The sequence below is a fragment of the Streptomyces sp. NPDC044571 genome (genome assembly GCF_040647115.1).
GTDB lineage: Bacteria > Actinomycetota > Actinomycetes > Streptomycetales > Streptomycetaceae > Streptomyces.
The window spans coordinates 1-56,665 of the sequence record NZ_JBEZBN010000035.1 but is presented as its reverse complement, the minus strand read 5'-3'; the positions used below and the strand labels follow the sequence as shown (position 1 = coordinate 56,665).

Here is a 56,665-nt window from a genome sequence, read left to right as displayed (position 1 = left end):
GTCGGCACGCCGCTGCTGATCAAGCTGCTGGCCCGCAAGGGTTACGGCCAGTTCATCCGCGACGACGGCCCGCGCGGCCACGCCGGGAAGAAGGGCACGCCCACCATGGGCGGCATCTCCTTCATCCTGGCCACGCTCATCGCGTACGCCCTGACGAAGGTGATCACGGGCAGCCAGCCCACGTTCTCCGGCGTTCTGGTGCTCTTCCTGATGGCCGGCATGGGCCTCGTCGGCTACCTCGACGACTACATCAAGATCGTCAAGCGCCGCTCGCTCGGTCTGCGGGCCAAGGCCAAGATGGCCGGTCAGCTGATCGTCGGCATCGCCTTCGCGGTGCTCGCGCTCCAGTTCAAGGACATCCGCGGCAACGCTCCGGCCTCCACCAAGCTGTCGTTCGTCACGGACTTCGGCTGGTCGATCGGCCCGGTGCTGTTCGTGGTCTGGGCGCTGTTCATGATCCTCGCGATGTCCAACGGCGTGAACCTGACCGACGGCCTCGACGGTCTGGCCACCGGCGCCGCCGTGATGGTCTTCGGCGCCTACACCTTCATCGGCGTCTGGCAGTTCCAGGAGTCCTGCGCCAACGCGCAGACCCTGACCAACCCCAACGCCTGCTTCGAGGTACGCGACCCGCTGGACCTCGCGATCGTCGCGTCCGCCCTCATGGGCGCCTGCTTCGGCTTCCTGTGGTGGAACACCTCGCCCGCCAAGATCTTCATGGGTGACACCGGCTCGCTGGCCCTCGGCGGCGCCCTCGCGGGCCTGGCGATCTGCTCCCGCACGGAGTTCCTGATCGCTCTCCTCGGCGGCCTGTTCGTCCTCATCACCATGTCGGTCGTCATCCAGGTCGGCTCCTTCAAGCTGACCGGGAAGCGCGTCTTCCGGATGGCGCCGCTCCAGCACCACTTCGAACTCAAGGGGTGGTCCGAAGTCCTCGTGGTGGTCCGCTTCTGGATCATCCAGGGCATGTGCGTCATCGTTGGTCTCGGACTCTTCTACGCGGGATGGGCAGCGGACAAGTGACCTCCTGGCAGGGCAAGAACATCACCGTCGCCGGTCTCGGCGTGAGCGGCATCAGCGCCGCCCGCGCCCTGGCCGGCCTCGGCGCTTCGGTGACCGTCGTGGACGGCGGCGACGGCGAGGGCCACCGGGCGCGGGCCGCCGAGCTCGGCGAGCTGGGCATCTCCGTACGCCTCGGGGATGCGCAGACCCTGCCCGAGGGCACCGACCTGGTCGTCACCTCGCCGGGCTGGAAGCCCGACAGCCCGCTCTTCGCGGCCGCCGCCGCGGCCGGCGTGGACGTCGTGGGCGACGTCGAGATCGCCTGGCAGCTGCGGGGCGAGGGCGCGGCCCCCTGGCTCGCGATCACCGGCACGAACGGCAAGACCACCACCACGCAGATGCTGGCCTCGATCCTGCGGGCGGCGGGCCTGAAGACCGCCGCGGTCGGCAACATCGGCACCCCGATCATCGACGTGGTGCTCGGCGAGGAGCGGTACGACGTCCTCGCCGTGGAGCTCTCCAGCTACCAGCTCCACTGGGCGCCCTCGCTGCGCGCCCACTCGGCGGCCGTGCTCAACCTGGCGCCCGACCACCTCGACTGGCACGGCTCGATGGAGGCCTACGCCGCCGACAAGGGCCGGATCTACGAGGGCAACACGGTGGCCTGCGTCTACAACGTCGCCGACCCCGCCACCGAGAAGCTGGTCGAGGACGCCGACGTCGAGGAGGGCTGCCGGGCGATCGGCTTCACCCTCGGCGCCCCCGGCCCCTCCATGCTCGGCGTCGTCGACGGCATCCTCGTCGACCGGGCCTTCGTGGAGAACCGGCAGAAGAACGCCCAGGAGCTCGCCGAGGTCTCCGACATCAACCCGCCGGCCCCGCACAACATCGCGAACGCGCTCGCCGCGGCCGCGCTGGCCCGCGCCTTCGGTGTCCCGCCGCGTGCGGTCCGCGACGGACTGCGCGACTTCCGGCCCGACGCGCACCGCGTCGCGTACGTGGACGAGGTCGCCGGGGTCACGTACGTCGACGACTCCAAGGCCACCAACACCCACGCCGCGGAGGCCTCCCTCGCCGCCTTCGAGCCCGTCGTGTGGATCGCCGGCGGCCTCGCCAAGGGAGCGACCTTCGACGAGCTCGTGCAGAAGTCCGCGAAGCGGCTGCGCGCGGCGGTCCTGATCGGCGCCGACCGGGCGCTGATCGCCGAGGCGCTGGCGCGACACGCGCCCGAGGTCCCGGTCACCGACCTCGACCGGACCGACACTGGGGCGATGCTCGCAGCGGTCCGGGAAGCGGCCCGGCTCGCCGAGCCCGGCGACACGGTCCTGCTGGCACCGGCCTGTGCCTCGATGGACATGTTCGCGAACTACAACGAGCGCGGGGACGCATTCGCCGACGCGGTGCGCGAACTGGCCGCCGAGAGCGCCTAGGTCCGGCAGGAGGTTCCTCCCCGACCGGCCCGCGGGCTGCTCGCCTCGTACGAGTGGAGGGGAAGGTCACACATGCCGGCCAAGCAAGTGCTCCCGGGGCGGCGGCCGTCCGCCGTGAAGACCGCGAAGCCAGCGAAGCCCGCCAAGGCGGCCAAGGCCGCCGGCGCGGTCCGGGCCGTCCGGCCGCAGGGCCGCCGGCGCCCGGTGCGCGGCCTGAAGAGGTCGCCCGGGCGCGGGCCGCTGGACCGGCTGCGGCGTACGCAGCAGCAGCTGCGCAAGGCCTGGGACCGTCCCCTCACCGCGTATTACCTGATTTTCGGCAGCTCGCTGCTCATCACCGTGCTCGGGCTGGTGATGGTCTACTCGGCTTCGATGATCAAAGCCCTCCAGCTGGGCCTGGGAGACGCGTACTTCTTCAAGAAGCAGTTCCTGGCCGCCCTGATCGGCACGGGGCTGCTGCTGGTCGCCTCGCGGATGCCGGTCAAGCTCCACCGGGCGCTCTCCTACCCGGTGCTCGCCGGAACCCTGTTCCTGATGGTCCTGGTCCAGGTCCCCGGGATAGGAGTCGCGATCAACGGCAACCAGAACTGGATCTCCCTCGGCGGCCCGTTCATGCTGCAGCCCAGCGAGTTCGGCAAGCTGGCGCTGATCCTGTGGGGGGCCGACCTGCTGGCCCGCAAGGGTGGCAAGGGGCTGCTGAGCCAGTGGAAGCACCTGCTGGTGCCGCTGGTCCCGGTGGCGTTCGTACTGCTCGGGCTGATCATGCTGGGCGGCGACATGGGCACCGCGATGATCCTCGGCGCCATCCTGTTCGGGCTGCTGTGGCTGGCGGGCGCCCCGACGCGGATGTTCGTGGGGGTGCTGGCCGCGGCCGGCGTGGTCGTCGCGCTGCTGATCAAGACGAGCCCGCACCGGATGGACCGGCTCGCCTGCATCGGAGCGACGGACCCTGGCAAGAACGACCTCTGCTGGCAGGCCGTCCACGGAATCTACGCTCTCGCATCGGGCGGATGGTTCGGTTCCGGTTTGGGTGCCAGTGTGGAAAAATGGGGGCAACTACCCGAAGCCCACACCGATTTCATCTTCGCCATCACCGGGGAGGAACTGGGTCTGGCGGGGACGCTGTCGGTACTCGCCCTGTTCGCGGCTCTAGGCTATGCGGGTATCCGCGTGGCCGGACGCACGGAGGACTCCTTCGTACGCTATGCCGCGGGAGGCGTGACCACCTGGATCACGGCCCAGGCCGTGATCAACATCGGTGCGGTGCTCGGCCTGCTGCCGATCGCCGGTGTCCCGCTCCCGCTGTTCTCGTACGGGGGTTCCGCGCTGCTGCCGACCATGTTCGCGGTCGGACTGCTCATCGCCTTCGCGCGGGAGGAGCCGGCTGCGCGCGCGGCGCTCGCGATGCGCCAGCCGAAGACCGGCTGGAAGCGGACCGGGCAGAGATGGAAGTCGATGAGACGGCGCGTCAAGAGGCGTCCGTCCGGAGAGCGGTGAATTTCGGTGCATGTCGTACTCGCCGGTGGGGGGACCGCCGGCCACATCGAGCCGGCGCTCGCCCTCGCGGACGCCCTGCGCAGGCAGGACCCTTCCGTGGGCATCACCGCCCTCGGCACGGAGCGCGGGCTCGAAACCCGCCTTGTGCCCGAGCGCGGCTATGAACTGGGGCTGATCCCCGCCGTTCCGCTGCCCCGCAAGCCCACCCCCGAGCTGATCACCGTCCCCGGACGGCTGCGCGGCACGATCAAGGCCGCCGAGGAGATCCTGGAGCGCACCAAGGCCGACTGCGTCGTCGGCTTCGGCGGCTACGTGGCCCTGCCCGGCTACCTGGCCGCCAAGCGGCTCGGCGTGCCGATCATCGTCCACGAGGCCAACGCCCGGCCCGGACTGGCCAACAAGATCGGCTCCCGGTACGCGCACGCCGTCGCGGTCTCCACCCCCGACAGCAAACTGCGCGGGGCCCGCTACGTGGGCATCCCGCTGCGCCGCAGCATCTCCACCCTGGACCGGTCCGCGGCCCGCCCGGAGGCGCGTGCCGCCTTCGGCCTGGACCCCAACCTGCCGACGCTGCTCGTCTCCGGCGGCTCGCAGGGCGCCCGCCGCCTCAACGAGACGATCCAGGCGGTCGCGCCGACCCTCCAGCGCTCCGGGATCCAGATCCTGCACGCGGTCGGCCCGAAGAACGAACTGCCGCATGTCGACAACATGCCCGGGATGCCGCCCTATGTGCCGGTACCGTACGTGGACCGGATGGACCTCGCGTACGCCGCCGCCGACATGATGCTGTGCCGGGCGGGCGCGATGACCGTCGCCGAACTCTCCGCCGTCGGGCTGCCCGCCGCGTACGTCCCGCTGCCGATCGGCAACGGCGAACAGCGGCTCAACGCCCAGCCGGTGGTCAAGGCCGGCGGCGGGCTGCTCGTCGACGACGCGGAACTGACGCCCGACTGGGTGCTCGGCCAGGTCCTGCCGGTCCTCGCCGACCCGCACCGCCTGTACGAGATGTCCCGCGCCGCCGCCGAGTTCGGCCGCCGGGACGCCGACGAGCTGCTGGTCGCGATGGTGTACGAGGCGATCGCCGCCCACAGGAACCGCTAGCGCAGGAGGCACAGGAGTGGCCGGAGCGAAGACCGCACCGCGCGGGAGCCGGGGTTCCGACGGGTCCGACCGGAACCCCGGCCCCGGCCGGGGTTCCGGCCCTGCCGAGTCACCCAAGGCGCCGGGCGCGGCGCGGACATCCGGCCTGCCGGGCCCCGGCACACGGCGCTTCCTCAGGCGCGTGTGCCGGGGTCCGGTGCTGCTCCCGCTGATCGCGGCGGTCCTCCTCGTGGCGGGCGGCACCTGGGTGCTCTACGGCTCCTCCTGGCTGCGGGTCGAGAAGGTGACCGCGAGCGGAACCCGGGTCCTCACCCCCGGGCAGGTCCTGGCCGCCGCGGCGGTGCCCGTCGGAGCCCCGTTGGTGAGCGTGGACACCGACGAGATCGAGGGCCGGGTCCGCAGCAGGCTGCCCCGGGTCGATTCGGTCGACGTGGTGCGGGCCTGGCCGCACGGAATCGGGCTGAAAGTGACGGAGCGCAAACCCGTCCTGCTCATCAAAAAGGCCGCCAACTTCGTGGAAGTGGACGCTTCGGGTGTGCGATTCGACACGGTTGCGAAAGCACCCGACGGTGTTCCGGTCCTGGAATTGACGGCGGCACAGTCGTCGAGTGGCCGTCGCTTCGACGAGCAGCGGCTGCTGCGCGAGGCGGTGGGCGTCGCCGGCGACCTCCCTGAGGCCGTCGCCCGGCAGACCGCGCAGGTCAAGGTGGGCTCGTACGACTCGGTCGTCCTGGAGTTGACCCGGGGTCGCACGGTGATGTGGGGCAGCGGCGAACAGGGCCAGGCCAAGGGCCGCGCGCTGACCGCCCTGCTGAAAGCGGCGCCCAAGGCTGACCACTTTGACGTGAGCGTCCCCACCGCCCCTGCCGTGTCCGGGAGTTGACGTCGGCTCGAACAGCGACGCACCCTGGTTGGCCACCGATACGGGTGATCACATAGGGTGAAAAGAAAAACGGGAGGTTCGGCGTGTTCGTTGAACACGCGCTACTTGTCGACTTAGTGTCCTGTTCGGAAGAGTCCAGGGAACAGGCACATACTTAACCCTAAACTTCAGGGTTAGGGTTCGGGTCGGCGCGTTCGGACCGTCCCACATTTCGGCATCAGTCGTCGCAACGCAGGCCCGCGAGGCGGCGACACGTAATCGAGGCGAGAGGCCTTCGACGTGGCAGCACCGCAGAACTACCTCGCAGTCATCAAGGTCATCGGTGTCGGCGGCGGTGGTGTCAATGCCATCAACCGAATGATCGAGGTCGGTCTCAAGGGTGTCGAGTTCATCGCCATCAACACGGACGCCCAGGCCCTGTTGATGAGCGACGCCGACGTCAAGCTCGACGTCGGCCGTGAACTCACCCGGGGCCTCGGCGCCGGAGCGAACCCGGCCGTCGGTCGCAAGGCGGCAGAGGACCACCGCGAGGAGATCGAGGAGGTCCTCAAGGGGGCCGACATGGTCTTCGTCACCGCCGGCGAGGGCGGCGGCACCGGCACCGGCGGCGCGCCCGTCGTCGCCAACATCGCACGCTCGCTGGGCGCCCTGACGATCGGTGTGGTCACCCGCCCGTTCACCTTCGAGGGCCGGCGCCGCGCGAACCAGGCGGAGGACGGCATCGCCGAGCTCCGCGAAGAGGTCGACACCCTCATCGTCATCCCCAACGACCGGCTGCTGTCCATCTCGGACCGCCAGGTCAGCGTGCTCGACGCCTTCAAGTCGGCCGACCAGGTCCTGCTCTCCGGCGTGCAGGGCATCACCGACCTCATCACCACCCCGGGTCTGATCAACCTCGACTTCGCCGACGTCAAGTCCGTGATGTCCGAGGCCGGCTCGGCCCTGATGGGCATCGGCTCGGCCCGCGGCGACGACCGCGCCGTGGCCGCCGCCGAGATGGCGATCTCCTCGCCGCTGCTGGAGGCGTCCATCGACGGGGCGAGGGGCGTCCTCCTCTCCATCTCCGGCGGCTCGGACCTCGGTCTCTTCGAGATCAACGAGGCCGCGCAGCTGGTGAGCGAGGCCGCGCACCCCGAGGCGAACATCATCTTCGGCGCCGTCATCGACGACGCGCTCGGCGACGAGGTGCGCGTCACCGTCATCGCCGCCGGGTTCGACGGCGGACAGCCCCCGGCCCGCCGGGACAACGTCATCGGCGCCGCGTCCACCAAGCGCGAGGAGCCGGCTCCCGCCCCGGTCCGCGCGGCCGAGCCGGTCCGCCCGGCCTTCGGCGGACTGGGTACGGTCACCCCGCGCGAGGACCCGCCGGCCCCGGTCGAAACGGCTCCGGTCGAGGCCGCGGCCCCCGCGCCCGCGCAGGTCCCGACGGCCCGGCCCTACCAGGACAGCCCGGCCGAGGAACTGGACGTCCCGGACTTCTTGAAGTGACGCTGGGGCAGCACAACGAGAGCGGCGCCCACTTCGCCTTCACCGACCGGTGGGGCGGGGTGAGCGCCGTTCCGTACGAGGAGCTCAACCTCGGCGGCGCGGTCGGCGACGACCCGGCCGCCGTTCGCGCGAACCGGGCGATCGCGGCGAAGGCCCTGGGCATCGACCCGGACCAGGTGGTCTGGATGAACCAGGTCCACGGCAAGGACGTGGCGGTGGTGTCCGGTCCCTGGGGGAGCGACGCCGAGATCCCGCCGGTGGACGCCGTGGTGACCGCCCGGCGGGGGCTGGCCCTCGCGGTGCTCACCGCCGACTGCACTCCGGTCCTGCTGGCCGACCCGGTGGCGGGCGTCGCGGCCGCCGCCCACGCCGGACGGCCCGGACTGGTCGCCGGAGTGGTGCCCGCCGCCGTGGCGGCGATGGTCTCCCTCGGCGCCGAACCGGAGCGGATCACCGCCCGTACGGGACCCGCGGTCTGCGGGCGCTGCTACGAGGTGCCGGCACAGATGCGGGACGCCGTCGCCGAGGTGGTTCCGGCGGCCCGCGCCGAGACCAGTTGGGGAACCCCGTCGGTCGACGTGGTGGCCGGGGTGCACGCCCAGCTCGCGGAGGCGGGGGTGGTGAACCGGCACCGTTCGGCGGTCTGCACACTGGAGTCGCGGGACCACTACTCGTACCGCCGCGACCGGGTGACCGGGCGGCTCGCCGGATATGTCTGGTTGGACTGAGGAATGACGGATCGTAAGTCGGAGCTCGCGCACAACCTGGCGCGGGTGGAGGAACGCATCTCGTCCGCCTGCGCCGCCGCGGGGCGCGGGCGGGACGAGGTGCAGCTCATCGTGGTCACCAAGACCTATCCGGCGAGCGACGTACGACTGCTGGCGGACCTGGGGGTCCGCCATGTTGCGGAGAATCGGGACCAGGATGCGGCCCCCAAGGCCGCGGCCTGCGCGGATCTGCCGCTCACCTGGCACTTCGTCGGCCAGTTGCAGACGAACAAAGTCCGTTCCGTGGCCGGATATGCGCATGTCGTGCAGTCCGTCGACCGGCCCCGGCTCGTCACCGCCCTCTCGGCGGCGGCGGTGCAGCAGGAGCGGGAACTGGGCTGCCTCGTGCAAATCGCCCTCGACGCCGAGTCGGGGGAGCGCGGGACCCGGGGCGGAGCCGCTCCCGAGCAGCTCGCCGAACTCGCGGACCTCGTGGCCGGGGCGCCCGGGCTGCGGATCGACGGTGTGATGACCGTCGCTCCGCTGGCCGGACCGTACGCGGGACGTGAACAGGCCGCTTTCGAGCGGTTGATGGAATTGTCATCCAGCCTGCGCGCGGACCATCCGGCTGCCACGATGGTGTCGGCCGGGATGAGCGCAGACCTGGAACAGGCCGTTGCGGCCGGTGCGACACATGTACGCGTCGGCACTGCGGTACTCGGCGCGAGACCCCGGCTCGGGTAACGTCGCGAAGAAAGTCGGACCACAGCAGAAAATATGGTCATTCCCGCTGATGGGCGGACGACCACGTGGATCGCGGGCAGTTGGTGACTTTGGTGACACAGCGACACACCTGCGACAGGGCGATCCACCACAGAGCGGAGGACTCAGAGAATGGCCGGCGCGATGCGCAAGATGGCGGTCTACCTCGGCCTCGTGGAGGACGACCGGTACGACAACCCGGGGTACGACCCCGATGACGAGTTCGAGCCCGAGCCGGAGCCGGAGCGGGACCGCCGGAGCCGCCAGCCCGTACACCAAGCGCCCGTAACGGACGAACCGGTACGAGTCGCCCAGCCTCCCGCGCAACGGGATCCGATCCCCCTGCCCGTGGAAAACGGACGTCCCGCGCGAATCGCCCCCGTGGCATCCATCACACCCGAACGCTCGAACCTGGAGAAGAACGCCCCCGTGATCATGCCCAAGGTCGTCTCCGAGCGGGAGCCGTACCGCATCACGACGCTGCACCCCCGGACCTACAACGAGGCCCGTACCATCGGGGAACACTTCCGTGAGGGCACTCCGGTGATCATGAATCTCACGGAGATGGACGACACGGATGCGAAGCGTCTCGTCGACTTCGCCGCCGGCCTCGTCTTCGGCCTGCACGGCAGCATTGAACGCGTGACACAGAAGGTGTTCCTGCTGTCGCCTGCTAACGTCGATGTCACGGCGGAGGACAAGGCCCGCATCGCGGAGGGCGGGTTCTTCAACCAAAGCTAGACCGATCCGTCAGACACGGGGGACCGGGAAATGAGCGAGAGCAGGGGAGAGGGAAGCGCGGGATGGGCGTCGCACTAGAGGTGGTCTACATCGCTCTGATGTGCTTCCTTATCGTGCTGATCTTCCGGCTGGTCATGGACTACGTCTTCCAGTTCGCACGTTCATGGGCACCCGGCAAGGCGATGGTGGTCGTACTGGAGGCCACCTACACTGTGACCGATCCACCGCTGAAGCTTCTCCGGCGCTTCATCCCGCCGTTGCGTCTCGGGGGCGTGGCACTCGACCTGTCCTTCTTCGTTCTGATGATCATCGTTTACATCCTCATCAGTTTCGTGAGCACCGCTGCGAGAAGCGTGTGAACGATGAGCTTCTCCGCGCGCGCGGGGACAGTCCCGATACGGTCTTGCCGACTGCCGACGACTACGTAGAGGTGAAGAAGACATGCCGCTGACTCCCGAGGACGTGCGGAACAAGCAGTTCACGACCGTCCGCCTCCGAGAAGGCTATGACGAGGACGAGGTCGATGCCTTCCTCGACGAGGTCGAGTCCGAACTGACGCGCCTGCTGCGCGAGAACGAGGACCTGCGCGCCAAGCTGGCCGCCGCCACGCGTGCCGCCGCGCAGAACCAGCAGCAGGGCATGCGCAAGCCCGAGCCCCAGGACCAGCGCGGCCCCGGCGCCCCCGTGCCCGCGGCCATATCCGGCCCGCCGGTGCAGCAGGGTCCGCCGCAGATGGGCCCGCCGCAGCTGCCGGGCGGCCAGCCCCAGCTGCCCGCCGGTCCCGGCGGACACGGACCGCAGGGTCCGGGCCCGATGGGCGGCCCCATGCACACCATGGGCGGCCAGCAGCAGATGGGCCAGCAGTCCATGGGCGGCCAGAACCCGCTCGGCCAGCAGATGCAGCCCATGGGCCAGCAGATGCAGCAGATGGGCGGCCCGGGCCAGCAGATGCAGCCCATGGGTCAGCAGATGCAGCAGATGCAGCAGCAGCCGCAGCTCCCGCAGCAGGGCCCCGGTGGCGACAGCGCCGCCCGCGTCCTGTCGCTGGCACAGCAGACCGCCGACCAGGCGATCGCGGAGGCCCGCTCCGAGGCCAACAAGATCGTCGGCGAGGCCCGCAGCCGTGCCGAGGGCCTGGAGCGGGACGCCCGCGCCAAGGCCGACGCACTGGAGCGGGACGCGCAGGAGAAGCACCGCGTCGCGATGGGCTCGCTGGAGTCGGCCCGCGCCACGCTGGAGCGCAAGGTCGAGGACCTGCGGGGCTTCGAGCGTGAGTACCGTACGCGTCTGAAGTCCTACCTGGAGTCGCAGCTGCGCCAGCTGGAGACCCAGGCGGACGACTCGCTGGCCCCGCCGCGCAACCCGGCTGCCGCCTCGCTGCCGCCGTCGCCGTCGCCCTCGATGGCTCCGGCCGGTGCGATGGGCCACTCCATGGGCGGCCCGTCCCCGATGGGCGGTCCGTCGCCCATGGGCGGTCCCTCCCCGATGGGTGGGCCCTCGTACGGTGGTCAGCAGCAGATGTCTCCCGCGATGACCCAGCCGATGGCTCCGGTGCGGCCGGCCGCGCCGCAGCCGATGCAGGCGCCGTCGCCGATGCGGGGCTTCCTGATCGACGAGGACGACAACTAGGCCGCGCCTCGGCGGTCGGCAGCAGTCACGGGCCGGGCCCGGTTCCCCTTCGGGGGCACCGGGCCCGGCCCGTTCGCGTATCCGTGCGGTTCTCGATCACCGGCCCGGGACGAGGGCATCCCACTGATCGCGCGTCGGGCCGTCGTGCTGCGGCGTGAACTCAGGGCGGGCGGCCAGCCAGGCGGTGACGTGCCGGTCCACCTCGTCGGTGCCGTAGGCGTCGTCGGCCGGTCGCACGAGGTGGCGTACCTGGGCCCGGGCCCTCATGACGACGGGATCGTCGAAGGCGCAGGCGGCCAGGGCGGCAGCCCGCCGGTCCGAGGGCGGTGCGCTCTCGGCGAGGCGTTCCCCGTGGGCGCGGTCGGCCGCCACCTGCGCGTCGAACCACGGGCGCATGGCCTGTGCCGTCCAAGCGTGGTAGCCGACGGGGTCCGCGGCGATCCGGTCGACTTGGGCGGCGAGGTGCTGGGCGGCACGCAGGCCGAGGGATACGCCGTGGCCCGACGTGGGGTTGGTGTGGATGAGGCTGTCCCCGGCGTTGACCAGGCCGGCGACGACGGGGCCGTCGTCGTCGGCGAGGGCGGTCCAGCGGTTGTCCAGGCCGGCCATGGCCAGGACGGCCGACCGTGGTTCGGGGTCCAGGTCGAGCCAGGCGGCGGTGGCGGGGAAGCGGCGGGCGGCGGCCTCGAACACGGCGGGGTCGGTGAGCGCGCCCCGGGTCGGATCAGCCGTGGAGAGCACCAGGTTCACCGCGAAGGTGTCGTTGTCGGAAGGGAAGACGCCGGCGAGCGCGAACGGTGCGGCCGAGCCGGTCTTGACCCGCCCGGGATCACGCGGCCCGTCGGCGCGCAGGCGGTACCAGCGGCACAGGTAGGCGATCCCGGCGCGGTGGCTGTCGACCACGGGCGGGCGGCAGCCGGCCGCGACCAGCCAGGCGGGAACCGGCGAGCGACGACCGGCCGCATCGACGACGAGGTCCGCCCGGTGCGTTTCCGCGCCCACCTGCACGCCGGTGACCCGGGCAGGGCGGCCCGCCTCGATGGTGAGGGCGCGCACCCGGCAGCCTTGCCGTATCTCGACGGTGGGCTCCCGCCGCACGGCCGCGGCCAAGGCGGCCTCCAGCACGATGCGGCGAGTGCGCAGGGTCACCAGGTCCTCATCGCCGGGCCGGTGCGGCGGGTGCTCACCGAACCAGTCGAACTCGTGGTACTCCCGGGCTCCGCGTGCCAGCAGGTCGGCGTAGACGTCGGGGGCCTCGGTGCGCAGCACGGTGCGCACGGGCGCGAGGAGCGAGTGGGGCTGGACGGCGTGCGGGATCCGGGGCCTGTCCCAGTGGAAGAAGTCCCGGTTCAGGTCCTCTCCGGCCTGCCGCGCGTCCCGCTCGAACAACGTGACCCTGTGTCCCCGCCGACCGAGCATGAGCGCTGTCCCCAGCCCGCTGATGCCCCCACCGATCACCGCAACCCGCGCCACTGAACTCTCCTTCGCGTCGTGTTGCGGAGTGAGCCTACCGCTTGGTGATCAACGGAAAGCGGCCCTACCCCCTGGTAGAGGGGGTACGGGCCGCAGGCCGTGCGGCTACGCCTTGGTTACGCCTTGCGGAGGCGGAAGGTCAGGCCCAGGGCCTCGTCCGTGAAGGGGTCACCGTAGGAGCCGTCGGCCTCGCCGGAGGCGAAGTCCGTGGCGAGGACCTCGTCCGCGATGAGCTCGGCGTGGTCCGTGAGGGCCGTGACGACCTCCGCGGACTCCGAGGCCCACCGCAGCGCGATGCGGTCCGCGACGTCCAGCCCCGAGTTCTTCCGCGCCTCCTGGATCAGGCGGATCGCGTCACGGGCCAGGCCGGCCAGCCGCAGCTCCGGAGTGATCTCCAGGTCCAGGGCGACCGTGGCACCCGAGTCCGAGGCCACCGACCAGCCCTCGCGCGGCGTCTCGGTGATGATGACCTCCTCCGGGGTCAGGGTGACCTCCTCCCCGTTCACCGCGACCACCGCGGTACCGGCCCGCAGCGCCAGGGAGAGCGCCGCCGCGTCGGCCGCGGCCACCGCCTTCGCCACGTCCTGCACGCCCTTGCCGAAGCGCTTGCCCAGCGCCCGGAAGTTCGCCTTGGCCGTGGTGTCCACCAGGGAACCGCCCACCTCGGACAGCGAGGCCAGCGAGGAGACGTTCAGCTCCTCGGTGATCTGCGCCTGGAGCTCCGCAGACAGGGCGTCGAAGCCGGCCGCGCCGACCAGGGCCCGTGACAGCGGCTGACGGGTCTTGACCCCGGACTCCGCACGCGTGGCCCGGCCCAGCTCGACCAGGCGGCGCACCAGCTGCATCTGCCGGGACAGCACCGGGTCGACCGCGGACGCGTCCGACTCCGGCCAGGACGAGAGGTGCACCGACTCGGGGGCGTCCGGTGTGACCGGGACGATCATGTCCTGCCAGACCCGCTCCGTGATGAAGGGGGTCAGCGGCGCCATCAGGCGGGTGACCGTCTCGACCACCTCGTGCAGCGTCCGCAGCGCGGCCGCGTCGCCCTGCCAGAAGCGGCGGCGCGAGCGGCGGACGTACCAGTTGGACAGGTCGTCCACGAAGGAGGACAGGAGCTTGCCGGCGCGCTGCGTGTCGTACGCCTCCATCGCCTCGGTGACCTCGGCGGTCAGCGAGTGGAGCTCCGAGAGCAGCCAGCGGTCCAGCACGGTGCGCTCGGCCGGGGCCGGGTCGGCCGCGGACGGGGCCCAGTTCGACGTACGGGCGTACAGCGCCTGGAAGGCGACCGTGTTCCAGTACGTGAGGAGCGTCTTGCGGACGACCTCCTGGATCGTGCCGTGGCCGACGCGCCGCGCCGCCCACGGGGAGCCGCCGGCCGCCATGAACCAGCGGACCGCGTCCGCGCCGTGCTGGTCCATGAGCGGGATCGGCTGGAGGATGTTGCCCAGGTGCTTGGACATCTTGCGGCCGTCCTCGGCGAGGATGTGGCCCAGGCAGACCACGTTCTCGTACGAGGACTTGTCGAACACCAGGGTGCCGACGGCCATCAGCGTGTAGAACCAGCCGCGGGTCTGGTCGATCGCCTCCGAGATGAACTGCGCCGGGTAGCGCTTCTCGAAGATCTCCTTGTTCTTGTACGGGTAGCCCCACTGCGCGAACGGCATCGACCCCGAGTCGTACCAGGCGTCGATGACCTCCGGCACGCGGACGGCGGTCAGGGAGCAGCCCTCGTGCGTGCAGGTGAAGGTGACGTCGTCGATGTAGGGGCGGTGCGGGTCCAGGGCCGACTGGTCGGTGCCCGACAGCTCGGACAGCTCCGCGCGCGAGCCGACGCAGGTGAGGTGGTCCTCCTCGCAGCGCCAGATCGGCAGCGGGGTGCCCCAGTAGCGGTTGCGGGACAGCGCCCAGTCGATGTTGTTGTTCAGCCAGTCGCCGAAGCGGCCCTGCTTGACCGACTCCGGGAACCAGTTCGTCTTCTCGTTCTCCCGCAGCATCGCGTCCTTGACGGCGGTGGTGCGGATGTACCAGGACGGCTGCGCGTAGTAGAGCAGCGCCGTGTGGCAGCGCCAGCAGTGCGGGTAGCTGTGCTCGTAGGCGATGTGCTTGAAGAGCAGGCCGCGCGCGTCGAGGTCGGCGGTCAGCTTCTCGTCGGCCTTCTTGAAGAAGACACCGCCGACGAGCGGGACCTCCTCCTCGAAGGTGCCGTCGGGGCGGACCGGGTTCACGACCGGCAGACCGTACGCACGGCAGACCGCGAGGTCGTCGGCGCCGAAGGCCGGGGACTGGTGGACCAGACCGGTGCCGTCCTCGGTCGTGACGTACTCGGCGTTGACGACGTAGTGGGCGGGCGCGGGGAACTCCACCAGGGAGAACGGGCGCTCGTACGTCCAGCGCTCCATCTCCTTGCCGGTGAAGGACTCGCCGGTGGCCTCCCAGCCCTCGCCGAGCGCCTTCTCCAGCAGCGGCTGGGCGACGACCAGCTTCTCGGAGCCCTCGGCGCCGGCACGGCGCGCGACCACGTACGTGACGTCCGGGTGCGCGGCGACGGCGGTGTTCGAGACCAGGGTCCAGGGGGTCGTCGTCCAGACGAGCAGGGCGGCCTGGCCGGCGAGCGGGCCGGAGGTCAGCGGGAAGCGCACGTAGACGGAGGGGTCGACGACCGTCTCGTAGCCCTGCGCCAGCTCGTGGTCGGACAGGCCGGTCCCGCAGCGCGGGCACCAGGGGGCGACGCGGTGGTCCTGGACCAGCAGGCCCTTGTTGAAGATCTCCTTCAGCGACCACCAGACGGACTCGACGTACTCGGGGTCCATGGTCCGGTACGCGTCGTCCAGGTCGACCCAGTAGCCCATCCGGGTCGTGAGCTCGGCGAACGCGTCGGTGTGGCGGGTCACGGACTCGCGGCACTTGGCATTGAACTCGGCGATGCCGTACGCCTCGATGTCCTGCTTGCCGTTGAAGCCGAGCTCCTTCTCGACGGCGAGCTCGACGGGCAGGCCGTGGCAGTCCCAGCCGGCCTTGCGGGCGACGTGGTAGCCGCGCATGGTCCGGAAGCGGGGGAAGACGTCCTTGAAGACCCGGGCCTCGATGTGGTGGGCACCGGGCATGCCGTTCGCGGTGGGCGGGCCCTCGTAGAAGACCCACTCGGGGCGGCCCTCGGACTGCTCCAGGGTCTTGGCGAAGGTCTTGCTCTCGCGCCAGAAGTCGAGGACGGCGTGCTCAAGGGCAGGCAGGTCGACCTGGGCGGGTACCGGGCGGTACTGCGGCGGTGTGGTCATGAGGCTGAACTCTTCCTCCGGCGGGCTGTCACTTCCGTCCGGAGGGACGAGAGCCGGCTGCTGCTCCCGCGGTACCACCCTCCTTGGCCGCCGGACCATGCCGGTGGCCCCCTCATTGGGGTGCGAAGCCGGTTCTACTGGCCGTCGTGACGGCTTTCTTCCGGCGGCTCCGGGGTGATCCTTCACATCGCGCTCGCCCCCGGGCTCTCACCGTCCCCGGGTCGCTCCTGGCTGCGTCCGACGCTACTCGTCCCCATCCATGCCTTTCGCTGGGCCCAGTGTACGGGGCGGGGGCGGGCGCGGCAGACCGGTTTACGGCGGGTGGGGGCCGGGTGGCGGGGTGGCGGTATGGCCCGAATGCTCAGATATGTCGCTCGTGGCGCTGGTGTGACGGGAGTGGCGGATTACCGGGCTCTCCGCTGGGCACAACGGATGCAGGTTGGCCTCGCCGGATGCGTGCCCCGTTGCCGCGGGGCTGGAGCCGATTTATCGTTCCGGCACGATTCGCGAGCAAGATCACAGTATGTGAAGGGGCCGCGGCCATGGTGGCGAACAAGACCACCGGGAGTACCGCCCACGGCGCTGCCGCCGTGGGGAAGAAGAGCCTGAAGGATTCCGTCACGGTGGGGAAGGCCGCGGCCAAGGACTCCGTCCGGGTGAGGAAGGCGACGGCCAAGCCCGTGAAGGAGGCGGCGCCCGCCGGGAAGGAAGCGGTCACGAAGGCGCCGGCGAGGAAGTCGGCGATCGCGACGGCGGCGGAGAAGAAGGCCGCGGCCAAGGACTCCGTCCCGGTGGGGAAGGCGCCGGCCAAGCCCGTGAAGAAGGCGGACGCCGGGAAGGCGGGACCTGCCGGGAAGGAAGCGGTCACGAAGGCGCCGGCGAAGAAGTCGGCGATCGCGACGGCCGCGGAGAAGAAGGCCGCGGCCAAGGAGGCGGGGGCCGGAAAGGCACCCGCCACGAAGGCCGCGGCCGGGCGGGTGGCGGCCGCGAAGGCGCCGCCCACCACAAAGGCAGGTGCCGAGACGGCGGCGCCCGCGAAGAAGGCGCCCGCCGGGAAGGCCGCGGCCAAGACGGCGGCGGCCGAGGCGGCGGTGCCGGCCAAGGCGGCGGCCAAGAAGGCGCCCGCAAAGGACGCGGCGGCCAAGAAGGCGCCCGCAAAGGACGCGGCGGCCAAGAAGGCGCCCGCAAAGGACGCGGCGGGCAAGAAGGCGCCCGCCGGGAAGACGGCGGCCAGGAAGGCGCCCGTGGAGCCGGTCACCGCCCAGTCGGCGGCCGGCCGCAAGACGACCGCGAAGTCGGGGGACGCCGAGAAGGCGGCCGCCGCCGAGAAGTCGACCGCGAAGAAGGTCACGGCCAAGGCGGCCGGGACCGAGGGGGCGGCGCAGGCCGCGCAACGGACGGGAGCCCGGAAAGTGGTTGCCAAGAAGAGCACCGGCACGGCGAGGAAGACGGCTGCGGCCGCCACCAGCGGGCTGCCGAAGGCGCGGGTCACCGCGGCGGCCACCGAGCCCGGCGAGCTCGCCGTACGGCCCGGTGAGGACCCGTGGACCCCGGAGGAGGTCGCGGAGGCCCGTACGGAGCTGACCCGGGAGGTGCTGCGGCTGCGCAACGAGCTGGAGGCCTCCGAGCTGGCGATCTCCGGTCTGATGCGGGACTCGGGTGACGGAGCGGGAGACGACCAGGCCGACACCGGTACCAAGAACATCACCCGCGAGTCCGAGCTCGCCCTCGCCGCGAACGCCCGCGAGATGCTGGAACAGACGGAACGCGCCCTGGAACGGCTCGCGACGGGCACGTACGGGCTCTGCGAGAACTGCGGGCAGCCCATCGGCAAGGCCAGGATGCAGGCCTTCCCCCGGGCCACCCTGTGCGTGGACTGCAAGCAGAAGCAGGAGCGCCGGCACTAGCCGCCCGGGCCGCGGGTTGCGGACCGGGCCGGGCGGCGGTCCGAGGGGGCCCTGACGTACTCTCGTGTCTCGTCAGGGTCCAGGAGCCTGGCAGGGCGGTGCCGTTGCCGCCGGAAACCTGGTTCGAGCTAGTTCGAGGGACTCACGTGACAGAGGCGGAGCGCATCATCGGTACGCCGGAGGTCGGGGACGACGCCCAGCCCGAGTCCGCCGGGCCCACGGGCCGTCGGCGGATCGTGGCGCTGCTCGTGGTGGCGGTGCTCGCCTACCTGCTCGACCTCGGCAGCAAGATGCTGGTCGTCGCGAGGCTTGAGCACCAGCCGCCGATCCGGATCATCGGCGACCTGCTCAAGTTCGAGGCGATCCGCAACCCGGGCGCTGCCTTCGGCTTCGGCGAGGCCTTCACGATCATCTTCACCTGCATCGCGGCCACCGTGATCGTGGTGATCGTCCGGCTGTCCAGGAAGCTCTACAGCCTGCCCTGGGCCATCGCGCTCGGCCTGCTGCTCGGTGGCGCGCTCGGCAACCTGACCGACCGGATCTTTCGGTCGCCCGGGGTGTTCCGCGGAGCCGTCGTCGACTTCATCGCGCCCGCCCACTTCGCCGTGTTCAACCTCGCCGACTCGGCGATCGTGTGCGGCGGCATCCTGATCGTCCTGCTGTCGTTCCGGGGCCTGGACCCGGACGGCACCGTCCACAAGGACTGAGCCGCAGGCCGGTCGCAGGCCGGTCGCGGGCTGATCGCGGGAAGGCTTCGCAGCGGAGTCCGGCATACTCGACGGGTGAGTACGATTCCCGAGATCCGCACCCTGCCCGTTCCCGATGGCCTCGAAGGCGAGCGCGTCGACGCCGCCATCGCCCGTATGTTCGGATTTTCCCGGACGAAGGCGGCCGAGCTCGCGGCCGCGGGGAAGGTGTCGGTCGACGGCAGCGTCGTCGGGAAGTCCGAGCGGGTGCACGGCGGCGCCTGGCTCGAAGTCGAGATGCCCGCCCCGCCGCGCGCGGTCGAGGTCGTCGCCGAGCCGGTGCCGGGCATGGAGATCATCCATGACGACGACGACGTCGTGGTGATCATGAAGCCGGTAGGCGTCGCCGCCCACCCGAGCCCGGGCTGGACCGGCACCACCGTCATCGGCGGGCTCGCCGCGGCCGGCTACCGGATCTCCACCTCCGGTGCCGCCGAGCGCCAGGGCATCGTGCACCGCCTCGACGTCGGCACGTCCGGCCTGATGGCCGTCGCGAAGTCGGAGCGCGCGTACACCTCGCTGAAGAACCAGTTCCGCGAGCGCGTCGTGGACAAGCGCTACCACGCCCTGGTGCAGGGCCACCCGGACCCGATGAGCGGCACGATCGACGCGCCGATCGGGCGGCACCCCAGCGCGGACTACAAGTGGGCCGTCACGCAGGACGGCAAGCCGTCGGTCACGCACTACGACCTGATCGAGGCGTTCCGTGCCGCATCGCTGCTGGACATCAAGCTGGAGACGGGGCGTACCCACCAGATCCGCGTGCACATGTCCGCGCACCGCCACCCCTGTGTCGGCGACCTGACCTACGGCGCCGACCCGACCGTCGCGAAGCGGCTGGGCCTGACCCGGCAGTGGCTGCACGCGGTACGGCTCGGCTTCGAGCACCCGGCGGACGGGCAGTGGGTGGAGTTCGAGAGCAGCTATCCGGCGGACCTCCAGCACGCTCTGGACGTGATCCGGGCCGAGAGCGAGTGAGCCCCGCCGCCGCCGCTCCCCGCTTCGAGACCCGCGTCGCCACCTCGCAGGCGGATCGGGAGCTGTGCTTCGCGGTGCGGCGGGAGGTGTTCGTGGTCGAGCAGTCCGTGCCGGAGTCGATCGAGTACGACGCGTACGACGCGGACGCGGTGCACGTGCTGGCCGTCGGGCCGGACGGGGAGCCGCTGGGCGCCGGCCGGCTGCTGCACGGGAGCGCGGCGGCGGCGAAGACCGGGGCCGAGGACGTCGGGGCTCTCGGCCGGCTGGCCGTGCTCAAGTCGGCGCGCGGGCTGGGTGTCGGCGTGGCCCTGGTCCGGGCGATCGAGGCGGAGGCGGCCCGGCGGGGCCTGACGGCGGTCGACCTGGGAGCGCAGACGCATGCGCTCGGCTTCTACGAGCGGCTCGGGTACGTCGCCTACGGTCCGGAGTTCGTCGAGGCCGGCATTCCCCACCGCTCCATGCGCCGCGCGCTGCCGTAGCCCGTGGCCCGTAGCCCGTGGCCCGTGGCCCGTGGCCCGTGGCCCCGTGGCTTCGGCCCCGGACGGCAGGCGCCGGGCGGCCCGGTGCCGACACGCCCGACGCCCTCACCGGCCGAGCGCAGCGGCCTGGCAGGGTGGGGGAGTGGATCAGCTAGCCCTGTTGTTCGTGTTGTTGCTCGGCGCCGTGGTCACCGTTCCGCTCGGGGACCGGCTCCGGCTGCCCGCGCCCGTGCTGATGACCCTCGGCGGGGTGGTGCTCGCGCTGGTGCCGGTCGTGCCGAACGTCGACATCCCGCCCGAGTACATCCTGCCGCTGGTGCTGCCCCCGCTGCTGTACGCCTCGGCGCAGCGCACCTCCTGGCGGCAGTTCGCCGCCAACATCCGGCCGATCTTCCTGCTCGCCGTCGCCCTCGTGTTCGTCACGACCGCGGCCGTCGCCGCCGTCGCGCACGCCGTCGTACCGGGACTGCCGATCGCCGCCGCCGTCGCCCTCGGGGCGCTCGTGGCCCCACCCGACCCCGTGGCGGCCACCGCGGTCGCCGGATCGCTCGGACTGCCCCGCCGGATGGTCTCCATCCTGGAGGGCGAGGGCCTCTTCAACGACGTCACCGCCATCGTGCTCTACCACGTGGCCATCGCCGCCGCCGTCAGCGGCAGCTTCTCCTGGCCGGACGCGCTCGGGGACTTCGTCCTCTCGGCGGTCGTCGCGGTGGCCGTCGGCCTGGGCCTGGGGTGGGCCACCAACGCGCTCATGGGGCGGCTCGGCGACGCCACGCTGCAGATCGGGCTGACGCTGCTCGTGCCGTTCGTGGCGTACGTGCTGGCCGAGGAGTTCCAGGGCTCGGGAGTGCTGGCCGTTCTGACGACGGCCCTGTTCCTCGCGGAGTACGCGAGCGACGCCGACGACGTGCTGGGGCGGCTGGCCGGGCACACGTTCTGGGAGGTCGTCGACATGCTGGTCACCGGTGTGGCGTTCGGGCTGATCGGGCTGGAGCTGCACCACGTGTTCGGGGTCGCGAGCGGCCGGGAGTGGGAGATGGCCGGGTGGGCGGCGGTGGTCACCGCGGTGGTGGTCGGCGTACGGCTGCTCTGGCTGCTCCCGGCCGGCTGGCTGGCCCAGCGGCTGCACAAGCGGCGCGACTACGACGAGGAGATCCCGCTGAGCTGGCGGGAGAGCGTGGTCATGTGGTGGGCCGGGATGCGCGGGGTGGCCTCGGTGGCGCTGGCGCTGGCGATCCCGCTGAAGGTGGAGGGCGGAGGGCCGTTCCCGGCGCGGGACCAGATCGTCTTCATCGCCTTCGCCGTGATCATGGTGACGCTGGTGTGCCAGGGGCTGACACTGCCGGCGCTGGTGCGCAGGCTGGGCGTGGAGCCCGACGTCGACGCGCAGCGGGAGACCGAGCGGCAGTTGGCGATCCGCGCGGCGAAGGCCGCCAAGCGCCGGCTGAAGGAGATCGAGATCGAGGAGGACCTGCCGGAGGACCTGGTGGAGCAGCTGTACCGGCGGGCGTACGACGTGGGGGCCCGCATCAGCCCCGAGATGGTGGACGAGGAACGGCGCGAGGCGTACGCGAAGCGCGTGGAGCGGATCCGGGAGATCCAGCGGATCCAGCGGGAGCTGATGTCGGCGGCGCGGCACGAGGTGCTGGCCGCCCGGAGCGAGCCGGGAGCGGATCCGGAGATCGTGGACCGGGTGCTGCGGCACCTGGACGTCCGCAGCCTCCGCGGGGCCTAGCAACCGGCCGGCCCCCGCCCCGGCCGGTGCCCAGCCCCGCCCCGGCCGGTGCCCAGCCCGCGCCCGGCCGGTGCCCTGCCGGGCGGCATGCGCCGCCCGGCAGGGCACCGGCTCACCAGTCGGCGGGGGCGGAGGGCCGGGGCTGCGGGGAGGGGACCGCCGGGGAGGTGGCGATCCGGGGCAGGGCGTACGGGTGGTGGGTCACCAGCCAGTCCAGCAGGCGTTCGCGGACTTCGCAGCGGACCGTCCAGACGTCGGAGGCGTCCTTCGCCGTCACCACGGCCCGCACCTGGATCGTGTGCGGCGTGGTGTCGGTCACAGCGAGGCCGCCGTACCGGCCGTCCCACTCCGGGATCTCCTTCAGGATGCGCTGGAACTGCTCCCGCATCAGGTCCAGGGGCGCGCTGTGGTCCAGGTGCCAGAAGACGGTGCCGGTCATCTGGGCGCCGCCGCGCGACCAGTTCTCGTACGGCTTTCCTGTGAAATACGACACAGGCATCGTGATCCGGCGCTCGTCCCAGGTGAGGACCACCAGGTAGGTCAGGGTGATGTCCTCGACGGTGCCCCACTCGCCGTCGACGACCACGGTGTCGCCGATGCGCACGGTGTCGCCGAAGGCGATCTGCAGGCCGGCGAAGAGGTTCCCCAGCGAGGACTGGGCGGCGATGCCCGCCACGATGCCGAGCACACCGGCCGAGGCGAGCATCGAGGTGCCGACCGTGCGCATCTGCGGGAAGGTGAGCAGCATGGCGGCGACCGCGACGACCACGACCACCGCCGTGACCACCCGCTGGATCAGCGTGACCTGGGTGCGCACCCGGCGCACCCGGTCGTCGTTGGCGGACCCGGCGGCGTAGCGGGCGTACGAGGAGTCGACGACCGCCGTGGCGATGCGCACCAGCAGCCAGGCCGCCGAGGCGATCAGCACGAGCGTCAGCACCCGGCCCACTGCGAAGGCGTGCTCCGGCAGGATCCGGGCCTCGCGGTACGAACCTCTCAGGAGTGTCGTGCACAGGACCACCTGGAAGGGCTGCCGGCAGTGGCGCAGCTGCCCCCACAGCGGGGTCTCGTGGTGCCGGGCATCGGTGCGGCGCAGCAGCACGTCCAGCAGCCACCCCAGGACCAGGGTGACCAGGAGTGAGCCGCCGATGACGGCGGTCGGGCGCAGAAAGGTCTCTGTGTCCATGCACTTCAACGTAACCGGAACCGGCCCGCGGAAACTGGCACGATGGGAGGCATGAACATCATGCTCTTCCATTCGACGTACGGGCTGCGGCCCGCGGTGCACGCGGCGGCCGACCGGCTGCGCGCGGCCGGGCACCAGGTGCAGGTGCCGGATCTCTTCGAGGGACGCACCTTCGACACCGTCGAGGAGGGCATGGCGCACCAGGACGAGATCGGCCGCGACGAGCTGCTCAGGCGGGCGGTGCTGGCCTCCGCCCCGCACTCGGACCAGGGTCTGGTCTACGCGGGCTTCTCCTTCGGCGGTTCCGTCGCCCAGCACCTGGCCCTGGCCGACGAGAAGGCGCGCGGGCTGCTGCTCCTGCACGGGACGGCGGACCTGGACGAGGACGCCGCGGTGGACGAGCTGCCGGTCCAACTGCACGTCGCGGACCCGGACCCGTTCGAGCCGCACGACTGGCTGACCGCCTGGTACCTGCGGATGCAGCGGGCGGGCGCTGACGTGGAGGTGCACCGGTACCCGGGCGCCGGGCACCTGTTCACGGACCCCGATTTGGACGACTACGACGAACAGGCCGCGGAGCAGGCCTGGAAGACGGCGCTCGCCTTCCTCGACAGCCTCTGACCCCGCGCGGGAAACAAGACGCGGGAACCAAGACGCGGGAAACAGGAGAGGAGGGGCAGGACACCGGTGGTGTCCTGCCCCTCCTCCCGTTTCAGGATCAGACGCGGTACGCGGTCCACATGCTCTTCATGCGGGACACCTGGCCCGCGGTGAACTGGTACATGCAGGAGTCGTACGTGTAGTCCATGAAGTTGTGGATCGGGTCGACGCCCGCCTTGGTGGTGCAGCTGTCACGGCCGGTCGGGCACTCGAACGCCGCGCTCTTCTCGGCCGGGGTGTCGGAGACGGAGTCGCCGCTGCCCGAGCAGCCGCCCTGGAAGGTGTGGTAGAGGCCCATCCAGTGGCCGACCTCGTGGGTGGCGGTGTCGCCCTCGTTGTAGTTGGCGGCGGAACCGCCCGGGAGCGAGGTGTTGAGGAGGACCACGCCGTCCATGTTCGGCTGGGAGGCGTAGGAGCTCGGGAAGGTCGCCCAGCCGAGCAGACCGCCGCCGAGGTTGGCGGTGTAGATGTTGAGCGCGTTCTTGCCGCCCTTGCGCAGGGCCGTCTTCATGTCCTTCTCGGCCTGGGTGCCGTCGGACACGTTGTACCAGGAGGCGTTGTCGGTGTAGTCGGTGCCGGCAAGCGAGAACTGGAAGCCGGCGTCGACGTTGCCGGTGCCCTGGCCGCTGTAGGCGGCGTTGAGGACCGCGATCTGGTTGTTGATGTCCGTGGCGGTCAGCTTGCCGGCGGTACCGGAGGTGATGACGTGGACGTACACCGGGATGGTGGTCGCGGTGGTCACCTCGGCGGCCCGCATGAGCCGCTGCGGGCCCTGCTCGGCGAGCTTCTTGCTGAGGTCGGCGTCCATGGCCTTGACCTGGGCGTCCGTCACCTCGTTGGGCTCGGCCGCCTTCTTGTCCTTCGGACGGGCGACGCGTGCGTTGGCGGAGGCGTCCGTACCGGCGCAGGCCTCGGAGCCGGACTTGGCGACGGCGAAGGTGGTGGGGGCCGTCAGGGGGGCGAACGCCAGGGTTCCGGCCAGGACGGCCGTACCCATGAGGCGGCGGCGGAGCTTGGGGGATATGCGGGCAGCAGCGCGCACGTGCGACTCCTCGCGAAGCGTGGTGGGGGGTGAGGGATTTCCTCACGCTGGCGCGAAGCTTATGTGTCCATGTCATGCATAGAGCAAGCCCTGTAAGTAAAAGATTTGTTGCTTCTGAGCCGGAAGGGGCCCCTGGTCTGCACCAGAGGCCCCTTAGGGCAGGAGATTTGACGAATCGTCAGCGAACCGGCTGGTAGACCCGTTCCACCTTCTGCGTGCCGTTCAGTGTCCGGAACGAGCGGGTCCATGCGGAAGTGGCGTCCTGCCGCCGCTTGTCGGATATGACGTAGTAGTCCATTTGCGAACGCTCGGCCGTGACGTCCAGCACCCCGTAGCCGTGTGCGTCCATGTCCAGCCACTTCACGTGCCAGTTGGCGGCCTTGATGGCCGACTCGGCGACCAGCGAGGCGGTGTCCGCCGGCACGTGCAGCATGTCGTCGATGTTGTCGGAGGTCACCGACGTCACCACGAACTCCGTCGCGGCCGTCCCCGAACCCGGGTACGTCGCCATGTTCACCGGAACCTCGTTCGCCCACGCCATGTGGATGTCACCGGTCAGGAACACCGTGTTCCTGATGTTCCGGTCCTTGAGGTGGGCGAGCAGCTCCTTGCGGTCGTCCGTGTACCCGTCCCACTGGTCCACGTTGATGGCGAGACCACCCTCGGGCAGGCCGAGCAGCTTCGTGAGGGGTCCCAGCAGGTGCGCGGGCAGGGAGCCGAAGGCCACCGGCGAGATCATCACCGAGGTGCCGACCAGCTTCCAGGAGGCGTTCGAGCTCGCCAGGCCGGACTTGAGCCAGTCCAGCTGGGCGCGCCCGGTGATGGTGCGCTCCGGGTCGTCCACGCCGCCGCTGCCGATCTTGACCTGCTCCGAGCGGAAGGAGCGCAGGTCCAGCAGGTGCAGGTCGGCGAGGGTGCCGAAGCGCAGCCGCCGGTAGACGGTGCCGGCGGTGGAGGTGCGCACGGGCATCCACTCGAAGTACGCCTGCTTGGCGGCGGCCGCGCGGGCCGCCCAGTCGCCCTCGGCCCCCGGGGTGTGGTTCTCCGCGCCGCCCGACCAGGCGTCGTTCGCGAACTCGTGGTCGTCCCAGATCGCCACGATCGCGTGGGCGGCGTGCAGGGCCTGGAGGTCGGGGTCGGTCTTGTACGTGCCGTGCCGGGTGCGGTAGTCGGCGAGGCTGAGGATCTCGTGCTGGGGCTCGTGGCGGCGTACGACGTACTTCGCCTCGGGGTACCCCCCGGTCTGGTACTCGTAGATGTAGTCGCCCAGGTGCAGGACCGCGTGCAGGTCGGTGCGGGCGGCCAGGTGGCGGTAGGCCGAGAAGTAGCCGGACTCCCAGTTGGCGCAGGAGACCACGCCGAAGCGGACCCCGGGCGTCGTGGTGTCGTGGCCGGGGGCGGTCAGCGTCCGCCCGACCGGGGAGACGGCGGACCCGGCGGTGAAGCGGTAGAAGTACGCGGTCTGCGGCCGCAGTCCGCGGACGTCCGCCTTGACCGTGTGGTCGGTGGCGGCGCTCGCGGTGACGGAGCCGCTCGCCACGATCCGGGAGAAGGCCTTGTCCTCGGCCACCTCCCAGGTCACCGGCGTGGCCGGGCCGACGCCGGAGCCGGGTACGGCCTCGGGGACCGGGGTGACACGGGTCCACAGGAGGATCCCGTCGGGCAGCGGGTCGCCGGAGGCGACCCCGTGCAGGAAGGCGGGCGCGGCGCCGGCCGCCGAAGCGGAGGCGGTTCCCAGGGCGGCCGTCGCGAAGGGGACGAGGGCCGCGGTGGCCGCCGCGGCCTTGACGACCGAGCGGCGGCGCGGCGAAGCCGCGGAGGAAAGGGGGAGTTGACTGGTCACGGCCGATCATATTACTGACGGGTATAACCCCCGGTACACCCTTGCGCGGCAACGGGCGGGCGAACTCTGGGAGTACGCCCGCCCGTTGGCGGAGAGCCGGTCGGCCCGTGGTGCCGGGTCAGCCCGCGAGGGCCTTGTCGACGGAGGCCGTGAAGTCCTCCGGCGTCATCTTCTGGATCTCGATCTTCTTGCCGTCCATCTTCAGCGACGGGGTGCCCGTGACGCCGCTCTTGTCGAAGAGCTTCGACATCTCGATCGCCCAGCGGTTGTACGTACCGTCCTCGACGGCCTTCTTGAACTCGGCGTTCCCCTTGAGCGCCGGCACCTGGTCGGCGACCTGGAGCAGGTAGTCGTCCTTGCCGAACTTGTCGTCCTTCTCCTCCGGGTGGTTCTCCTTGGAGTAGAGGGCCGACTTGTACTCCAGGAACGCCTCGGGGCTGACGTTGAGGGCCGCGCCCAGCGCGCTCAGGGCGTTCTTGGAGCCGCTGCCCCCGAAGGCCTTGTCGAGGAAGGTGGCGCCGACGTACTGGATCTTGTACTTGCCGGCGTCGAGGTCCTTCTTGATCTGCGGTCCGACGTTCTGCTCGAACTGCGAGCAGACCGGGCAGCGCGCGTCCTCGTAGAGCTCCAGGGTCTTCTTGGCGTCGGCCTTGCCCAGGACGATGGTCGTGCCGTTGTCGCCCGTGGTGTTCTTCGGTGCGACGAGCTCGGCGTCCGCGGCCTTCTCCCACTCGCCGGGCTTGTTGAACTGGACGACCGCGTAGCCGACGGCGCCTATCACGCCGAGGACCGCGAGCACGCCGACCGCCACGGCCACCTGGCGGCGCGCCTTCGCCTTCTTCGCCTGCTGCTCGCGCTCGGCGCGCAGCCGCTCGCGGGCCGCCGCCTTGTTCGCCTGGCTGTTGCGTGCACTCATCTTGATCTCCGTGGTGTGACAAAGGGGGAAAGGAACTGCCGTACGCGTCTCAGGCGCTCAGGAGCGCCGCGCGTACGGGAGGTCCCCGACGTCCCACGGAGTGGGCGGGAAAGCGCGTACGGGCCGCCGCGCCCGGAAGCGTCGGCCGGGCCGTACGCCGGAGCGGGCGGGCGGCCGCCGCGGCCGAGGCGGCCACCAGCAGCAGCGGCCGGAACGCGAAGGCGGCCACCGCCCGCACCAGCCGGCCCAGCGCCCGCTCCCCGTACCGCAGCCAGGCCGCGGCCAGCAGCCCGATGCAGACGTGGCCGCCGAGCAGCAGCCAGGGCGTCCACGGGCCGGGCGAGGCGAGCAGCGCGGCCGGATCGTGCCCGGGCGCGGGCATCCCGGTCAGCGGGCCGCCCACCGGCGCCCCGCCGCACAGGCCGTCGAGGCCGATGGCCCGCAGCGGCCCCGAGACGGGCCCGCCCGCCGGGCCGTAGCAGACGTGCTGCCCGGTGGTGAAGACCGTGTCGGCGGCCAGTTCCAGCGGTACGAGCAGGGCGGCGATGGGGCCGAAGCCCCGCTCGCGGCCCGCCAGCGCGTACGCGATCACGAAGACGGCGGCGAAGGCACCGGCCGCCGTCGCGGGCGGCAGCGGCACCCGCGACAACAGGACGTGCGAGCCGGTGGAGAGCAGCACGACCAGCGCGCTGAACAGCGCCGCCCGCAGCCCTCTGAGTCCCGCCCCTGATATGCCCATCGCCGCGAGTGTGCCATGCCTCCCTGTGAATCCAAGGCCTGGGCCCCGGACCGCGGGGACCTTACGGCCGGATCCTGCCGTTGCGGAACAGGTCCACGAAGATCTGGTGATCGGTGCGGGCCCGGGCGCCGTAGGCGTGCGCGAAGTCGACCAGCAGCTGCGCGAAGCCCTCCTCGTCGGCCGCGATGGCCGCGTCGATGGCCCGCTCGGTGGAGAAGGGGACCAGCGAGTGGCCGCTCCCGGCCTCGTCGGCCGCCGCGTGCATGGTCGCCGTGGCCCGGCCCAGATCCGCGACCACGGCCGCGATCTCCTCCGGGTCGTCGAGGTCGCCCCAGTCCAGGTCCACCGCGTACGGGGAGACCTCGGCCACCAGCTGCCCGGACCCGTCGAGCTCCGTCCAGCCCAGCCACGGGTCGGCGTGCGCCTGCAGGGCCCGCTGGGAGATCACCGTGCGGTGGCCCTCGTGCGCGAAGTAGTTCCGCACCGCCCGGTCGGTGATGTGCCGGGACACCGCCGGGGTCTGCGCCTGCTTGAGGTAGATCACGACGTCGTTCTCCAGGGCGTCGCTGTGTCCCTCCAGCAGGATGTTGTACGAGGGCAGGCCGGCCGAGCCGATGCCCACGCCCCGGCGGCCCACCACGTCCTTGACCCGGTAGGAGTCCGGCCGCACCAGCGACTCGTCGGGCAGGGTCTCCAGGTACCCGTCGAAGGCGGCCAGCACCTTGTAGCGGGTGGCGGCGTCCAGCTCGATGGAGCCCCCGCCGGCCGTGAAGCGCCGCTCGTAGTCCCGGATCTCGGTCATCGAGTCCAGCAGCGAGAAGCGGGTGCGGGAGCGGGCTGCGCGCAGGGCCGCCAGCAGCGGGCCGTCGGCGGTGTCCAGGGTGAAGGAGGGCACCTCCTCGTGCCGGCCGCCCGTCGCGAGGTGGTGGATCCGCTCCCGGTAGGCGCCCGCGTAGATCCGGACGAGCTCGCTGATCTGCTCGTCGCTGAAGGCCTTGGTGTAGCCGATCAGGGCCACGGAGGCGGCGAACCGCTTGAGGTCCCAGGTGAAGGGGCCGACGTAGGCCTCGTCGAAGTCGTTGACGTTGAAGATCAGGCGGCCGTTGGCGTCCATGTAGGTGCCGAAGTTCTCGGCGTGCAGATCGCCGTGGATCCACACCCGGCCGGTCCGCTCGTCCAGGTACGGGCCGCCGTGGCGGTCGTGCTCCAGGTCGGCGTAGAAGAGGCAGGCCGTGCCCCGGTAGAAGGCGAAGGCCGAGGCCGCCATCTTGCGGAACTTGACCTGGAAGGCGGCGGGGTCGGCGGCGAGCAGCTCACCGAACGCGGTGTCGAAGACGTCGAGTATCTGCTCGGCGCGCTGTTCGTTCGTCGTCTCGGGGACCGCCATGGCGGGTGCCTCCTGGTGGCGCGATGGTTCACGTTGTCGATCGTGAGGGGGCGGACAGGTGTCCTTGGCTGTGCAACGCATGACCGTACCGGTCGGTGCCCCGGATCTGTCAGCCGGCCGACGTAGACTTCGAGGCTGCCCCCCTCACAGCCTCCGGAGGTCTGCCACCGTGACCAAGCCGCCGTTCACGCACCTGCACGTCCACACCCAGTACTCGCTGCTGGACGGTGCCGCGCGGCTCAAGGACATGTTCAAGGCGTGCAACGAGATGGGCATGTCGCACATCGCCATGTCCGACCACGGCAACCTGCACGGGGCGTACGACTTCTTCCATTCCGCCCAGAAGGCCGGGATCACCCCGATCATCGGCATCGAGGCGTACGTCGCCCCCGAGTCCCGGCGCAACAAGCGCCGCATCCAGTGGGGCCAGCCGCACCAGAAGCGCGACGACGTCTCCGGTTCCGGCGGCTACACCCACAAGACGATCTGGGCGGCGAACGCCACCGGCCTGCACAACCTCTTCCGGCTGTCCTCCGACGCCTACGCCGAGGGCTGGCTCACGAAGTGGCCGCGCATGGACAAGGAGACCATCAGCCAGTGGTCGGAGGGCCTGATCGCCTCCACCGGCTGCCCCTCCGGCGAGCTCCAGACCCGGCTGCGCCTCGGCCAGTTCGACGAGGCCCTGAAGTCGGCGTCCGAGTACCAGGACATCTTCGGCAAGGACCGCTACTTCCTGGAGCTGATGGACCACGGCATCGAGATCGAGCGCCGGGTCCGCGACGGCCTGCTGGAGATCGGCAAGAAGCTCGGCATCCCGCCGCTGGTGACCAACGACTCGCACTACACCTACGCGAGCGAGGCGGCCGCCCACGACGCCCTGCTCTGCATCCAGACCGGCAAGAACCTCTCGGACCCGGACCGCTTCCGGTTCGACGGCAGCGGCTACTACCTGAAGTCCACGGACGAGATGTACGCCATCGACTCCTCGGACGCCTGGCAGGAGGGCTGCGCCAACACGAAGCTGGTCGCGGACCAGATCGACACCGAGGGCATGTTCACGTTCCGGAACCTGATGCCGAAGTTCGACATCCCGGAGGGCTACACCGAGGTCACCTGGTTCCGCGAGGAGACCATGCGGGGCATGCACCGCCGCTTCCCGGGCGGCATCCCCGAGGACCGCATGAAGCAGGTCGAGTACGAGATGGACACCATCATCTCGATGGGCTTCCCGGGCTACTTCCTCGTGGTCGCCGACTTCATCATGTGGGCCAAGAAGCAGGGCATCGCCGTCGGCCCCGGCCGAGGCTCCGCGGCCGGCTCGATCGTGGCCTACGCCCTCGGCATCACCGACCTCGACCCCATCCCGCACGGCCTGATCTTCGAGCGCTTCCTGAACCCCGAGCGCATCTCCATGCCCGACGTCGACATCGACTTCGACGAGCGCAGGCGCGTCGAGGTGATCAGGTACGTGACCGAGAAGTACGGCCAGGACAAGGTCGCCATGATCGGCACCTACGGCACGATCAAGGCCAAGAACGCCATCAAGGACTCCGCCCGCGTCCTGGGCTACCCGTACGCCATGGGCGACCGGCTCACCAAGGCCATGCCCGCCGACGTCCTCGGCAAGGGCATCCCGCTCTCCGGCATCCTCGACCCGAACCACCCGCGCTACGGCGAGGCGGGCGAGATCCGCTCGATGTACGAGAACGAGCCGGACGTGAAGAAGGTCATCGACACCGCCATGGGCGTCGAGGGCCTGGTCCGCCAGATGGGCGTGCACGCGGCCGGCGTGATCATGTCCAGTGAGACGATCACCGACCACGTACCCGTCTGGGTGCGGCACACCGACGGCGTCACCATCACCCAGTGGGACTACCCGAGCTGCGAGTCGCTCGGCCTGCTCAAGATGGACTTCCTCGGCCTGCGCAACCTCACGATCATGGACGACGCCGTCAAGATGGTGAAGGCCAACAAGGGGATCGACATCGACCTCCTGGCCCTGCCGCTCGACGACCCCAAGACCTTCGAACTGCTCCAGCGCGGCGACACCCTCGGCGTCTTCCAGTTCGACGGCGGGCCCATGCGCTCCCTGCTGCGCCTGATGAAGCCCGACAACTTCGAGGACATCTCCGCCGTCTCGGCCCTGTACCGGCCGGGCCCGATGGGCATGAACTCGCACACGAACTACGCGCTGCGCAAGAACAAGCAGCAGGAGATCACCCCGATCCACCCCGAGCTGGAAAAGCCGCTCGAAGAGGTGCTCGCGGTCACCTACGGCCTGATCGTCTACCAGGAGCAGGTCCAGAAGGCCGCCCAGATCATCGCCGGGTACTCGCTCGGCGAGGCCGACATCCTGCGCCGCGTCATGGGCAAGAAGAAGCCCGACGAGCTGGCGAAGAACTTCACCATCTTCCAGGCCGGCGCCCGCAAGAACGGCTACTCCGACGAGGCCATCCAGAAGCTGTGGGACGTCCTGGTCCCCTTCGCCGGCTACGCCTTCAACAAGGCCCACTCGGCCGCGTACGGACTGGTCTCCTACTGGACCGCCTACCTCAAGGCCAACCACCCGGCCGAGTACATGGCCGGCCTGCTCACCTCGGTCAAGGACGACAAGGACAAGTCCGCGATCTACCTGAACGAGTGCCGGCGCATGGGCATCAAGGTGCTCCCGCCCAATGTGAACGAGTCGGAGTCGAACTTCGCCGCCCAGGGCGACGACGTGATCCTCTTCGGCCTCACCGCCGTGCGCAACGTCGGCCAGAACGTCGTCGACTCGATCATCAAGACCAGGAAGGCCAAGGGGAAGTACTCCTCCTTCCCCGACTTCCTGGACAAGGTCGAGGCCGTCGTCTGCAACAAGCGGACCGTCGAGTCGCTGATCAAGGCCGGCGCCTTCGACGAGATGGGCCACACCCGCAAGGGCCTGGTCGCCCACCACGAGTCGATGATCGACAACGTGGTCGCGGTCAAGCGCAAGGAGGCCGAGGGCCAGTTCGACCTCTTCGGCGGCATGGGAGACGAGGGCGGCAGCGACGAACCCGGATTCGGCCTCGACGTCGAGTTCTCCGACGTCGAATGGGAGAAGTCCTACCTGCTCGCCCAGGAGCGCGAGATGCTCGGCCTCTACGTCTCCGACCACCCGCTGTTCGGCCTGGAACACGTCCTGTCGGACAAGACCGACGCCGGCATCTCCCAGCTGACCGGCGGCGAGCACTCCGACGGCGCCGTCGTCACCATCGGCGGCATCATCTCGGGCCTCCAGCGCAAGATGACCAAGCAGGGCAATGCCTGGGCCATCGCCACCGTCGAGGACCTCGCCGGGTCCATCGAGTGCATGTTCTTCCCCGCGACCTACCAGCTGGTCTCGACCCAGCTGGTCGAGGACACCGTCGTCTTCGTCAAGGGCCGCCTCGACAAGCGCGAGGACGTCCCCCGGCTGGTCGCCATGGAGATGATGGTCCCCGACCTCTCCTCCGCCGGGACGAACGCCCCCGTCGTCCTCACCATCCCCACCGTCAAGGTCACCCCTCCGATGGTCACCCGGCTGGGCGAGATCCTCCGCCACCACAAGGGCAACACCGAGGTCCGGATCAAGCTCCAGGGGCCGCGCACCACCACCGTGCTGCGCCTCGACAAGCACCGAGTACAGCCCGACCCGGCCCTCTTCGGGGACCTCAAGGTGCTCCTCGGGCCGTCCTGCCTCGCCGGATAGCACCCGTGCGGCCCCGTGCCGCAGCACGCGACGAGGGGCGCGCCCGGAAACAGGGCGCGCCCCTTCGCACACCGCTCGCGGAGGCGGTCAGTTGTGGCCGAACTTCTTCTGCCTGCCCTTGCGGGCCATGTCCATCGGACTGGGGGCCGACGACGCGTGCTCCGACACCGCTTCCGCCGAGCCCTTCGCCGCGTCCCCCGCGGAGCGGGACTGCTGCTTGGCGGGCTGCTTCTGGTTCTTGTTCTTGGCCATGGTGGAGCCTCCGTGAGGGTCTAGGGGCCAGGACCGCCTTCACCCTCACACAGCACCAGAAACCCCGCATTTTGGATCATTACCGTGCGGAGGAACCGCGCCGGGCCCGGACCCGGCCGCACTCCCGGAACATCCGCCACGCCGATGATCGAGTTCCGGCCGTCAACGCCCTTGCGGTCGGGCAGACTCGGGGGACCCGCAGAAAACACAGAGGATCCCCGGGGAAGAGGGTGGAACGCGTGGACCGCTGCGTCGTCCTGGTGGATGCCGGCTACCTGCTGGGCGCCGCCGCAAGCCTCCTCGCGGGGGAGCCCTCCCGCTCCCGCATCACCGTCGACCATGCCGCTCTCATCCAGGGCCTGCGCGAGCGGGCCGAGGCCGACACCGAGCAGCCCCTGCTGCGGATCTACTGGTTCGACGGCGCACCCGACCGGGTGCCGCAGCCCGAGCACCGGCGGCTACGCGTCATGCCCCGGGTCACCGTCCGCCTGGGCGCCCTGACCCGCAGCGACGGCCGCTGGGCGCAGAAGGGCGTGGACGCCGCCATGCACGCCGAGCTGACCGAACTGGCCCGCAACCGCGCCTGCTCGGACGTCGTGCTCGTCACCGGCGACGGAGACCTGCTGCCCGGCCTGATGTCCGCCAAGGAACACGGCGTCGCCGTCCACCTGTGGGCCGTCCAGGCCGCCGACGGCGACTACAACCAGTCCGAGGACCTCGTCGCCGAGGCCGACGAACGCCGTGTCCTCGACCGGGCCTGGATCACCCGCGCCGTCCGCGCCAAGGACCTCGCCGGGCTGTGCGCCCCGCCACCCGCCCCGCGCCCCGAGATCGCCGCCATCCTCTCCGCCCCCCTGCCCGAGGCGGCCCTCGCCGAGGCCGCCCGCAGCGCCGCGGGCACCACCGGCGAGACCCCGCCCGTCCCGGCCGAGCAGAGCTGCGCCCCCGTCCCGGCGCCCGCCTCCGGCGGCAAGACCGTCCCCACCCCCAAGGACCTCGCCGGCGCCCTGCGCGCCCCCGGCCAGCAGGCCGGCCCGGCCGGCGGCCAGGGCGGGACACCGCACCCGGCGGGCAGCAGCGCCCTGCGCTGGTCCTCCGACAAGGGCTGGATCGACCGGGCCGGACCGCTGGGGGAGCCCGCCGAGACCGCCTCCCTGCCCACCCTCGCCCAGCTCACCTCTGCCGAACAGCGCTGGGCCGACCGGGAGGAGGACATCACCACCGTCGGAGGCGACCCCTTCGAGGTCGGCCAGGTCTTCGCCCGGCGCTGGATGGAACGCCTCCCCGACAGCGTCCACCTGCAGAAGCTGGCCACCATGTACCCGCGGATCCCGCACCGGATCGACGGCGAACTGCTGCGCTACGCCGCCCGCTTCGGGCTCCTCGCCCACAAGGACGACCAGATCGACGAGCACGACCGGTACGCCATCCGGGCCGGGTTCTGGCGGGAGATCGACGTCCGCGCCGCCGCCGAACACGTGGCCGGGCCCCCGTCCCCCGCGGCCCAGGCGCCGGCGACCCCGGCGGCCGACTAGGACGAGAGCCGCACGACACGCGCCGGAGCCCGAGTGGAGGTGGGGGTACCTCCCAGCGGCGGCCCGGGGGAAAGCGCGTAGGCTGCTCCCTCGTGAGTACGGGCACAGCACAAGCAACACCGAGCACGGCAGTCGCCGCGGACGCGGCGGCCGACGTGGTCTGCGCGGTGCGTGACCTGGTCAAGACGTACCCCGCGGTACGGGGCCGGCGCGGGGCTCCCGCGCTGCCCGAGACCCGGGCCACCGACGGGATCTGCCTGGACGTCCGGCGCGGTGAGATCTTCGGCCTGCTCGGCCCCAACGGCGCCGGCAAGTCGACGCTGGTCCGCCAGCTCACCGGCCTGCTGCGGCCCGACTCGGGCGCCGTCACCCTGCTCGGCCACGACCTCGTACGCCACCCGGAGCGGGCGGCTCGGCTCCTCGCCTACCTGGGGCAGGAGTCCACCGCCCTGGACGAGCTGACGGTGGCCCTGGCCGCCGAGACCACCGGGCGGCTGCGCGGGCTCGACGCCCGGGCGGCGCGGACCGCGCGGGACGCCGTACTGGAGGAACTCGGCCTGACCGGGATCGCCGGGCGGCCCCTGAAGAAACTCTCCGGCGGACAGCGACGGCTGGCCTGCTTCGCCGCCGCCCTGGTCGGCGAGCGGCCGGTACTGGTCCTCGACGAGCCCACCACCGGCATGGACCCGGTGGCCCGGCGGGCCGTGTGGGCGGCCGTGGACCGGCGGCGCGCCCAGCACGGCGCCACGGTGCTGCTGGTCACCCACAACGTCATCGAGGCCGAGACCGTCCTGGACCGGGTCGCCGTCATCGACCAGGGCCGGGTCATCGCCTGCGACACCCCTGGCGGACTGAAGGCCAGGGTCTCCGGCGAGGTCCGGCTGGAACTGGTGTGGCGCACCGCGCCCCCGCTGGACGTGCCGGAGGTCGCCTCGCTCGCCCCCGCTGCCGCCGAGGCCGGCCGCCGCTGGGTGCTGCGCCTGGCCCCGGACGAGGCGCGGGCCGCGGTGGCCGCGCTGACCGGCGGGCCGGCGTTCGCCGCCCTCGACGACTTCACCCTGGCCACCCCGAGCCTGGAGGACGTCTACCTCGCGCTCGGCGGACGCACGGCGAAGGGACTGGTGAAGGCATGAGCACCGCCCAGGCCCTGGCCGTCCTCGCCCCGCGGGCCCGTTTCTTCCCGGCGCTGGCCGCCGTGTACCGGGCGCAGCTGTCCCGGGCGCGGGTCGCCCGTATCCCCCTGCTGTTCGTGGCCACGTTCCAGTCCGTCGGGATCATGGTCCTGATGCGGGGCGTGGTCGACGGCGGTTCGGAGGCGCGGGCCGTGGTGGCCGGCTCCTCGGTGCTCGTCGTCGCGTTCGTCGCGCTGAACCTGCTCGCCCAGTACTTCGGGCAGCTGCGGGCCGGCGGCGGGCTGGACCACTACGCCACCCTGCCGGTGCCGCCGGCATCGGTGGTGCTGGGCGCGGCCGGCGCGTACGCCTCCTTCACGCTGCCGGGCACGCTGGTGACGGCGGTGTTCGGGTGCGTGCTGTTCGGGCTGCCGATGGGCGGGCTGTGGATCCTGGCCGCGGTGGTGCCGCTGGCGGGGGCCGCGCTGGCCGGGCTGGGCGCGGCGCTGGGGCTGCTGGCGCCGCGGCAGGAGCTGGCCACGCTGGCCGGGCAGCTCGGCATGTCGGCGGCGCTGCTGCTGGGCGTGCTCCCGGCGGAGCGGATGCCGGAGGCCGTGGTGTGGGCGCGGGACCTGCTGCCGTCCACGTACGGGGTGGAGGCCTTCGCACGGACCTTCGCCCCGCATCCGGACTGGGCGAAGGTCGCCGCCGACCTCGGCGTGTGCGGTGCGGTGGGCGTGCTCTCCCTGGCCGTGGCGACGTGGGCCTACCGCCGGGCGGCGGTCCGCTGACGCCGGTGAGGTCCGCGGCGGGTGCACCTGGCACGATGTGGGGGTGACCGAAGCCGTGACCACACCCTCCCCCCTGCCCGAACCGCCGTCGCCCGCCGGGGGCATCACCCTCGGGGACATCCGAGACGGGGCTGCCGTCGCCCTGGTGACCGGGGTGGCCGGCGTGCTCCTCGGACTGCTGTGGCTGTGGCTGGCGCCGCGGGCGCAGTACGTGTCGAACGGCGAGGCCGTCTTCCTGCGGAGCACCGAGAGCGAGGCGCAGATCGGCGCCGACGGGACGTTCTTCCTGCTGTCCCTGGCGATGGGCGTGCTGAGCGCCGTCCTCGCCTTCCTGTGGCGTCGGCGCGGGAGCGTCCCCCTGGTGGTGGGACTGGTATTCGGGTCGGTCTTCGCCGCGCTGGTCGGGTGGCGGCTGGGCGTGTGGCTGGGCCCCTCCACCGACGTGGTGGCCGCCGCACGGGCGGCGGGCAAGGGTGTGCCGTTCGATGCGCCGCTGCGGCTGCGCGCGTACGGGGTGCTGCTGGTGTGGCCGATGGCGGCGGCCGCGGTGCACCTGGGCCTCACGGCGCTGTGGGCCCCCTACGACCCGGAGCCGGTCGCCCCGTGGTCGGGCGCCTACCCCCCGGCCCACGTCCACGCGGACCGTTCGGCCCCGGCGGCCCCGACGGGCCCGTCACCCTCGTCCCCGTCGGACTCTTCCGCGGACTCCTCGGCCCAGGAACCCCCGCGCCCCTGACCGAGCGGGCGGGCCCGGGCTACCGGCGGGCGATGGAGGCCAGGACGGCGCCCGTCAGGGCGGTCAGGGTGGCCGGGGGCAGTTCGATCTCCAGGCCCCGACGGCCCGCCGAGACGCAGATCGTGGGGTGCTCCGCCGCCGACGCGTCCAGCACCGTCCGCAGCCGCTTGCGCTGCCCCAGCGGGGAGATCCCGCCCAGGACGTAGCCCGTGGTGCGTTCGGCCACCGCCGGATCCGCCATCGCCGCCCGCTTCCCGCCCACCGCGGCCGCCAGCGCCTTCAGGTCCAGGCTCCCGGACACCGGCACCACCGCCACCGTCAGCGCCCCGTCGACGTCCGTGACCAGGGTCTTGAAGACCTGGTCGGGCGAGACCCCCATCGCCTCCGCCGCCTCCTGGCCGTACGAGGGGTGCGCGGGGTCGTGGTCGTACGCGTGCGTCGTGAAGGCCGCGTTCGCCGCCGTGAGGGCCGCGATCGCGGGTGTGCCGGCCGCCGTCTTCTTCTTCGCCATCAGTCCCCGGTCAGTTCGTTCGCGTTCGCCGTCAGTTCGGGCTCGTCGGGGCGCGGGTCAGGTCCACCGCCGGCAGCGACGGCAGGTGCCGGATCACCGCGGTCTCCGCACGCAGCAGCCCCAGCTCCTCCGCGAGGCGCGTCGCCGTGTCCGGCGCCTGGAGCAGCCGCTGCTTCGCCGGGATGTCCAGTACGGCCGCCGCCGCCACCAGGTACGAGACCACCGACGGCTCGTCCGGCAGGTCCGCGCCCGTGCTCAGCGACCGTTCCCGGGCGCCCGCCAGCCGCTTCTGGTAGTTCCGGAAGGCCCGCAGCACGCCCTCCGCCAGCGCTCCCGCGCCCTCGCCCGCATCCTCCGGCAGCTCCTCCAGCTCGGCGACCAGATACGGCCCCGACGCGTCGACGGAGAGCAGGCGGACCCGGGTGGTGCCGGTGGCCAGGACCTCGAAGCTGCCGTCCTCCCGCTCCCGGACCGTCGCCGCGTCCGCGATGCAGCCCACCCGGTGGAAGGCCTGGATCGGGTCCGCACCGAAGCCGGCGGCCGGGCCGCGCTCCGGCAGGGCCGTCTGGTCCGGCAGGCCGGGCGCGGTCGGGGCGACCTCCCGGCCGTCGCGGATCGCGACGACCGCGAAGCGCCGCGGGGCGTCGTCGGCCGCCTTCGACAGCTCCCGCATCATGGCGCGATAACGCTCCTCGAAGACGTTCAGCGGGAGGACCAGTCCCGGGAACAGCACCGAGTTGAGCGGGAAGAGGGGAAGGCGAACGGTCGTCACGAGGGACCAGGGTAGTGGCCGCAGGCCAGGCCCCCTAACCCGTATCAGCCCCGGATCAGCCCCGTCTCAGCAGACGCGAGGCGCCCGCCGCCACCGTCGTCGCCAGGATCCAGCCCAGCAGCACCAGGGTCGCCGACCCCCACTGCCAGTAGCCCTCCACCTTCCACTGGCCCTCCTGGCCGAGGTCGATGACCGGCAGGAGGAGGTCCAGGGCGTAGAGCGCCGCGTTCCACGTGGGGTGCTCGTCCTCCTTGATCGGCGGCGGCTCGTGCCGGGAGAACAGCAGCGCCCCCGCCGCCCACAGCACCGCCATCCACAGTGCGGCCCGCCCGGGCCGGTACCCGTAGACCACCGTCCAGTCCTGGAGGAAGCCCCACGCCTTCACCGCCGGGGGCAGCGTCGCCCGGCGGCGGCGCTGCTTGGCCAGCAGCACCTCGCGGGCGTCCGCGTCCTCGCCGCTGGCGCGCAGCACGGCGGCCAGCCGCTCGTAGGGCTCCGGCGAGTACTCCGGGGTGGCCGCCTCCACCCAGGCCAGCCGCCGCGCCAGCGGGAAGTGGCCGCGGGGCGCGAGGTTCTCGTAGACGAAGCCCTCGATCGCCACCCCGCCCGGGCCCGGCCAGCTGGTGGAGGTGTCGACCAGCTTGACCACCTTGGCACCGGACAGCACCACCCGGCCCTGCTCGGGACGCTCGCCCACGAAACGCAGCTCCGGGGTCTGGATGCGGCGCAGGGAGACCTCCTGCTCGTCCGTCAGCGTGAAGCGGGCCCCGTAGAAGTCGACCGCGTCGCCGAAGCGGCCGTCGTCCAGGCGCAGCCCGCCCTGGCACTCGAAGCGCTGGGCCCGCTGCCCGCGGGTGGGGGTCTGGCCGAGTCCGTACGGGGGAGTGGAGGACCCCGAGTCGCCGAGGACGTAGTCCAGCGCGATCGAGGTCAGGTACAGGGTCCGCTCGACGGTCAGCTGCGGGGCGTTCAGGGCGCGCCGCCCGTACGGATTGCGCAGCCGGGCACCACGCAGGTTCATCGACACGCCGATCTTCGCGCCGCGCAGGCTGACCTCCCCGTACGTCTCCAGCAGCTCCCCCTGGAAGTCCTGAGCGACCGACATGCCGTCCGCTGCGAAGGCGCGGCCCTTGTTGTCGCGCTGCACCACGGCCTGGCTGATCAGCAGGTCGGTGCCTATCTGCGCGTCGGTGAGCCGGATCCCGCGGGCCACCCGGCAGCGCGGCAGGTGCAGGTCGCCCTCGGTGTGCAGGCGGGACGCATCCAGGCGGGGGATGGCGCAGTTGATCATGCGCAGGGTGCCGAAGCGGGTCTCGGACAGCTGGATCTCGCTGTCGAAGCGGCACGACTGGAGCTCCACGTACGGCTGCACGGTGCCGCCCGACAGATCCAGGCGGCCGGTGATCCGGACGCCGCGCAGCTTCAGCGAGGCCACCCGGCCCGGCACCGGAGGCGGCCCGTGGAGCAGCAGCAGCGCCACCACCGCGGCGCGAACGCTGCGCTGCGGGCCCCACGGCTCGCCGCTGTGCGGGTCGTCGTGGTCGGCCGCCCGAGTACTGAGGTCGCAGACGCTGCCCGTGCGGTACGCCTGCCACATGCGCCACTCGGGGCCGGAAAGGTCCGCCGGCTCCCCGTCCGCGTGCATCTCGGTCATGGCGGCCCCCCTCCGCTGTCACATACGTGTAGGGGAACGCTAACGGGGGGCGGTGACAGCCGGGGCGTGTATCAGCCAGTGATACGGGCGGACGGTGGCGGGAGGCGGTCTGAGAGAATTGTGAGGTGATCTCTCGTATCGACCTGCGCGGTGACGCCCTCCCCGAGGGTGGCGCCCTGCGCGATCTGCTGCCCCGTGCCGAGTTCGACGTGGAAGCCGCCCTGGAGAAGGTGCGGCCCATCTGCGAGGACGTCCATCATCGTGGCACGGCGGCGCTGATCGAGTACGCGGAGAAGTTCGACGGGGTGAAGCTGGAGCAGGTCAGGGTGCCCGCCGAGGCGCTCCGGGCCGCCCTCGACGCCCTCGACCCGGCCGTCCGCGCCGCCCTGGAGGAGTCCATCCGGCGCGCCCGGATCGTGCACCGGGGCCAGCGCCGCACCGAGCACACCACCCAGGTGGTCCCCGGCGGCACCGTGACCGAGAAGTGGGTTCCGGTCGAGCGCGTCGGCCTGTACGCCCCGGGCGGCCGCTCGGTGTACCCGTCGTCCGTCGTGATGAACGTCGTGCCGGCGCAGGAGGCGGGCGTCGAGTCGATCGCGCTCGCGTCCCCGCCGCAGAAGCCCGCTTTTGAAGGAGATCCTGCCGGCGGTCTGCCGCACCCGACGATCCTGGCCGCGTGCGCGCTGCTCGGCGTCGACGAGGTGTATGCGGTCGGTGGGGCCCAGGCCGTCGCGATGTTCGCGTACGGGACTGAAGAGTGCCTGCCCACCAACATGGTCACCGGCCCCGGCAACATCTGGGTCGCCGCCGCCAAGCGCTACTTCACCGGGAAGATCGGCATCGACACCGAGGCCGGCCCCACCGAGATCGCGGTGCTCGCGGACTCCACGGCCGACCCGGTGCACGTCGCCGCCGACCTGATCAGCCAGGCCGAGCACGACCCGCTCGCCGCCGCCGTCCTGGTCACCGACTCCGAGGAGCTGGCCGCCGCCGTCGAGAAGGAGCTGGAGCCGCAGGTCGCGGCCACCAAGCACGTCGAGGACCGGATCAAGCCGGCCCTCGCGGGCAAGCAGTCCGCGATCGTGCTGGTCGACAGCCTGGACGACGGCCTCAAGGTCGTCGACGCGTACGGCGCCGAGCACCTGGAGATCCAGACCGCCGACGCCGCCGCCCGGGCCGCCCGCGTGCGCAACGCCGGCGCGATCTTCGTCGGCCCCTGGGCCCCGGTCTCGCTCGGCGACTACTGCGCCGGGTCGAACCACGTGCTGCCCACCGGCGGCTGCGCCTGCCACTCCTCCGGCCTGTCCGTGCAGTCCTTCCTGCGCGGCATCCACATCGTCGACTACACGCGCGACGCCCTCGCCGAGGTCACCCACCACGTGGTGACCCTGGCCGAGGCCGAGGACCTGCCCGCGCACGGCGCCGCCCTGAAGGCACGCTTCGGGTGGAAGGTTCCCCAGGCATGACCGGAATCGACGACCTGCCCATCCGGGACGAACTGCGCGGCAAGAGCCCGTACGGCGCCCCGCAGCTCGACGTGCCCGTCCAGCTGAACACCAACGAGAACCCCTACGAGCTGCCCGAGCCGCTGGTGCAGCGGATCGCCGAGCGCGTCGCCGAGGCCGCCCGCACCCTCAACCGCTACCCCGACCGGGACGCGATCGAGCTGCGGACCGAGCTGGCCGCCTACCTCACCCGTACCGGCGGGCACCCGGTCGCACGGGAGAACGTCTGGGCCGCCAACGGCTCCAACGAGGTCATCCAACAGCTGCTGCAGACCTTCGGCGGGCCCGGCCGCACCGCGATCGGCTTCGAGCCCTCGTACTCGATGCACGCGCTGATCGCCCGCGGCACCGGCACGGGCTGGATCTCCGGCCCCCGCGACCAGGACTTCACCATCGACGTGGAGGCGGCCGGGCAGGCCATCGCCCGCAGCGCCCCCGACGTCGTCTTCATCACCTCGCCGAACAACCCCACCGGTACCGCGGTCGAGGCGGAGACCGTCCTCGCGCTGTACGAGGCCGCGCAGGCCGCCAAGCCGTCCCTGGTGGTCGTGGACGAGGCGTACGTCGAGTTCAGCCACCGGCCCTCCCTCCTCCCGCTCATCGAGGGCCGGCCGAACATGGTGATCTCCCGGACCATGTCCAAGGCCTTCGGCGCGGCCGGGCTGCGCCTGGGCTACCTGGCCGCCCACCCGGCCGTGGTCGACGCCGTGCAGCTCGTACGCCTGCCGTACCACCTGTCGGCGGTCACCCAGGCGACCGCCCTGGCCGCCCTGGAGCACACCGACACGCTGCTCGGCTACGTCGAACAGCTCAAGGCCGAGCGGGACCGCGTCGTCGACGAGCTGCGGGCCATCGGCTACGAGGTCACCGAGTCCGACGCGAACTTCATCCAGTTCGGCACGTTCGCGGACTCGCACACCGCATGGCAGAAGATCCTCGACCAGGGTGTCCTGGTCCGTGACAACGGCGTACCGGGCTGGCTGCGGGTCACCGCGGGCACCCCCGCCGAGAACGACGCGTTCCTGGAAGCGGTTCGCGCACTGAAGAAGGAGCAGCACGCATGAGCCGCATCGGACGGGTCGAACGGACCACCAAGGAGACCTCGGTCCTCGTCGAGATAAACCTCGACGGCACCGGCAAGGTCGACGTCTCGACGGGCGTGGGCTTCTACGACCACATGCTCGACCAGCTCGGCCGCCACGGCCTCTTCGACCTCACCGTCAAGACGGACGGCGACCTGCACATCGACAGCCACCACACCATCGAGGACACCGCGCTCGCGCTCGGCGCCGCCTTCAAGCAGGCCCTCGGCGACAAGGTCGGCATCTACCGCTTCGGCAACTGCACCGTCCCGCTGGACGAGTCCCTCGCCCAGGTGACCGTCGACCTGTCGGGCCGCCCCTACCTCGTGCACACCGAGCCCGAGAACATGGCGCCGATGATCGGCGCGTACGACACCACGATGACCCGGCACATCCTGGAGTCCTTCGTGGCGCAGGCCCAGATCGCCCTGCACGTGCACGTCCCCTACGGCCGCAACGCCCACCACATCGTGGAGTGCCAGTTCAAGGCCCTGGCCCGGGCGCTGCGCTACGCCGCCGAGTTCGACCCCCGCGCGGCCGGCATCCTGCCCTCCACGAAGGGCGCCCTCTAGCCGTGAACGGCCTCAACACCATCCTGATCGTCGTCGGCCTGTTCCTGGCCGGCGGCGTCTACTCCTTCCAGAAGCAGGAGATGCCCAAGTCGGTCGTCATCCTGCTCGCCATCGGCTCCGCGATGTGCCTCGCCGCCGGAGTCCTGCGAATCCAAGGAATCTGGGAATGAGCGCAGTCCGCCCCACCAAGTCGGTCGTGGTCTTCGACTACGGCTTCGGCAACGTCCGCTCCGCCGAGCGCGCCCTCGCGCGCGTCGGCGCGGACGTCGAGATCACCCGCGACTACGACAAGGCCATGGACGCCGACGGACTGCTGGTTCCCGGCGTCGGTGCCTTCTCCGCCTGCATGCAGGGCCTCAGGGACGTCCGCGGTGACTGGATCATCGGCCGCCGGCTCTCCGGAGGCCGCCCGGTCATGGGCATCTGCGTCGGCATGCAGATCCTCTTCGAGCGCGGCATCGAGCACGGCGTGGAGACCGAGGGGCTCGACGAGTGGCCCGGCACCGTCGGTCCGCTGAAGGCCCCGGTCGTCCCCCACATGGGGTGGAACACCGTCGAGGCACCGGCCGACAGCCAGGCCTTCAAGGGCCTTGACGCCGACGCCCGGTTCTACTTCGTGCACTCGTACGCGGCGAAGGACTGGAGCCTGGAGGTCACCAATCCGGTGATCCGCGCCCCCCGGGTCACCTGGGCCACCCACGGCGAACGCTTCGTCGCGGCGGTGGAGAACGGCGCCCTGTGGGCCACCCAGTTCCACCCCGAGAAGTCCGGCGACGCCGGAGCCCAGCTCCTCACCAACTGGATCGAGACCCTGTGATGACCGAGCCCTCCGCCACGCTGGAGCTCCTGCCCGCAGTCGACGTCCGCGACGGTCAGGCCGTACGCCTCGTGCACGGGGTGTCCGGCAGCGAGACCTCGTACGGCTCCCCGCTGGAGGCGGCCCTCGCCTGGCAGCGCGCCGGCGCCGAATGGCTGCACCTGGTCGACCTGGACGCCGCCTTCGGCACCGGCGACAACCGGGCCCTGGTGGCCGAGATCACCGGCGCCATGGACATCAAGGTGGAGCTGTCCGGCGGCATCCGCGACGACGCCACGCTCGCCGCTGCCCTCGCCACGGGCTGCACCCGGGTCAACCTCGGCACCGCCGCCCTGGAGACCCCCGAGTGGGCCGCGAAGGCCATCGCCGAGCACGGCGACAAGATCGCGGTCGGGCTCGACGTACGCGGTACGACCCTCAAGGGCCGCGGCTGGACCAGCGAGGGCGGGGACCTGTACGAGACCCTCGCCCGCTTGGACTCCGAGGGCTGCGCCCGCTACGTCGTCACCGACATCGGCAAGGACGGCACCCTGACCGGCCCCAACCTGGAGCTGCTGCGCAACGTCTGCGCCGCCACCGACCGGCCCGTCGTGGCCTCCGGCGGCATCTCCTCCCTCGACGACCTGCGGGCGCTGTCCGAGCTGGTGCCGCTGGGCGTGGAGGGCGCGATCGTGGGCAAGGCCCTGTACGCCAAGGCCTTCACGCTGGAAGAAGCCCTGCGGGTGGTATCGGCATGAGCGCTTCCGACGAGGTGCGCCGGATCTCCTCCGGCGGCCCCTACGAGGACGTCATCGGCTACTCCCGGGCCGTCCAGCTCCCCAACGGGCTCGTCCTGGTCTCCGGCTGCACCGCCGCCGACGGCGGCGGCCCGTACGACCAGACCGTCGCGGCCTTCGGCGTGGCCTTCAAGGCCCTCGCCCAGGCCGGCCTCGGCCCCGAGCATGTGGTCCGCACCCGGATGTACCTCACGCACGCCCGGGACGTGGAGGAGGTCGGCCGCGCCCACAAGGAGCTCTTCGACGCGGTCCGCCCCGCCGCATCCATGATCATCGTCTCCGGTTTCGTCGACCCGTCCATGGTCGTCGAGGTGGAGGTCGAAGCCTTCGGTCCCCCAGGAGCCGCCGCATGACTCTCGCCGTACGGGTGATTCCCTGCCTGGACGTGGACAACGGCCGCGTCGTCAAGGGCGTCAACTTCCAGAACCTGCGCGACGCGGGCGACCCGGTGGAGATGGCCAAGCTGTACGACGCCGAGGGCGCCGACGAGCTGACCTTCCTCGACATCACCGCGTCGTCCGGCAACCGCGAGACCACCTACGACGTGGTCCGCCGGACCGCCGAGCAGGTCTTCATCCCGCTCACCGTCGGCGGCGGCGTCCGCACCGCGGACGACGTGGACCGGCTGCTGCGGGCGGGTGCCGACAAGGTCGGCGTGAACACCGCCGCCATCGCCCGGCCCGAGCTGATCCAGGAGATCGCGGAGCGCTTCGGGCGCCAGGTCCTGGTGCTGTCCGTCGACGCCCGGCGCACGGCGTCCGGCTCCTTCGAGGTCACCACGCACGGCGGCCGCCGGGGCACCGGCATCGACGCCGTCGAGTGGGCGCACCGGGCGGCCGAGCTGGGCGCCGGGGAGATCCTGCTGAACTCGATGGACGCGGACGGCACCAAGGACGGCTACGACACCGAGATGATCGCGGCGGTCCGCAAGCACGTCACCGTCCCGGTGATCGCCTCGGGCGGCGCGGGCAGGCTGGAGCACTTCCCGCCCGCGATCGAGGCCGGCGCCGACGCGGTCCTCGCGGCGTCGGTGTTCCACTTCGGCGACCTGCGCATCTCGGAGGTCAAGTCGGCCCTCCGCGAGGCGGGCCACCCGGTCCGCTGAGCCGCGCGGGGCGGGTGCAGGTTCCGTACGCGGAGCCTCTCCCCGCCCCGCCCCGCCCCGCCATCGCCGGCCGGCCCGGCTCCCGTCCCGGCCTCAGATGCCGAGAGCGGCCGCCGTCAGCTTCGCGACGGCCTCCTTGTCCCCGTCCAGTTCCACCGCCGCCGCGTCCTGGCGGCCGAAGCTGAACAGCGTCAGCTCCCCCGGCTCCCCGGTCACCGTCACCACCGGCGTGCCCTTGTGTGCGACCGCCGTCTGGCCGTTCGGGCGGCGCAGGACCAGGCCGACCGGGGAGCGGCGGCCCGTCAGGCGGGCCAGTTTCTCCAGCCGGAACCACAGGGAATCCGAGAACACCGGGTCCAGCTGCCGCGGCGACCAGTCCGGCTGTGCGCGCCGGACGTCCTCGGCATGGACGTAGAACTCCACCGCGTTGGCCGCCTCGTCGATCTGCTTCAGCGAGTACACCGACAGCTTCGGCGGCCCGGTCCGGATCAGCTGGATGAGCTCCTCGTACGGCTTGGCCGCGTATTCGGCCATCGCCTTGTCCAGGCGGTCCTTCAGGACGTTCAGCAGCAGACCGCCCGCCGCGTCCGGGCGGCGCTCCCGGACCACCACGTGCGCCGCCAGTTCCCGGGTGCGCCACCCTTCGCACAGGGTCGGCGCCTCCGGTCCCGCCGCCTCCAACAGGTCCGCCAGCAGCAGTCGTTCACGCTTCGCATGGGTTGACATGCCGGCAAGCCTACGGCCGGAACACGCCCCGTGCCTGCCCATCAGGCGGACAGAGATCCATGTCCGAGGCCTCCGCGCGGCACAATGGCCCGCATGAGTACGTCCTCCCTCGACCCCGCCATCGCCGCCCGGCTCAAGCGCTCCGCCGACGGCCTGGTGCCCGCCATCGCCCAGCAGTACGACACCGGTGAGGTGCTCATGCTCGGCTGGATGGACGACGAGGCCCTGCACCGCACCCTGACCACCGGCCGCTGCACCTACTGGTCCCGCAGCCGCCGCGAGTACTGGGTCAAGGGCGATACTTCCGGCCACTTCCAGCACGTGAAGTCCGTCGCCCTCGACTGCGACGCCGACACCGTGCTCGTCAAGGTCGACCAGGTCGGCGCCGCCTGCCACACGGGCGCCCGCACGTGCTTCGACGCAGATGTCCTCCCGCTGGCAGCCGAAACAGGCAGGTAGGGTCCCACGCCATGGATCTTGAGACGTTCCGCAAGCTCGCGGCGGACCGCCGCGTCATCCCCGTGAGCCGCAAGCTCCTGGCCGACGGGGACACCCCTGTCGGGCTCTACCGGAAGCTGGCCGCCGAACGCCCGGGCACCTTCCTCCTGGAATCCGCCGAGAACGGCCGCTCCTGGTCGCGGTACTCGTTCGTCGGCGTACGCAGCGACGCCACGCTCACCGTCCGGGACGGGCAGGCGCACTGGATCGGCACCCCGCCCGTCGGCGTCCCCACCGGCGGCGACCCGCTGGAGGCCCTGCGCGCCACCGTCCAGGCCCTGCACACGCCCCGCGACCTCGCGGGCGGGATGCCCCCCTTCACCGGCGGCATGGTCGGCTACCTCGGCTACGACATCGTGCGCCGCCTGGAGCGCATCGGACAGCACGGCGAGGACGACCTCCGGCTGCCCGAGCTGACCATGCTGCTCACCTCCGACCTGGCGGTCCTGGACCACTGGGACGGCACGGTCCAGCTCATCGCCAACGCGATCAACCACAACGACCTCGACACGGGCGTGGACGAGGCCTACGCCGACGCCGTCGCCCGCCTCGACGCGATGGAGGCCGACCTCGCCCGTCCGGCCCCCTACACCCCGACCCCGCTGCCCGCCTCCGAGCTGCCGGAGTTCTCGGCCCTGTGGGGCGGCGAGAAGTACCAGGCCGCCGTCGAGGACATCAAGGAGCGGATCCGGGCGGGGGAGGCCTTCCAGGTGGTGCCCTCGCAGCGGTTCGAGACGCCCTGCCGCGCCTCGGCGCTGGACGTCTACAGGGTGCTGCGGGCCACCAACCCGTCCCCGTACATGTACCTCTTCCGCTTCGAGAACGGCTTCGACGTCGTCGGCTCCAGCCCCGAGGCCCTGGTCAAGGTCGAGGACGGGCGGGCCATGGTCCACCCCATCGCGGGCACCCGCCACCGCGGCGCCACCCCGCAGGAGGACCACGAGCTCGCCGAGGAGCTGCTGGCCGACCCCAAGGAGCGCGCCGAGCACCTGATGCTCGTCGACCTCGGCCGCAACGACCTGGGCCGGGTCTGCGAACCGGGCTCCGTCGAGGTCGTCGACTTCATGAGCATCGAGCGGTACTCCCACGTCATGCACATCGTCTCGACCGTCACCGGCCGGGTCGCCGAGGGCAAGACCGCCTTCGACGTGCTGACGGCCTGCTTCCCCGCCGGCACCCTCTCCGGGGCGCCCAAGCCGCGCGCCATGCAGATCATCGAGGAGCTGGAGCCCTCCCGCCGCGGGCTGTACGGCGGCTGCGTCGGCTACCTCGACTTCGCCGGGGACTCCGACACGGCCATCGCCATCCGCACCGCGCTGCTGCGCGACGGCACGGCGTACGTCCAGGCCGGCGCCGGGGTCGTCGCGGACTCGGTGCCGCGGCTGGAGGACGAAGAGTGCCGCAACAAGGCGGCCGCCGTGCTGCGCGCGGTGGGAGCGGCGAACCGCCTCCACACCTCGTGAAGGCGTAAGGGATAGTGGGGTACGTGAGTGCCGTACCCCCCTCCCGAAACCCCGACAGCGACGCCGCGACCGGCCCGGAGGCCCCGCAGGCCGCGGACGGCCGCGCCGCCCGCCGCAGCGTGGCCGTCGCCCTGCTGTTCGGCACGCTCGGTGCCACCGTCGTCCTGCTCGCCTCCGGCCGGGTCTGGGCCCGCGGCACCGCCGCCGTCGGGGGCGGTGCGCTGCCCCTGACGGCCGACGGGCGGGCCGTCACCGGTCTCCCGGCCGCCCTGGCCATCGTGGGCCTCGCCGCGCTCGTGGCGGTCTTCGCCGTACGCGGCAAGGGCCGCCTGCTGGTCTCCGGGCTGCTGGCCCTGAGCGGGCTGGGGGCGGCGCTGTCGGCCGTCCTCGCGGCGGACGGACGCCGCGCACTGGACGCGCAGGCCGCCCGGATGACGGCGGACACCGCGGCGCACGTGGGCGCCCTCACCCACACGGCCTGGCCCTACGTCACCGCCGCGGGCGCGGCGCTGATCCTGCTGGCCGGGCTGCTGGCCCTGCGCTTCGGCCGCAGCTGGCCCGCCATGGGAGGCCGTTACGAGCGGGACGGCAGCACCCGGGCCCGTACGCCCGCCCGGATCGACCCCGACCGGCCCGAGGACCTGTGGAAGGCTCTGGACCGCGGCGAGGACCCCACCCGCTGACCATCCACCGCACGCGGTGCGGGACAATGTCCCGGAGCGTTCGACACAGCACGTGCGACAGAGCAAACGAGGAGCAACTCATGGCGGGCAACAACCACGGACACACCCCGGCCGCCTGGACCGGTGTCATCATCGCCTTCATCGGTTTCTGCATCTCCGGCGCGTTCATGGTGATCGCGAACCCCGTGGGTTTCTGGGCCGGTCTCGCCGTCGTCGCGATCGGCGGTGTCGTGGGCCTGGCCATGAAGGCCGCGGGCATGGGCGCGCCTAAGCCCGCCCACGAGGACCTGGCCGTGGTCATCGCCGCCACCAAGGCCGCCGCCAAGGTCTGAGCGTTCCCACACCTCGGAAAGGCGCGGCCCGTCGGGCTGCGCCTTTTGTCATGACCGGAGAGAATCAGCGGGTGGACCCCTCCCAGAGCCCCTTCGCCGTGCCCGCACCGCCGGGCCCGCCGGGCGCCGCCTCCCGGGCCCGGCGGCTGGCCGCACCGGTGCTCACCGTGGCAGTGGCGACCCTGGCCTTTGCGTACGTGGGCGCCGTGGATCCCAATGAACCGGGCCACTATCCGGTGTGCCCGCTTTTCCGGCTCACCGGAATCCTGTGCCCCGGATGTGGCGGGCTGCGCAGTGCGCATGCGTTCGCCCACGGCGATCTGGGCACTGCGCTGGGGGCAAATGCCCTGGCCGTCGCCGGCTACTTCGTCTTCGCCGGGTACATGGCCCTCTGGCTGGTTCGCGCCGGTCGGGGCGTCCCCGGACCGCGGTTCGTCCTGCGGGGGGCGTATGCGTGGGCCCTCGGCGCGCTGGTGGTGGTCTTCGTGATCGTCCGGAATCTGCCTTTCGGTTCCGCGCTCGCCCCCTGAGCCCGCCCCATGGGCTGCCGGAATCTGCGGGCGACCCATATGAATGCCGCATTCCGAATGTCCAGGTAATGGGACGGCGTCAACCGCGTGCGGAGGGCAAGGCCACCTCCGGATACCATTTGATTGCTGACCTTGCAGTTGTACGTGTCTGCAAGGCGGCCGACCGTCATCGACCCGGAAGGGGGCCGCTCGCGTGAGTGTGCTCGACGAGATCATCGAAGGGGTCCGCGAAGACCTTGCCGAACGGCAGGCCCGCGTCAGCCTCGACGAGCTCAAGGAGCGTGCCGCCAAGGCGCCCCAGGCCAAGGACGGCGTCGCTGCCCTGCGCGGCGACGGCGTCAAGGTGATCTGCGAGGTCAAGCGCTCCAGCCCGTCCAAGGGCGCGCTGGCCGCGATCGCCGATCCGGCCGGACTCGCCGCCGACTACGAGGCGGGCGGTGCGGCGGTCATCTCCGTCCTCACCGAGCAGCGCCGATTCGGCGGCTCGCTGGCCGACCTGGAGGCCGTCCGCGCCCGCGTGGACATCCCGATCCTGCGCAAGGACTTCATCGTCACGGCCTACCAGCTGTGGGAGGCCCGCGCCTACGGCGCCGACCTCGCCCTGCTGATCGTCGCGGCACTGGAACAGGAGGCACTCGTCTCCCTCATCGAGCGGGCCGAGTCCATCGGCCTCACCCCGCTCGTCGAGGTCCACGACGAGGAAGAGGTCGAGCGCGCGGTTGCGGCCGGCGCCAAGATCATCGGCGTCAACGCCCGCAACCTCAAGGACCTCAAGGTCGACCGCTCCACCTTCGAGCGCGTCGTACCGGAGATCCCGGCCCACATCGTCAAGGTCGCCGAGTCCGGCATCCGCGGGCCGCACGACCTGATCGCCTACGCCAACGAGGGCGCCGACGCCGTCCTCGTCGGGGAGTCCCTGGTCACCGGACGCGACCCGAAGGCGGCCGTGGCCGACCTGGTCGCCGCCGGCGCCCACCCCGCCCTGCGCCACGGACGGAGCTGACCCGACCCATGGCCCCCCACCGTCCCTCCGTCCGCACCCGCCCGGGCCACGGCCCGGCCGGCGTGCCGACGGCGCACGCGCCCCTGGCGCGCGGCTGCCGCCCCCGCGGCTGCCGCGCCCCGGCCCGGCGTGTGCACGGGCGGCGGGTCCGGTACGTGATCGGCTCCGAGCCCGGACAGGTCAACGGCATGCGATGGCGCCGCGGAGGCGCGCTGTAACGAGGAGTCCCCGGCGGCCGGTGCCGCCACGGACCCCGTACGACCCGATGCCCCGGCCGACCGGCCCCGGGCGCGGGTCCCCCGTACCGTACGCGCGACACCCCCGGTCTTCCGGACAGCAGGGTGCGCGCGTCGCGGGCGGGCGGCGCAATACGGTGAAAACCACCTCGCCGCATTCGCAATCCCGTAGGAGTGACTGGGCATGTCCAGCGCCAGCGAGTTCTTCATCCCGGACCCCGAGGGTCAGGTCCCCAACGCCGAGGGGTACTTCGGCGACTTCGGCGGCAAGTTCATCCCGGAGGCGCTCGTCGCCGCCGTGGACGAGGTCGCCGTCGAGTACGAGAAGGCCAAGAACGACCCGGCCTTCGCGGCCGAGCTGAACGACCTCATGGTCAACTACACCGGCCGGCCCAGCGCCCTCACCGAGGTGCCGCGGTTCGCCGAGCACGCGGGCGGCGCCCGGATCTTCCTCAAGCGGGAGGACCTCAACCACACCGGCTCACACAAGATCAACAACGTGTTGGGCCAGGCGCTCCTCACGAAGCGCATGGGCAAGACCCGTGTCATCGCGGAGACCGGCGCCGGCCAGCACGGCGTCGCCACCGCCACCGCCTGCGCCCTCTTCGGCCTCGAATGCACCATCTACATGGGCGAGATCGACACCGAGCGCCAGGCGCTCAACGTGGCCCGGATGCGCATGCTCGGCGCAGAGGTCATCCCCGTGAAGTCCGGCAGCCGCACCCTCAAGGACGCCATCAACGAGGCGTTCCGCGACTGGGTCGCCAACGTCGACCGCACCCACTACCTCTTCGGCACGGTCGCCGGCCCCCACCCCTTCCCGGCCATGGTCCGTGACTTCCACCGGGTCATCGGCGTCGAGGCCCGGCGCCAGATCCTGGAGCGGGCCGGCCGGCTGCCCGACGCCGTCGCGGCCTGCGTCGGCGGCGGCTCCAACGCCATCGGCCTCTTCCACGCCTTCATCCCGGACACCGACGTCCGCCTGGTCGGCTTCGAGCCCGCCGGGCACGGCGTGGAGAGCGGCGAGCACGCGGCGACCCTGACCGCGGGAGAGCCCGGCATCCTGCACGGCTCCCGCTCCTACGTCCTCCAGGACGAGGAGGGCCAGATCACCGAGCCGTACTCCATCTCGGCGGGCCTGGACTACCCGGGCATCGGCCCGGAGCACTCCTACCTCAAGGACGTCGGCCGCGGCGAGTACCGCGCGGTCACCGACGACGCCGCGATGCAGGCCCTGCGCCTGCTCTCCCGTACGGAGGGCATCATCCCGGCGATCGAGTCGGCGCACGCCCTCGCGGGCGCGCTCGACCTGGGCAGGGAGCTGGGCAAGGAGGGGCTGATCGTGGTCAACCTGTCCGGCCGCGGCGACAAGGACATGGACACGGCGGCCCGCTACTTCGGGCTGTACGACGGCGCGACCGAGGGCACCGAGGGGGAGACGAAGTGAGCACGGCCAGCGAGAAGACCGGACGCATCCAGCTGCTGAGCGACACCCTCGCCAAGGCGAAGTCCGAGGACCGCGCGGCCCTCGTCGCCTACCTCCCCGCCGGCTTCCCGACCGTCGACGGCGGCATCGAGGCCGTCAAGGCCGTCATCGCGGGCGGTGCGGACGTGGTCGAGGTGGGCCTGCCCCACAGCGACCCGGTCCTGGACGGCGCGATCATCCAGACCGCCGACGACATCGCCCTGCGCGGCGGCGTCAAGATCGCCGACGTGCTGCGGACCGTGCGCGAGGCGCACGCCGCGACCGGAGCCCCGGTCCTGGTCATGACGTACTGGAACCCCATCGACCGCTACGGCGTGGAGCGCTTCGCCACCGAGCTCGCGGCCGCGGGCGGCGCGGGCTGCATCCTGCCCGACCTGCCGGTCCAGGAGTCCGCGCTGTGGCGCGAGCACGCCGACCGGCTCGGTCTGGCGACCGTCTTCGTCGTCGCGCCCAGCAGTAAGGACGAGCGCCTGGCGACCATCACGGCGGCCGGTTCCGGCTTCGTGTACGCCGCCTCGCTGATGGGCGTCACCGGCACCCGCGCATCGGTGGGCCACGAGGCCCAGGAGCTGGTGCGCCGCACCCGGGCCACGACCGATCTCCCGGTCTGCGTGGGCCTGGGCGTCTCCAACGCGGCCCAGGCGAAGGAGGTCGCGGGCTTCGCGGACGGAGTGATCGTCGGCTCGGCCTTCGTGAAGCTGCTGCTGGACGCGCCCGACCTGTCGGCCGGGCTGGCCGCCGTACGGGCGCTGGCGGGCGAGCTTGCGGAAGGCGTACGCAGGAGCTGACGCCGGGCGGTTTCCGAGGGGGTTATGTAGCCCGATCGGGTGGAACTGGGAGCGGGGAGGCACGCGAGTGCCTCCCCGCTTCGTTTGGCCGAACGTGAGCGAGAAGAACGACGGTGCGAACCGCGAAGCGAAACGATCGGCCCGTGAGCGACTCCTCGTGGAGCGCGAGCGGCAGAAGAAGAAGGACAAGCGTCGGCGCACCCTCGTCGTGGCCGGGGCGGTGGTCGGCGTCCTGGGCCTGGCGGCCGTCATCGGAGTGATCGCGGCCAACAGCGGCAAGAGCGACAAGTCAACGAAGGCCGGCCCCGTGACCGCCCCCTCCGGAGCCACCGGCAAGGACGCGCTCGCCATCCAGACGGGCAAGCCCGAGGCCCCCTCGACGCTGACCGTGTGGGAGGACTTCCGCTGCCCGGCGTGCAAATCCTTCGAGACCAACTACCGGGACACGGTCCACGACCTGGAGGCCAAGGGTCTGCTCAAGGTCGACTACCACCTGGTGACCCTCATCGACGGGAACATGGGCGGCAGCGGCTCGCTGAAGGGGGCGAACGCGGCGGCCTGCGCACAGGACGCCGGGAAGTTCCCCGCCTACCACGACCTCCTCTTCCAGAACCAGCCGCAGGAGGTCGACGACGCCTACGGCAACAACGCGAAACTGCTGGAGCTGGCCGCCAAGGTGGACGGCCTGGTCACCCCCGAGTTCCGCTCCTGCGTCGAGGGCGGCACGCACAACAGCTGGGTGGGCAAGTCGATGGAGGCCTTCCAGGCCGGGAAGTTCCGCGGCACCCCGACCGTGCTGCTGGACGGCACGGACATCTTCGGGGACCAGGCCCACCCGATCACCCCGCAGAAGCTCAAGGAGCAGGTGGAGGCCAAGGCGAAGGCGAAGGGCAACGGGGGAGCGGGCGCCTCGCCGTCGGCTTCGGCCTCCCGCTCGGCGTCGCCTTCGGCCGCGGCCTCGGCGTCCGGGGCGGCCCGGGCGAAGGGTTCGTCGCTGTCGGGTTCCTCGTCGTCCTCGTCGTCCTCGTCGTCCGGCTCGTCCTCCTCGTCCGGATCCGCGGCGGGGTCGAAGGCGGGTGCCGCGCCGGGCGCCTCTAAGGGCGCCGCCGACGACTGAAAGCCGGCCGGAACAGGTGTCGATTTGACGGCAAGCTTGCCGGGCGGGTTGCAGTCCGTACCGCCCGGCAGGGTAGCGTCGGTCCTGCCATGACTCTTGCCTTCATCCCCAGCCCGTCGACCGGCGTGGTCCACCTCGGACCGATCCCGCTGCGCGGCTACGCGTTCTGCATCATCATCGGCGTCTTCGCCGCCGTCTGGCTCGGCAACAAGCGCTGGATCGCGCGCGGCGGAAAGCCGGGCACGGTCGCCGACATCGCCGTCTGGGCGGTGCCGTTCGGCCTGATCGGCGGTCGCCTCTACCATGTGATCACCGACTACCAGCTGTACTTCGGCGAGGGCCGCAACTGGGTCGACGCCTTCAAGATCTGGGAGGGCGGCCTCGGCATCTGGGGGGCCATCGCGGTGGGCGCGGTGGGCGCCTGGATCGGTTGCCGCCTGCGGGGGATCCCGCTGCCGGCCTGGGCCGACGCCCTGGCCCCCGGGATCGCGCTGGCCCAGGCCTTCGGCCGCTGGGGCAACTGGTTCAACCAGGAGCTGTACGGCCGTGCCACCGACCTGCCGTGGGCGCTGGAGATCAGCGAGGGCCCCAACCGCGTCGCCGGCACCTACCACCCGACCTTCCTGTACGAGTCGCTGTGGTGCCTCGGCGTCGCCGGCCTGGTGATCTGGGCCGACCGCCGCTTCAAGCTGGGCCACGGCCGGGCGTTCGCCCTGTACGTCGCCGCGTACTGCGTGGGCCGCGGCTGGATCGAGTACATGCGGGTCGACGAGGCCCACCACATCCTCGGTGTCCGGCTGAACGTCTGGACCTCGATCGTGGTCTTCCTGCTGGCGGTGACCTACCTGGTGCTGTCGGCGAAGCTCCGCCCGGGCCGCGAGGAGGTCGTGGAGCCGGACCGCGGTCCGGCCGCCTCCGACCCGGCGACCGCGGAGAAGGACACCGCGGACGCCTCGGACGCCGATGCGGATGCGGGCGCGGATGCGCAGGCCGCCGAGGCCCCCGAGGGCAAGGCCAAGGCCGAGGCCGGAGCCGAGGCTCCGGTTGCGGCGGACGAGCCGAAGGACGTCGTGCACACGGACGCCGACGCCCCCGGGGTCGGCAAGAAGCTCTGACCGGAAGCGATCCGGACCACCGGAAGAGGGGGGGCGCGCCCCCCCCCCCGCCCCCCCCGGCGGGGGGCCGCCCCCCCCCCCCCCCGCGGGGCGTAGCGGGGGGGGGGGGGGGCGCTCCACATCGGGATAGCCCCCCGCGGTCATACCCTC

53 protein-coding genes and 1 pseudogene (1 of these 54 cut by a window edge) are annotated in these 56,665 nt (G+C 71.7%); 41 read left to right on the top strand and 13 right to left on the bottom strand.

All coding sequences use genetic code 11. From position 1 onward, the window contains the following. From mraY to AB0B01_RS19905, 11 genes are all read left to right on the top strand, one after another. A protein-coding gene (gene mraY / locus AB0B01_RS19955; protein ID WP_356852658.1) for a phospho-N-acetylmuramoyl-pentapeptide-transferase crosses the window boundary here: on the top strand, positions 1-1,023 show its 3' portion. The gene continues 48 nt to the left of window position 1, outside the view; the window shows 1,023 of its 1,071 coding nt (coding positions 49-1,071); the start codon falls outside the window, past its left edge; it ends in the stop codon at positions 1,021-1,023. Further along, entirely contained in the window at positions 1,005-2,432 is a 1,428-nt protein-coding gene (gene murD / locus AB0B01_RS19950) for a UDP-N-acetylmuramoyl-L-alanine--D-glutamate ligase (protein WP_361720430.1), read from the top strand. The genes mraY and murD overlap by 19 nt, the downstream gene beginning before the upstream one ends. A 72-nt stretch (positions 2,433-2,504) precedes the next feature. After that, entirely contained in the window at positions 2,505-3,929 is a 1,425-nt protein-coding gene (gene ftsW / locus AB0B01_RS19945; protein ID WP_361720427.1) for a putative lipid II flippase FtsW, read from the top strand. Positions 3,930-3,935: 6 nt separating this feature from the next. Next, complete coding sequence (gene murG, locus AB0B01_RS19940; protein ID WP_361720424.1) at positions 3,936-5,030, top strand: undecaprenyldiphospho-muramoylpentapeptide beta-N-acetylglucosaminyltransferase; 1,095 nt, start codon at positions 3,936-3,938, stop codon at positions 5,028-5,030. Positions 5,031-5,211: 181 nt separating this feature from the next. After that, positions 5,212-5,913, top strand: coding sequence for an FtsQ-type POTRA domain-containing protein (locus tag AB0B01_RS19935; protein ID WP_361720421.1), 702 nt, complete (start codon positions 5,212-5,214; stop codon positions 5,911-5,913). A 279-nt stretch (positions 5,914-6,192) separates the two neighbouring features. After that, a complete protein-coding gene (ftsZ, locus tag AB0B01_RS19930; protein WP_361720418.1) occupies positions 6,193-7,401 on the top strand; it encodes a cell division protein FtsZ in 1,209 nt (402 codons plus the stop codon). Beyond that, entirely contained in the window at positions 7,398-8,129 is a 732-nt protein-coding gene (gene pgeF / locus AB0B01_RS19925; protein ID WP_361720415.1) for a peptidoglycan editing factor PgeF, read from the top strand. The genes ftsZ and pgeF overlap by 4 nt, the downstream gene beginning before the upstream one ends. A 3-nt stretch (positions 8,130-8,132) precedes the next feature. Further along, the gene (locus AB0B01_RS19920; RefSeq protein ID WP_361720412.1) at positions 8,133-8,852 is read left to right on the top strand and encodes a YggS family pyridoxal phosphate-dependent enzyme; all 720 of its coding nucleotides are present in this window, start codon (positions 8,133-8,135) and stop codon (positions 8,850-8,852) included. Positions 8,853-9,002: 150 nt separating this feature from the next. Beyond that, complete coding sequence (gene sepF / locus AB0B01_RS19915; protein ID WP_361720409.1) at positions 9,003-9,611, top strand: cell division protein SepF; 609 nt, start codon at positions 9,003-9,005, stop codon at positions 9,609-9,611. Between the two features lie 62 nt (positions 9,612-9,673). Further along, positions 9,674-9,970 (top strand): YggT family protein, encoded by a 297-nt coding sequence (locus AB0B01_RS19910; RefSeq protein WP_361720406.1) that lies wholly within the window; start codon positions 9,674-9,676, stop codon positions 9,968-9,970. An 82-nt stretch (positions 9,971-10,052) separates the two neighbouring features. Next, positions 10,053-11,240 carry a DivIVA domain-containing protein gene (locus tag AB0B01_RS19905; RefSeq protein WP_361720403.1) on the top strand — a complete coding sequence of 396 codons (1,188 nt, stop codon included), beginning with the start codon at positions 10,053-10,055 and terminating at the stop codon, positions 11,238-11,240. 96 nt (positions 11,241-11,336) lie between these two features. Here AB0B01_RS19905 and AB0B01_RS19900 read toward each other — a convergent pair whose 3' ends face one another. After that, positions 11,337-12,713, bottom strand: a complete 1,377-nt coding sequence (locus AB0B01_RS19900; RefSeq protein WP_361720400.1) for an FAD-dependent oxidoreductase — start codon at positions 12,711-12,713, stop codon at positions 11,337-11,339. A gap of 116 nt (positions 12,714-12,829) precedes the next feature. After that, positions 12,830-15,988: an isoleucine--tRNA ligase gene (gene ileS, locus AB0B01_RS19895; protein ID WP_361720397.1), complete on the bottom strand. Its 3,159-nt coding sequence runs from the start codon at positions 15,986-15,988 to the stop codon at positions 12,830-12,832. A gap of 542 nt (positions 15,989-16,530) precedes the next feature. Here ileS and AB0B01_RS19890 point away from each other — a divergent pair. The 5 genes from AB0B01_RS19890 (at position 16,531) to AB0B01_RS19870 (ending at position 21,833) form a co-directional block, all read left to right on the top strand. After that, on the top strand, positions 16,531-17,895 hold the full coding sequence (locus AB0B01_RS19890) for a TraR/DksA family transcriptional regulator (RefSeq protein ID WP_361720394.1): 1,365 nt from the start codon (positions 16,531-16,533) through the stop codon (positions 17,893-17,895). Positions 17,896-18,059: 164 nt separating this feature from the next. Further along, positions 18,060-18,602, top strand: a complete 543-nt coding sequence (gene lspA / locus AB0B01_RS19885) for a signal peptidase II (RefSeq protein WP_361720476.1) — start codon at positions 18,060-18,062, stop codon at positions 18,600-18,602. 75 nt (positions 18,603-18,677) lie between these two features. Next, complete coding sequence (locus tag AB0B01_RS19880; protein ID WP_356852637.1) at positions 18,678-19,619, top strand: RluA family pseudouridine synthase; 942 nt, start codon at positions 18,678-18,680, stop codon at positions 19,617-19,619. After that, a complete protein-coding gene (locus AB0B01_RS19875; RefSeq protein ID WP_361720391.1) occupies positions 19,616-20,098 on the top strand; it encodes a GNAT family N-acetyltransferase in 483 nt (160 codons plus the stop codon). The genes AB0B01_RS19880 and AB0B01_RS19875 overlap by 4 nt, the downstream gene beginning before the upstream one ends. 142 nt (positions 20,099-20,240) lie before the next feature. Further along, the gene (locus AB0B01_RS19870) at positions 20,241-21,833 is read left to right on the top strand and encodes a Na+/H+ antiporter (protein WP_361720388.1); all 1,593 of its coding nucleotides are present in this window, start codon (positions 20,241-20,243) and stop codon (positions 21,831-21,833) included. Positions 21,834-21,945: 112 nt separating this feature from the next. On the opposite strand, the gene AB0B01_RS19865 is transcribed toward AB0B01_RS19870, so the two are convergent. After that, on the bottom strand, positions 21,946-23,019 hold the full coding sequence (locus AB0B01_RS19865) for a mechanosensitive ion channel domain-containing protein (RefSeq protein ID WP_361720385.1): 1,074 nt from the start codon (positions 23,017-23,019) through the stop codon (positions 21,946-21,948). Between the two features lie 42 nt (positions 23,020-23,061). Between AB0B01_RS19865 and AB0B01_RS19860 the strand changes: the two genes are divergently transcribed. Beyond that, entirely contained in the window at positions 23,062-23,640 is a 579-nt protein-coding gene (locus AB0B01_RS19860) for a dienelactone hydrolase family protein (protein WP_361720382.1), read from the top strand. 97 nt (positions 23,641-23,737) lie between these two features. Here AB0B01_RS19860 and AB0B01_RS19855 read toward each other — a convergent pair whose 3' ends face one another. The 5 genes from AB0B01_RS19855 to AB0B01_RS19835 form a co-directional block, all read right to left on the bottom strand. Beyond that, complete coding sequence (locus AB0B01_RS19855) at positions 23,738-24,676, bottom strand: zinc metalloprotease (RefSeq protein WP_361720473.1); 939 nt, start codon at positions 24,674-24,676, stop codon at positions 23,738-23,740. A gap of 223 nt (positions 24,677-24,899) precedes the next feature. Beyond that, entirely contained in the window at positions 24,900-26,564 is a 1,665-nt protein-coding gene (locus AB0B01_RS19850) for an alkaline phosphatase D family protein (protein WP_361720379.1), read from the bottom strand. A 118-nt stretch (positions 26,565-26,682) separates the two neighbouring features. Then, entirely contained in the window at positions 26,683-27,480 is a 798-nt protein-coding gene (locus AB0B01_RS19845) for a thioredoxin domain-containing protein (protein ID WP_361720376.1), read from the bottom strand. A 49-nt stretch (positions 27,481-27,529) separates the two neighbouring features. Continuing rightward, complete coding sequence (locus AB0B01_RS19840; protein WP_361720373.1) at positions 27,530-28,219, bottom strand: hypothetical protein; 690 nt, start codon at positions 28,217-28,219, stop codon at positions 27,530-27,532. A gap of 61 nt (positions 28,220-28,280) precedes the next feature. Continuing rightward, complete coding sequence (locus AB0B01_RS19835; protein WP_361720370.1) at positions 28,281-29,606, bottom strand: DUF2252 domain-containing protein; 1,326 nt, start codon at positions 29,604-29,606, stop codon at positions 28,281-28,283. A 169-nt stretch (positions 29,607-29,775) separates the two neighbouring features. Here AB0B01_RS19835 and dnaE point away from each other — a divergent pair, with 169 nt between their 5' ends. Next, on the top strand, positions 29,776-33,318 hold the full coding sequence (gene dnaE / locus AB0B01_RS19830) for a DNA polymerase III subunit alpha (RefSeq protein ID WP_361720367.1): 3,543 nt from the start codon (positions 29,776-29,778) through the stop codon (positions 33,316-33,318). An 87-nt stretch (positions 33,319-33,405) separates the two neighbouring features. On the opposite strand, the gene AB0B01_RS19825 is transcribed toward dnaE, so the two are convergent. Continuing rightward, positions 33,406-33,570, bottom strand: coding sequence for a hypothetical protein (locus tag AB0B01_RS19825; protein ID WP_361720364.1), 165 nt, complete (start codon positions 33,568-33,570; stop codon positions 33,406-33,408). A 230-nt stretch (positions 33,571-33,800) separates the two neighbouring features. Between AB0B01_RS19825 and AB0B01_RS19820 the strand changes: the two genes are divergently transcribed. From AB0B01_RS19820 to AB0B01_RS19805, 4 genes are all read left to right on the top strand, one after another. Further along, positions 33,801-35,105, top strand: coding sequence for an NYN domain-containing protein (locus tag AB0B01_RS19820; protein ID WP_361720361.1), 1,305 nt, complete (start codon positions 33,801-33,803; stop codon positions 35,103-35,105). Between the two features lie 155 nt (positions 35,106-35,260). After that, positions 35,261-36,238, top strand: coding sequence for an ABC transporter ATP-binding protein (locus tag AB0B01_RS19815; RefSeq protein ID WP_361720470.1), 978 nt, complete (start codon positions 35,261-35,263; stop codon positions 36,236-36,238). After that, entirely contained in the window at positions 36,235-37,008 is a 774-nt protein-coding gene (locus tag AB0B01_RS19810) for an ABC transporter permease (RefSeq protein ID WP_361720358.1), read from the top strand. The genes AB0B01_RS19815 and AB0B01_RS19810 overlap by 4 nt, the downstream gene beginning before the upstream one ends. Positions 37,009-37,051: 43 nt before the next feature. After that, entirely contained in the window at positions 37,052-37,744 is a 693-nt protein-coding gene (locus AB0B01_RS19805) for a hypothetical protein (protein ID WP_361720355.1), read from the top strand. Between the two features lie 19 nt (positions 37,745-37,763). Here the strand turns inward: AB0B01_RS19805 and ybaK are convergent, their stop codons facing one another. The 3 genes from ybaK to AB0B01_RS19790 are packed head-to-tail and all read right to left on the bottom strand — an operon-like array spanning position 37,764 to position 40,681. Further along, on the bottom strand, positions 37,764-38,255 hold the full coding sequence (ybaK, locus tag AB0B01_RS19800) for a Cys-tRNA(Pro) deacylase (protein ID WP_361720352.1): 492 nt from the start codon (positions 38,253-38,255) through the stop codon (positions 37,764-37,766). Between the two features lie 31 nt (positions 38,256-38,286). After that, positions 38,287-39,027, bottom strand: coding sequence for an LON peptidase substrate-binding domain-containing protein (locus AB0B01_RS19795; RefSeq protein ID WP_361720349.1), 741 nt, complete (start codon positions 39,025-39,027; stop codon positions 38,287-38,289). Positions 39,028-39,082: 55 nt separating this feature from the next. Beyond that, complete coding sequence (locus AB0B01_RS19790) at positions 39,083-40,681, bottom strand: oxidoreductase (protein ID WP_361720347.1); 1,599 nt, start codon at positions 40,679-40,681, stop codon at positions 39,083-39,085. A gap of 125 nt (positions 40,682-40,806) precedes the next feature. Between AB0B01_RS19790 and hisD the strand changes: the two genes are divergently transcribed. Genes hisD through hisF form a run of 8 tightly spaced genes read left to right on the top strand, consistent with a single transcriptional unit; the run spans position 40,807 to position 46,538 of the window. Then, a complete protein-coding gene (gene hisD, locus AB0B01_RS19785) occupies positions 40,807-42,147 on the top strand; it encodes a histidinol dehydrogenase (protein ID WP_361720344.1) in 1,341 nt (446 codons plus the stop codon). After that, a complete protein-coding gene (locus tag AB0B01_RS19780; RefSeq protein ID WP_361720341.1) occupies positions 42,144-43,250 on the top strand; it encodes a histidinol-phosphate transaminase in 1,107 nt (368 codons plus the stop codon). The genes hisD and AB0B01_RS19780 overlap by 4 nt, the downstream gene beginning before the upstream one ends. Next, complete coding sequence (gene hisB / locus AB0B01_RS19775) at positions 43,247-43,840, top strand: imidazoleglycerol-phosphate dehydratase HisB (RefSeq protein ID WP_361720338.1); 594 nt, start codon at positions 43,247-43,249, stop codon at positions 43,838-43,840. The genes AB0B01_RS19780 and hisB overlap by 4 nt, the downstream gene beginning before the upstream one ends. Before the next feature lie 2 nt (positions 43,841-43,842). Next, positions 43,843-44,010, top strand: coding sequence for a hypothetical protein (locus AB0B01_RS19770; protein ID WP_361720335.1), 168 nt, complete (start codon positions 43,843-43,845; stop codon positions 44,008-44,010). Then, positions 44,007-44,657 carry an imidazole glycerol phosphate synthase subunit HisH gene (hisH, locus tag AB0B01_RS19765; RefSeq protein ID WP_361720332.1) on the top strand — a complete coding sequence of 217 codons (651 nt, stop codon included), beginning with the start codon at positions 44,007-44,009 and terminating at the stop codon, positions 44,655-44,657. The genes AB0B01_RS19770 and hisH overlap by 4 nt, the downstream gene beginning before the upstream one ends. After that, positions 44,657-45,394: a bifunctional 1-(5-phosphoribosyl)-5-((5-phosphoribosylamino)methylideneamino)imidazole-4-carboxamide isomerase/phosphoribosylanthranilate isomerase PriA gene (gene priA, locus AB0B01_RS19760; protein ID WP_361720329.1), complete on the top strand. Its 738-nt coding sequence runs from the start codon at positions 44,657-44,659 to the stop codon at positions 45,392-45,394. The genes hisH and priA overlap by 1 nt, the downstream gene beginning before the upstream one ends. After that, positions 45,391-45,786 (top strand): RidA family protein, encoded by a 396-nt coding sequence (locus tag AB0B01_RS19755; protein ID WP_361720326.1) that lies wholly within the window; start codon positions 45,391-45,393, stop codon positions 45,784-45,786. The genes priA and AB0B01_RS19755 overlap by 4 nt, the downstream gene beginning before the upstream one ends. Next, a complete protein-coding gene (gene hisF / locus AB0B01_RS19750) occupies positions 45,783-46,538 on the top strand; it encodes an imidazole glycerol phosphate synthase subunit HisF (RefSeq protein ID WP_361720323.1) in 756 nt (251 codons plus the stop codon). The genes AB0B01_RS19755 and hisF overlap by 4 nt, the downstream gene beginning before the upstream one ends. Positions 46,539-46,631: 93 nt before the next feature. Here hisF and AB0B01_RS19745 read toward each other — a convergent pair whose 3' ends face one another. Continuing rightward, complete coding sequence (locus AB0B01_RS19745) at positions 46,632-47,264, bottom strand: TIGR03085 family metal-binding protein (protein WP_361720320.1); 633 nt, start codon at positions 47,262-47,264, stop codon at positions 46,632-46,634. 84 nt (positions 47,265-47,348) lie between these two features. Here AB0B01_RS19745 and hisI point away from each other — a divergent pair, with 84 nt between their 5' ends. The 11 genes and pseudogenes from hisI to lgt all read left to right on the top strand — a co-directional run bounded on the left by hisI (position 47,349) and on the right by lgt (position 56,515). Next, positions 47,349-47,723, top strand: a complete 375-nt coding sequence (gene hisI, locus AB0B01_RS19740; RefSeq protein WP_356848921.1) for a phosphoribosyl-AMP cyclohydrolase — start codon at positions 47,349-47,351, stop codon at positions 47,721-47,723. 11 nt (positions 47,724-47,734) lie between these two features. Further along, complete coding sequence (locus AB0B01_RS19735) at positions 47,735-49,225, top strand: anthranilate synthase component I (protein ID WP_361720316.1); 1,491 nt, start codon at positions 47,735-47,737, stop codon at positions 49,223-49,225. Positions 49,226-49,239: 14 nt separating this feature from the next. Beyond that, positions 49,240-49,908 (top strand): TIGR02234 family membrane protein, encoded by a 669-nt coding sequence (locus AB0B01_RS19730; protein ID WP_361720313.1) that lies wholly within the window; start codon positions 49,240-49,242, stop codon positions 49,906-49,908. 80 nt (positions 49,909-49,988) lie between these two features. After that, positions 49,989-50,240: an HGxxPAAW family protein gene (locus tag AB0B01_RS19725; protein WP_361720310.1), complete on the top strand. Its 252-nt coding sequence runs from the start codon at positions 49,989-49,991 to the stop codon at positions 50,238-50,240. A 50-nt stretch (positions 50,241-50,290) separates the two neighbouring features. Beyond that, entirely contained in the window at positions 50,291-50,770 is a 480-nt protein-coding gene (locus tag AB0B01_RS19720) for a DUF2752 domain-containing protein (RefSeq protein WP_361720307.1), read from the top strand. Positions 50,771-50,963: 193 nt separating this feature from the next. Then, positions 50,964-51,773: an indole-3-glycerol phosphate synthase TrpC gene (gene trpC, locus AB0B01_RS19715; protein ID WP_361720304.1), complete on the top strand. Its 810-nt coding sequence runs from the start codon at positions 50,964-50,966 to the stop codon at positions 51,771-51,773. A gap of 8 nt (positions 51,774-51,781) precedes the next feature. After that, entirely contained in the window at positions 51,782-51,991 is a 210-nt protein-coding gene (locus tag AB0B01_RS19710) for a tryptophan synthase subunit(beta) (protein ID WP_356848930.1), read from the top strand. A gap of 202 nt (positions 51,992-52,193) precedes the next feature. Beyond that, positions 52,194-53,456, top strand: coding sequence for a tryptophan synthase subunit beta (trpB, locus tag AB0B01_RS19705; RefSeq protein ID WP_361720301.1), 1,263 nt, complete (start codon positions 52,194-52,196; stop codon positions 53,454-53,456). After that, positions 53,453-54,283: a tryptophan synthase subunit alpha gene (trpA, locus tag AB0B01_RS19700; protein WP_361720298.1), complete on the top strand. Its 831-nt coding sequence runs from the start codon at positions 53,453-53,455 to the stop codon at positions 54,281-54,283. The genes trpB and trpA overlap by 4 nt, the downstream gene beginning before the upstream one ends. 94 nt (positions 54,284-54,377) lie before the next feature. After that, positions 54,378-55,157, top strand: a pseudogene (locus tag AB0B01_RS19695) (thioredoxin domain-containing protein); the annotation flags it as partial. Between the two features lie 332 nt (positions 55,158-55,489). Then, on the top strand, positions 55,490-56,515 hold the full coding sequence (gene lgt, locus AB0B01_RS19690) for a prolipoprotein diacylglyceryl transferase (protein WP_361720295.1): 1,026 nt from the start codon (positions 55,490-55,492) through the stop codon (positions 56,513-56,515). Positions 56,516-56,665: the final 150 nt, after the last annotated feature.

What these genes read in the sequence shown, in the direction of transcription:
- murD (WP_361720430.1), top strand. Translation starts at nt 1,005, where the DNA reads ATGGGCAGCGGACAAGTGACCTCCTGGCAGGGCAAGAACATCACCGTC.
- ftsW (WP_361720427.1), top strand. Translation starts at nt 2,505, where the DNA reads ATGCCGGCCAAGCAAGTGCTCCCGGGGCGGCGGCCGTCCGCCGTGAAG.
- AB0B01_RS19920 (WP_361720412.1), top strand. Translation starts at nt 8,133, where the DNA reads ATGACGGATCGTAAGTCGGAGCTCGCGCACAACCTGGCGCGGGTGGAG.
- sepF (WP_361720409.1), top strand. Translation starts at nt 9,003, where the DNA reads ATGGCCGGCGCGATGCGCAAGATGGCGGTCTACCTCGGCCTCGTGGAG.
- AB0B01_RS19910 (WP_361720406.1), top strand. Translation starts at nt 9,674, where the DNA reads ATGGGCGTCGCACTAGAGGTGGTCTACATCGCTCTGATGTGCTTCCTT.
- AB0B01_RS19905 (WP_361720403.1), top strand. Translation starts at nt 10,053, where the DNA reads ATGCCGCTGACTCCCGAGGACGTGCGGAACAAGCAGTTCACGACCGTC.
- ileS (WP_361720397.1), bottom strand. Translation starts at nt 15,988, where the DNA reads ATGACCACACCGCCGCAGTACCGCCCGGTACCCGCCCAGGTCGACCTG.
- AB0B01_RS19890 (WP_361720394.1), top strand. Translation starts at nt 16,531, where the DNA reads ATGGTGGCGAACAAGACCACCGGGAGTACCGCCCACGGCGCTGCCGCC.
- AB0B01_RS19865 (WP_361720385.1), bottom strand. Translation starts at nt 23,019, where the DNA reads ATGGACACAGAGACCTTTCTGCGCCCGACCGCCGTCATCGGCGGCTCA.
- AB0B01_RS19860 (WP_361720382.1), top strand. Translation starts at nt 23,062, where the DNA reads ATGGGAGGCATGAACATCATGCTCTTCCATTCGACGTACGGGCTGCGG.
- AB0B01_RS19855 (WP_361720473.1), bottom strand. Translation starts at nt 24,676, where the DNA reads ATGGGTACGGCCGTCCTGGCCGGAACCCTGGCGTTCGCCCCCCTGACG.
- AB0B01_RS19845 (WP_361720376.1), bottom strand. Translation starts at nt 27,480, where the DNA reads ATGAGTGCACGCAACAGCCAGGCGAACAAGGCGGCGGCCCGCGAGCGG.
- AB0B01_RS19840 (WP_361720373.1), bottom strand. Translation starts at nt 28,219, where the DNA reads ATGGGCATATCAGGGGCGGGACTCAGAGGGCTGCGGGCGGCGCTGTTC.
- AB0B01_RS19835 (WP_361720370.1), bottom strand. Translation starts at nt 29,606, where the DNA reads ATGGCGGTCCCCGAGACGACGAACGAACAGCGCGCCGAGCAGATACTC.
- AB0B01_RS19825 (WP_361720364.1), bottom strand. Translation starts at nt 33,570, where the DNA reads ATGGCCAAGAACAAGAACCAGAAGCAGCCCGCCAAGCAGCAGTCCCGC.
- AB0B01_RS19810 (WP_361720358.1), top strand. Translation starts at nt 36,235, where the DNA reads ATGAGCACCGCCCAGGCCCTGGCCGTCCTCGCCCCGCGGGCCCGTTTC.
- ybaK (WP_361720352.1), bottom strand. Translation starts at nt 38,255, where the DNA reads ATGGCGAAGAAGAAGACGGCGGCCGGCACACCCGCGATCGCGGCCCTC.
- AB0B01_RS19790 (WP_361720347.1), bottom strand. Translation starts at nt 40,681, where the DNA reads ATGACCGAGATGCACGCGGACGGGGAGCCGGCGGACCTTTCCGGCCCC.
- AB0B01_RS19780 (WP_361720341.1), top strand. Translation starts at nt 42,144, where the DNA reads ATGACCGGAATCGACGACCTGCCCATCCGGGACGAACTGCGCGGCAAG.
- hisB (WP_361720338.1), top strand. Translation starts at nt 43,247, where the DNA reads ATGAGCCGCATCGGACGGGTCGAACGGACCACCAAGGAGACCTCGGTC.
- hisH (WP_361720332.1), top strand. Translation starts at nt 44,007, where the DNA reads ATGAGCGCAGTCCGCCCCACCAAGTCGGTCGTGGTCTTCGACTACGGC.
- priA (WP_361720329.1), top strand. Translation starts at nt 44,657, where the DNA reads ATGACCGAGCCCTCCGCCACGCTGGAGCTCCTGCCCGCAGTCGACGTC.
- AB0B01_RS19755 (WP_361720326.1), top strand. Translation starts at nt 45,391, where the DNA reads ATGAGCGCTTCCGACGAGGTGCGCCGGATCTCCTCCGGCGGCCCCTAC.
- hisF (WP_361720323.1), top strand. Translation starts at nt 45,783, where the DNA reads ATGACTCTCGCCGTACGGGTGATTCCCTGCCTGGACGTGGACAACGGC.
- AB0B01_RS19745 (WP_361720320.1), bottom strand. Translation starts at nt 47,264, where the DNA reads ATGTCAACCCATGCGAAGCGTGAACGACTGCTGCTGGCGGACCTGTTG.
- hisI (WP_356848921.1), top strand. Translation starts at nt 47,349, where the DNA reads ATGGCCCGCATGAGTACGTCCTCCCTCGACCCCGCCATCGCCGCCCGG.
- AB0B01_RS19735 (WP_361720316.1), top strand. Translation starts at nt 47,735, where the DNA reads ATGGATCTTGAGACGTTCCGCAAGCTCGCGGCGGACCGCCGCGTCATC.
- AB0B01_RS19725 (WP_361720310.1), top strand. Translation starts at nt 49,989, where the DNA reads ATGGCGGGCAACAACCACGGACACACCCCGGCCGCCTGGACCGGTGTC.
- AB0B01_RS19720 (WP_361720307.1), top strand. Translation starts at nt 50,291, where the DNA reads ATGACCGGAGAGAATCAGCGGGTGGACCCCTCCCAGAGCCCCTTCGCC.
- AB0B01_RS19710 (WP_356848930.1), top strand. Translation starts at nt 51,782, where the DNA reads ATGGCCCCCCACCGTCCCTCCGTCCGCACCCGCCCGGGCCACGGCCCG.
- trpB (WP_361720301.1), top strand. Translation starts at nt 52,194, where the DNA reads ATGTCCAGCGCCAGCGAGTTCTTCATCCCGGACCCCGAGGGTCAGGTC.
- lgt (WP_361720295.1), top strand. Translation starts at nt 55,490, where the DNA reads ATGACTCTTGCCTTCATCCCCAGCCCGTCGACCGGCGTGGTCCACCTC.